Genomic DNA, 56,580 nt, shown 5'->3' on the forward strand with positions numbered 1-56,580 from the left:
GAACATTATCCGTCTTTATCTTTGCAGACTGTTTACTGAATTGAATCCGTTTTAAGGAGAAAGGAATGCTGATTCTGACTCGCCGGGTCGGAGAGACCCTGATGGTGGGTGACGATGTGACTGTCACTGTGCTGGGTGTCAAAGGAAATCAAGTGCGCATAGGAGTGAATGCACCCAAAGAGGTAGCGGTGCATCGCGAGGAGATTTATCAACGGATCCAGAAAGAAAAAGATCAAGAACCAAGCCATTAATATTTATGTGATTTTTGGCTTTGCAAGCGGGGCGAAGATGGGTATCATGCGCCCCGTGTTGCGGAGAGGTGGCCGAGTGGCCGAAGGCGCTCCCCTGCTAAGGGAGTACATCTCAAAAGGGTGTCGGGGGTTCGAATCCCCCCCTCTCCGCCATTTTGCATAGTTTGGTTGTGGGTCGGTTTTGCGGTGCGGTTTGATGGTAAATCATTGAGCTAAAAGAGCTTGACCAAAAGATTCACAAACTTATAATGCGCACCCTCAAGTGCACTCATAGCTCAGCTGGATAGAGTACTCGGCTACGAACCGAGCGGTCGGAGGTTCGAATCCTCCTGAGTGCACCACTTTTAGAGAATCCCAGAAATGTGGTTCTTTGTTGTAGCCAGCGGTGATCTGGTTTATCAATCGCTTATGCACTCATAGCTCAGCTGGATAGAGTACTCGGCTACGAACCGAGCGGTCGGAGGTTCGAATCCTCCTGAGTGCACCAAAAACGAAAAGGGCCTGCAGCGATGCAGGCCCTTTTTCGTTTGGGAGTCAGCGCTTTAGCGCTTTCCCTGAACGCAGCCGTGCTCGTCGAAACTGATGGTCTGCGTTCGGCCCGTTTTGCTGCTGTAACGATACTGTACGCGGCCATTGCGGCTGGTGACCGTGTCGGGTTTGCCGAAGGTGCTATCGATATCGTTGCGGGTCATGCCTGGACGAACCTGCTGTTTAATCAACGCATCTCGTCTTGCGCGTCCGATTATGCGGTTTCCGCATCCATCATCCTGCGCGCCGACCACGATAAGGCTTCGAGTCAGCTCTTCCGTTCGGCGCTTGCGTTGTTTTGAGGGATTGGCCAACGGTACCGCTTTGCCGGAACTAGGCGTAGGGTTTACGGCTTCCTGGCGCTGTGCCGACTGATCGATCGGACACCCCTGTCGAGTAAAGGTAACGTGGCCTGCGGCATCACTGCAGCGATAGATGCTTGCGGCGAATGTCGGGGCGGTCGAGAGGAGCAGGGCGCAGCAGCTTCCTGTAATCAGTTTGTTCATGGTCGTCCTCCTTGACGATAGGTTGGCCCAGCCTAGCCAAATACTTCTTGGCTCGCAGTGGTGCCTTTCCGCAACGTGATTGCGTCCACATTGATAGCGCGCGATCCCTCTGTGGCTACGCGCAAGCGATTGTATTGCCTGTATTTCGCGGTCGTGCATCGCGGTTGCGGTGGTATTATTGCGCGGTCCGCCCTTCGGGCTCCTGGATCCCCCTCATGGATTTGCCCAGTAGTCGTGTAAAACCTTCGCTTGCCAATCAATTTTTGAATGATTGATCCCCTGGTGCGCTCCGCTGGGGGTGGAGTGCGCCATGACTGAAGTAGAAGCAAAAAAGCCGCAGGAAAGTCTCCAGGATCGTCTGGCGCAAGTCGTCGAGCTGCTCCATCGCCACAGGATCGTAGAAGATCTGGCGCATCGTCAGAGCCAGGAAGGGCAGCATCAGGATCCTGTCGAGAATCTGGTGCATCGCCAGAACCTCGTTGAGCTGCAGCGCAAGCTCGAGGCGTTACACCCCGCGGATATCGCTCATATCCTTGAAGCCTTACCCCTTGATGACCGGCTGACCGTCTGGCAACTGGTCAAGTCCGATCGCGACGGCGACATTCTGCTCGAGGTCTCCGACGCGGTTCGCGAGACGCTGATCGCCGACATGGATGACCACGAGCTTCTTGCGGCGGCCAAGGAAATGGACGCTGACGAGCTGGCCGACCTGGCGGCCGAATTGCCCCGAGACGTTGTTCACGAGCTGATGGAAACGCTCGATGCGCAACAGCGTGAGCGTGTCCGCTCGGCGCTGTCCTATGAGGAGGATCAGGTCGGCGCGCTGATGGACTTCGAGATGGTCACCATTCGAGAGGATGTGAGCCTGGAAGTCGTGCTGCGGTATCTACGGCGGCTCAAAGAGCTGCCCGGTCATACCGACAAGTTGTTCGTTGTCGATTACGACGGCGTGCTCAAGGGTGTTCTGCCGATCAAGCGATTGCTGGTCAATGATCCGGAGCGGCATGTGGCTGAGGTGATGGCCAGTGATCCGGTGACCTTTCATCCGGATGAGGATGCTTATGAGGCGGCCCAGGCATTCGAGCGCTACGACTTGGTATCGACGCCGGTCGTGGACAAGAGCGGCAAGCTGATCGGGCGTCTGACCATCGATGAGATGGTGGACCTGATCCGCGAGGAGAGCGAAAGCGAAGTGCTCAACATGGCGGGTCTGCGCGAAGAAGAAGATATCTTCGCCTCTGTGTGGAAATCGCTGCGCAACCGTTGGGCCTGGCTGGCAGTCAATCTCGTTACCGCCTTTGTTGCTTCACGCGTCATCGGTCTATTCGATGGTTCAATCGAGAGGCTGGTTGCATTGGCGGCGCTGATGCCGATAGTCGCAGGCATAGGCGGTAATTCAGGCAATCAGACTATCACCATGATCGTGAGGGCAATGGCTCTTGATCAGATGGGTACTGGTAACAGCGCTCGCTTACTGCGTAAGGAAGCGGGTGTCGGGATGCTGAATGGCTTGATATGGGGTGGAGTTATCGGCGTCGTGGTCTACTGGCTATACGGAAGCTGGTCGCTGGGGGTAGTCATGACTGCAGCAATGACGCTCAATCTTCTACTGGCGGCCTTGATGGGGGTGCTGATCCCGGTGACTTTAGCGCGAATGGGGCGAGACCCAGCGCTGGGTGCCAGTGTCATGATCACTGCTGTAACCGACAGTGGTGGTTTCTTTATATTTCTCGGGCTCGCAACGATTTTTCTTCTCTGACCCGCCCCTCCTGCGTCGACTTGGCGTTTGCCTTGCGCCTGTTGTTCAGGCTACTGTTCTGAGGTTTCGCACTAGCGAAGGCCCCAACTTGAAGCGAATAACAGGCGGCTCGAGCCGCTGATAGAAAGGGAATCCCGATGACCCCCAGCGAACTCCTCCTTGAAGGCGTCGAACTTATGCTGTTCGGCTTAGGTTCCGTTTTTGTCTTCCTCGTTTTGTTGATTGCCTGCATTCGCCTGATGTCTGTTGTGATCGCCCGCTTCGACAGTGCGCCCACCGCTCAGTCGGCTTCCAGCGAACCCGCTGTGGCTGAAGTGGATGCCGATGTCATTACGGCAATCCAGACCGCTATCCATCAGCACCGCGCTCGTCGTGGTTGATTCAGAACAGGGAGTTCCCCTCATGACATCTGTCAAACAACCGCTCGGCATTACCGATGTGGTGCTTCGTGATGCGCATCAATCCATTCTGGCCACCCGCGTTCGTCTTGAAGACATGCTGCCGATTGCCGCCAAGCTAGATCAGGTTGGCTTCTGGTCCGTCGAATCCTGGGGTGGGGCGACCTTCGATTCCTGTATTCGCTATCTTGGTGAAGACCCTTGGGAGCGCATTCGCGAACTGAAGAAAGCGATGCCTAATACCCGGCAGCAAATGCTGCTGCGTGGCCAGAACCTGTTGGGCTATCGGCATTACGCCGATGACGTGGTCGAAAAATTTGTTGAGCGCGCGGCGATCAACGGCGTTGACGTGTTTCGTGTGTTCGATGCCATGAACGATCCGCGCAACCTGGAAACCGCTCTGCGAGCGGTCAAGCTGCAGGGCAAGCACGCACAAGGCACCATTTCCTACACGACCAGCCCGGTGCATACCCTGCAAATGTGGGTCGACCTGGCAAAGCAGATCGAGGACATGGGCGCCGACTCGGTGGCGATCAAGGACATGGCCGGCATTCTTACGCCATATATGGCCTACGAGCTGGTCTCGCGGTTGAAGGCAGGTCTGTCTATTCCGATTCATATGCAGTGTCACGCCACGGCGGGCCTGTCTACGGCGGCTATTCTGAAGGCTGTCGAAGCAGGTATTGATAACGTCGATACAGCCATTTCCTCGCTCTCGATGACCTATGGACATTCGCCAACCGAGTCGGTGGTGGCCATTTTCCAGGGCACCGAGCGTGACACAGGGCTTGATCTTTTGCTGCTGGAGGAAATCGCTGCGTACTTCCGGGAGGTGCGCAAGAAGTACGCAAAGTTCGAAGGCACGCTCAAGGGTGTCGACTCGCGCATTCTCGTGGCGCAGGTGCCAGGCGGCATGTTGACCAACATGGAAGGCCAATTGAAGGAGCAGGGAGCTCTCGACAAGTTTGATGAGGTGCTCGCTGAGATTCCTCGTGTTCGTGAAGATCTCGGGTTCATTCCGTTGGTAACGCCGACTTCTCAGATCGTCGGGACCCAGGCAGTCATCAACGTGCTCACCGGTGAGCGTTTCAAGTCCATCACCAAGGAAACCGCGGGCATCCTTAAGGGTGAATACGGCGCCGCACCGGCCCCTTTCAATGCTGAACTGCAGCGGCGCGTTCTTGATGGTGCTGACGTCATTACCTGCCGCCCTGCTGATCTTCTACAGCCGGAAATGGAAAAGCTGACGGCGGAGTTGAAAGGACTGGCCCAGGAGAAAGGCATCAAGCTTGCTTCGAACGAGATTGATGACGTCCTCACTTATGCATTGTTTCCTCAGATAGGCCTCAAGTTTCTTGAAAACCGGGGCAACGCCTCTGCTTTCGAGCCGGTGCCGACTGGCAAGGAACAGGCGCCGCGCGCAGCAGGCGTGCCTGAAACTTACACGGTCGAAGTTAACGGTAAGTCGTTCGTCGTCCAGGTCAACGAGGGTGGCGATATCGAGGGGATCAAGGCGGTCGGCGGTGGGGCAGGCGTCCCGCAAACAGCTACTAGCGCACCGGTCTCCGGTGCAGGCGAGCCTCAGCCGGCTCCGTTGGCTGGCAACATCTTCAAGGTCCTCGTGCAGCCCGGTCAGCTCGTTCAGGAGGGGGACCTGGTGATCATCCTCGAGGCCATGAAAATGGAGACTGAAATCCGTGCGTTCAAAGCCGGCACCGTCTCAGGTGTGAGCGTTAAGGTCGGCGACGCGGTGTCGGTGGGCGATAGCCTGCTGACCATCGCTTAAGGAGCACTGAATGGATAAGTTGCTCAAGCTTTGGCACAGCACAGGTCTCTATCACATTGAGCCTGGTCAGCTGCTGATGATCGTGGTGTGCCTGGGACTGATCTATCTTGCGATTCGCAAGGGGTTCGAGCCCTTGCTGCTAATCCCTATCGGATTTGGAGGGGTGCTAGCCAATATTCCCGTCGCCAACATGGCCGAGGGGGCAGGGATCCTCCATCTTTTCTACGAAGTTGGTTTGCCGACCAGTGTGTTCCCGCTATTGATCTTCATGGGCGTCGGTGCGATGACCGACTTCGGGCCAATGCTGGCGAATCCGAAGACGTTGCTTCTTGGCGCAGCGGCGCAGTTCGGTATTTTCGCCACCTTGCTTGGCGCTTTGTCGCTGGCCGCAATGGGGGTTCCGGGCATGGAGTTCACCCTGCGCGAGGCTGCTTCGATTGCAATTATCGGCGGTGCAGACGGCCCGACCTCGATTTTCGTAACGGCAAAGCTCGCGCCGCATCTGCTGGGGCCCATCGCTGTCGCAGCCTACTCTTACATGGCGCTGGTGCCGTTGATTCAGCCGCCCATCATGCGTGCACTGACGACGAAGGAGGAGCGCGCCATTGTCATGACGCAGCTGCGCCATGTCGGTCAGACAGAAAAGATCGTCTTTCCGCTCATGCTTGCTCTTATGGTTGGTTTGCTATTGCCGGATGCCGCGCCGCTGGTGGGGATGTTCGCGTTCGGTAACCTGTTGCGCGAATGTGGGGTCGTGGATCGTCTGGCCGACACTTCACGTAATGCGCTGATCAACATCGTGACCATTGCGCTGGGGCTAACTGTCGGCTCCAAGCTGTCCGCCGAAGCCTTCCTGCAGATGAAGACCCTTGGGATCCTACTGCTTGGTATGGTTGCCTTCTGTGGCGGTACGGCGGCGGGTGTGCTTATGGCGAAGGTTATGAATATCTTCAGCACAAACAAGATCAATCCGCTGATTGGATCGGCAGGTGTGTCGGCGGTGCCAATGGCGGCGCGAGTGTCGAATAAGGTGGGGCTAGAAGCGAACCCGCAGAACTTCTTGCTCATGCATGCCATGGGGCCGAACGTAGCGGGGGTCATTGGCTCAGCGGTCGCCGCGGGAATTCTGCTCAGCTTTGTTGGCTAGCGCTTCGGTTGATGTGTGGCTACGGGCAGCGAGAACTGAAGGATGCCTGCGCTGAAAGCGCAGGCATCTTGCGTTTTCATGTCCCGCATAAGCCCAAAGTATTGCCTAGCTGGGCAGTAAGATTTTGCCAAAAGCAATTGCCCTGACTGCTGTCAGGGCAATTACTTTACGCTGCTCATTAGTACTGAGCGGATCAATCTTCTTCTTTTGCAGCTTCGGCATCTTGCGCTATGAGTGCGATCAAGGCGTTTTGCTGGCGGTGGGCCAGTTGGCGAAAACGCTGAAGCAACTCGCGCTCATGCAGCGTTAGCTCTGGGCTGTCCAGCCGCATTGCTGAATCATCGTCAAGCGCACCTTCCTGCAGAAGGCTTTGCTCCAGCCGCGCAATGATCTCCGAATTCATGCTGCGATGATGGTTTCGCGCAACCTCTGCGATACGCTCTCGCATGCCGTCTGGGAGGCGAACCACGAATTTGTCAGCCGTGCGGCTGGAGTAAACTGCCTGCTTCATTGGGCGCATATTAAACCGGATAGTCAGGTGGGCGATGGTGGCTTATTGCCGTTCTAGTCACCGGTCTGACACCAAACAGCACATGCTGTTCCGCGACCTGCGAAAAAGTTGCCGGACAACTTAATGACGCCAATTATACGGCGTACAAAAAAGGAGTAAAGCCGATTGTGGTGGCTAATGGCCTTTATGTGATCCAGCGCTTGTCTCGTCCGCATAATCGACCGCTAGCGCAGCACTGGATCGAACTTGAAGCGTCGGCCTACCAGTAGCGTAATCGCAAACAGCACTGCGAAGACCACCGAACCGGTTGTGACGAGCGTATCCCAGAAGTTCGGAAGCGTAGAGCCGATACTAAGCGCACCGCACAGCACGCCGAGCACAAAGAATAGATATCCATAAATCGACACTCTTAATCTCCTATAGAACCGCGTGCAGCAATCTACGTTTAAAAGACCCAGCGTTGTGCTTGAGTAGGTTTGATCAGCGCGTTGCCGCTGATGGTGCTCGCAGGCACCGAAAGTCTTGGAGTGGTCGCCTGGGAGGTATTCGACAGCGTCTGCATTGGCTCCGCATCTGGGAAGTTCTCGAGAAGCGGGATCGCGGCAGCGGCCAAGACGGCAGTGCTGAGTAAGTAGGCTGGGCGTAGCATTGGCGTCTCCTTCACTTAACGTTCAGGTAATTAAGCACCTCCCATGCCAATGGCGTTCGGAAATAAAACCTTTGTAAATCAAATACATGCCGATGAATATCGAAGATGCGCAATGCGCTTTGCAAGATTGCTTGAGTCAAGGTCATGCAAATTGCAAGGCGAGCGATGTGCTGCTTCAGTTCGGTGTGCATGTAGTTGTCTGATGCATCATGGGCGAGCATGACAAATGCGCCAAGGCTCGCTAACATGCTGCCGCCCGCGTGTCCCAGTAGCTCAATTGGATAGAGCATCCCCCTCCTAAGGGGAAGGTTGTGAGTTCGAACCTCGCCTGGGACGCCACATATCAGAGCGTTTTGTCCGTCGAAGCTTCTGGCAATTTCTGCAGCCTTTGCTTTGTCTGTCTCGCTGCTTGTCGCTGTCTTGAATGACACTATTCCCGCCTTCCTCATTCCAAACTATGCCCGGATGCGCCTGGCTGGCGCTGAATGCCAATCCGCCGGCTGCTCGAAAGGAAACTGCGCGGCCCTAGGGGTTCGTCGCAGCGGCGAATTAATACGTTGCTGACAAGTAGCGGGAGCTGCAAGGGATAGCCCCCATCACAGGCGCCGCCGATAGCTTCGTACGCTGTTTCAGCGGCTGGTCTGGTGGCGATGATGCAGTCCGTAGCGGACAGCTCAGCCGTTGTTGCGCAGCGTGGATATTCAGCGATCATATCCAGCCAGCAGTGCAACTGTGACGCCTGCCTTTGCGGTCGCGGTGTGATCTAGCAGAGAAGTCTGCGCCCGAGGTCTGCTGAGCGGATCTCAAGCTCTATGGGGTTGTCGCCGTGGGAGGGGTCGCTTGCTTGGAAAGCGTCGACTTATTGTGTGCTCGAAGTGGCTAACCGTCATAGTTAACCGCGAGCTGACGAGTCGGCCCACTGGCTGGGGATCTGGCTGTGCTGGATCCGGTAGGGAGGCCGGCTGCAGCTTCGATAAGAGCTATAGGCCGTGGTCTCAGCAGTATCAGCTAAATCGGTCGGTGACCTGGTCGCGTCGGGCTTCGCGCTGTAGTTGATAGACGAATCGTTCGACCTGCCGTTGCGTCAGGCCACTGATGCGGTAAAAGCGCATTCCGCAAAATGTCAGATCAAGTTTCTCGTCAAACACCACGTGCCTTAGCTCGGCTGCAGTTGTCACAACGCCAAACGGCAACTCCAAACGGAGCTGATCATATACCTGCCCTGACTGGAGGTTTGTTTGCAGGTTGCCTGGAAAGCTCAGCTTGCAACCCGTAGCTGACATGTCCAGCACCTTGCCTGCGAGATGCTTCTTGACCATCTTGCCGCTCAGTTCGGCAGCGATGGTCTGCCCGCTCAACGTGGCGCGATAGGCGTTCCGCCGCTGGTGGTAGAGAATCTCGTCGGGCAGAGGAACCCAATAGCAGCGCGCATCGTCCAGTTCGCCGATATGTGCTGGGTGTGGATTGTTCCAGGCAATCCGCACGCCTTCATAAAAGCCTTCAATTTGGAAAGCTTCTCCTGATGCCATCAGCCGCTCGCCATCACTAGGTATCAGCTCGTCTAATGCTAGCCAGCCCTTTTCACGGTTTATCTCAACCAGGTAGGTTTGATACCGCAGCGTGCGCTCGGCAAAGCGAAGCTGCAGAGGGATATGGTTGTCCAGCAGGGGGCGTAGATTCGCCTGAACTTCGACTGGAGTCTTGAGTATCTGAGGAGGCTGAGGGCCTTCACCCTCAGCGAAAGGACTAGACACTTGGCGTTGCTCTCCGGCATGTAACGACGTCAGCCGCATGATAGCACTATGATGTTGTTGTGCTGCGGATGGTTCAGGCCTGGCTGAGCGGGCGATGATGAGTGCTTTTGGCGGCGCTTCCGTGGCGATCGTATAGATCTGGGGTCGTTGTGGTTCCCTGCAAGACCTGCAGCATGGTGCCTACTGCGCTCTGGTTGGCGCGGATAAGTTTGCCGTTGCGTTCATTGGCTTTGCGGCAGTCTTCGAGAATGTCCTCCAGCTGTTCCGCCTGGATAAGGATCTCATCGCCTATTGCCGAGCCTGCGGCAAGCATCGCCAGGCCATTCCGGTCGGCGCTTAGCTGCGCCTTAGCCAATGCCTGGCTCCGTAGGGTGCCGTGCTGGCCCAGAAGTGCTAACAGTGCTTGCTTTTGCGTGAGCAGCTGCTCCAATCCCGCGAGATTTCGCTCAGCGAGTGCCAGGTATTCTGCATCGGTGAGCTCGAGTAGTGTTCGGGCGGTGCCGATATCGTCAGTCAGCTGCTGGAGCAATTCGGAATCTAGCATAGTGGCCTCTGTTGCACTCACGCCTGCTCGCATTGATGCCCAGCTCAGCGCTGGCTTTCGAATGACAGCAGCTTCGAAGCTACTCGCTGGCTGTCGACTTGATAGCTGCCATCGGCGATTGCTTGTTTGATCTGGGCGACACGCTCCTGATCAACAGCGGGCTGCTGACTCAGCTTTTCGGTTGTCTGCTGAAGACGCTGGGCTTCGGGGCTCAGCTGAACGCTTTCTCCCGATACGGAGCTGTTACCGGTGGTCTTCACTTCGTCAGCAGGAGCCTGCTGCGCGGTTGGTCGCTCTGTGTTTTGGACGCTGTTGCTCCGCGCATTGCTTGAAGAATTGACGGCGCTGTTAGGCCGGTTGAAATCGATAACCATGATCGAAACCTCGAATAAGTCAGGACGCTTGCCTGCTTTTCGGCAAATCCTCATGAAACTTTAGTCTTTTTTCATGCTAAGACCTGACGCCGCAGCGCCTCGTCCTCACATCGCCACTTCAACCTGCCCGGGGCCAGTGACGCGAGCTTTGATAGTTCGTCCGGATCGTTGGTTTTTGACTCGGATCTGACTGCCAAGTGCGCCATTGGAAAGGGCCTCACCTGGCATTCTTACATTTATCGTAGAGTTTTTCGCGCTGATTACCACCTGATCACCCTTTCGGACTATTTCAGCCGCGGATAAGTAAGTTGGTGGTAATACCTGATCGGGTAGGGCGCTGCGGGTGATTTTATTGCCCAGCACTTGATCGAACGATGTCAGATAGCCCTGGGTCAACAAGCCGACGTCGCGCTCGGCAAGGGCGACATCAGCGAGCTCGACGACGCTTTCGCGGGCCAAGGGCCGTCTGGCTACGATCACTTCGCGGAACAAATGCACCTGAGCAGGGACGAAAACGGACCAGGGTGACGTGCCTTCGCAGCTAACCCGCACGGTAGTGCGACCAACGGGTTGTGCCGGGCTTTCGAGTCTGGTCGTCAATGCTTGATCGCAAGCCGCCAGGCGCAGGCGCGGGTCAAGCCTGTTCAGTTCAATTTCATGGCGTGCTTTGATTTGGCTACTCTGTAAATAGTCAGTGACTTCACGCTCAAGAAAAGCGCGGGTCGCGTCGATAAGCTGTTCGGGGCGCGTGAAGCTCGCTGAAACAGCCAGCTGGTTCAGCAGGCATAAAGTTGCCAACAGGCCCAGTTGGCAAAGCGCCTTGCATGGATGCCGGAAAAAAGTCGTCTGTCTGTTCATGGCTTGCTCGAAGCAAGGGGCATGCCGTTTGCCGGTAACTAATGGCCGAGGCAGGCAAGGCGGGTCAGCAACTCAAATCAGGGCACTGCGCGCCAGATTGTCTGAGCTACAGATGTCTGCCTACCCATCTCACATACAAGAGGAAACTGGCATGGCCGGTGTATTGGATTCGGTTAACCAGCGTACCCAGCTAGTGGGGCAGAACCGTTTGGAGCTGCTGTTGTTCAGACTGGACGACAAGCAGCTCTATGGCATCAACGTATTCAAGGTCAAAGAGGTGCTGCAGTGCCCGCGGCTTACGGTCATGCCTCGGTCGAGCCCTGTTGTCAGAGGGGTGGCGAACATTCGGGGAAGTACGCTTTCCATCCTTGATCTATCCGCTGCCACTGGCAAACCCGTATTACAGGACTTGCCAAACAGCTTTGCCATCATCGTTGAGTACAACACGAAGGTGCTCGGTTTCCTTGTCCGCTCGGTGGAGCGGATAGTCAACATGAATTGGGAAGATATCCTTCCCCCGCCTAAAGGCGTGGGGCACGACCATTATTTGACTGCAGTGACCCATGTGGATCAGCAGATGGTCGAGATTATCGACGTTGAAAAAGTGCTAGCCGAAGTGGCGCCAGTGTCAGAGGTGCTCTCGGTCAGCATTGCAGATGAGGCGACCAGTAATAAGGCGTCCACCAGTCGAGTGTTGATTGTCGACGACTCGTCTGTCGCGCGAAAGCAGATCATGCGTTGTCTACAGAATCTGGGGATCGAAGTCGTTGCGCACAACGACGGAAGGCAGGCGCTGACTTATTTGCGAAAGCTGGTGGCGGAAGGCAAGAAGCCGTCTGACGAGTTCGTGATGATGATTTCCGATATCGAAATGCCAGAAATGGATGGCTATACACTGACGACCGAAGTGCGTCAGGATCCCGCAATGCGCGACATGCACATTCTCCTGCATACTTCGCTTTCCGGGGTGTTCAACCAGAGCATGGTCAAGCGGGTCGGTGCGGACGATTTTCTTGCCAAGTTTCAGGCGGACGATCTGGCCAATCGGGTCATAGAGCGGATCCGGACAACGGATAAGAAATGAGGCCTCGTCCTCTCAATTCGACTGGTGGGCAGTATTAGTGTCTGTTGATCCCGATTTCGATCAGTTTCGTGTTTTTCTCGAGAAGACCTGCGGCATCCTGCTGGGTACCAACAAGCAGTACCTGGTTTCGAGCCGGTTAAACAAGCTGATGGAGCAGCAGGGCCTCAAGAGCCTCGGTGACTTGGTCAGGAAGATCCAGGCTCAGCCGCGAAGCGGCCTGCGCGAGCAGGTCGTGGATGCGATGACGACCAATGAAACGCTCTGGTTTCGAGATACCTATCCGTTCGAGGTGTTGCGGAGCCGGGTTCTGCCTGATCTGTTGAAAGGCTCCCCGGGTCAGCGCTTGCGTATCTGGTCTGCCGCTTGTTCGTCGGGGCAGGAGCCTTACTCGCTTTCGATGACCATCGATGAGTACGAACGCAGCAGCCCTAGCCAGCCGAAAACGGCCATACAGATAGTGGCCACTGAATTGTCCGGGGCCATGCTTGCGGCATCCAAAGCGGCCGAATACGACAGTCTCGCCATTGCTCGCGGGTTGTCTAGCGAGCGTCTGCAGCGTTATTTCGATGTGAAAAGCCCGGGCCGTTGGATAGTCAAGCCGGCAGTCCGCAGTCGCGTCGAATTTCGTGTGCAAAACCTGCTCGACAGCTATGCGGTGCTCGGCAAGTTCGACGTGGTGTTCTGCCGCAACGTCCTTATTTATTTCTCCGCCGATGTTAAGAAAGACATCCTCAAGCGGATTCACGCAACGCTGAAGCCAGGCGGATACCTGTTTCTGGGAGCATCCGAAGCGCTGAACGGCCTTCCCGAGCTGTATCAGATGGTCCAGTGCAGCCCGGGCATTATCTATAAGGCCAAGTAGCCTTAATGTTTGCCGGACTAGCGGCAGGAATCTGTCGCTTCGGGCTTACTAAGCGGCAAAAGCATGGTCACGCTTTGCCGCTTTTGACGCGCAACCCAAGCCTTTCTAAAAAAAATCCTTATAGATCAGCTATTTGACAAAATGGCATGAGCTTTGCTGGTGGTTTGCTAAGCAGACTTGTATCCGGCAGAGGGCCAGATCATGAGCATCAGTTTCGACAAGGCACTTGGCATCCACGAGAAGGCACTCGGCTTTCGCGCTCAGCGCGCCGAAGTGCTGGCCAACAACATTGCCAACGCTGACACCCCCAATTACAAGGCGCGTGATCTGGATTTCAGCTCGGTTCTTGCTGCGCAGAACAGCAAGAATCAGGGCGGATTCGGCGTGGCCGTGACCAGCAGCAAACATATCGCTGCCGAAGGGATGGAAATTGCCGATCCTGGCTTGCGCTTCCGCACCCCTGCGCATGCGTCGCTCGATCAGAACACCGTAGATGCTCAGGTTGAACAGGCGGCTTACGCCGAGAATGCCATCGACTTCCAGGCGAGTTTTACCTTGCTCAACAGTAAGTTCCGGGGGCTGATGAGCGCCCTTCGCGGCGAATAAAAGGAGCGAAAATCATGTCCCTCAGCAGCGTTTTTAACATCGCCGGCAGCGGCATGAGTGCCCAAAGCACTCGCCTGAACACCATTTCCAGCAACATCGCCAACGCCGAAACAGTTTCATCCAGCGTTGACCAAACCTACCGTGCACGTCACCCGGTGTTCGCGACCATGCTGCAACAGGCTAACGGTTCACCGAACGAGTCGTTGTTCGCCGAACAGGATCAGGCGGGCGCAGGCGTTCAGGTACTTGGTGTCGTGGAAGACCAGAGCGAGCTGCAAGCTCGCTATGAGCCCAACCATCCTGCGGCGAACACCGAGGGCTACGTGTACTACCCAAACGTCAATGTGGTGGAAGAAATGGCCGACATGATTTCTGCCAGTCGTTCGTTCCAGACCAATGCCGAATTGATGAATACAGCCAAAACCATGCTGCAGAAAGTTCTGACCCTGGGCCAGTAACCCTAACGAGAGATTGCCATGAGCACGACAGGCGGCGTCGGCGGTACCGGCTCGGTACTGGACCAATACCAGATCAAAGATCGCGAAGTTAAAAGCAACGACCTTGGCAAGAATGAGTTTCTGGAGCTGCTGGTGACCCAGCTGAACAACCAGAACCCGCTGGAGCCACAGGAAAACGGCGAGTTCATTGCCCAGCTCGCGCAGTTCAGCACCGTTGAAGGTGTCGAAAAACTGAACTCAAGCATGGAAACCATGCTGTCCGGCTATCATTCATCCCAGGCGCTGCAAGCCTCCTCGCTGGTCGGCCGCAAAGTCATCGTGCCGACCGACAAAGCAGTCGTAGATACCAGCGAAACCTTCAAGGCCAGCATTGTTCTCCCCACAACCAGCAGCAACGTGGCGGTCAACGTTTACGACAGCGCGGGCACGGTGGTCAATCGAATCAACATGGGTCAGCAGCAAGCTGGCAACGTCTCATTCATGTGGGATGGCAAGGACTCGAGCGGCAAAACCTTGCCGCCGGGTACTTATCGGTTCGAGGCGCAAGCCACTTATCAAGGCGAGACGAAGGGCTTGTATACCCTGCTTCCTGCCAACGTTGACAGCGTCACGCTTGGGCAAAACGGTGGTGAGCTTCAGCTCAATCTAGCCGGTGTCGGCAGCATTGGGCTGTCTCAAGTCCAGGTTATCGGTCAGTAACTGCCGGCGCGTCCGGTAACAGGAGCAATTCATGTCGTTCAATATCGGCCTCAGCGGCATGCGTGCCGCCAGCAAAGACCTCAATGTCACGGGTAACAACATCGCCAACGCTGGGACTGCGGGCTTCAAACAGTCTCGGGCGGAGTTTTCTGACGTGTACGCGGCGTCGGTGATGGGGACCGGTAAAAACCCGGTCGGTAGTGGTGTCTTGCTTTCGAACATTTCCCAGCAATTCAATCAGGGAAACATCAACTACACCCAGAATGCGTTAGACCTTGCGATCAATGGCAATGGTTTTTTTCAGGTCAGTAATAACGGTGCGTTGAGTTATACGCGAGCAGGTTATTTTGGTACGGATCGGGAAGGAGCTTTGGTTGATAACTTCGGCTATAAGCTGCAGGGATTTCCTGTAGATAAGAATGGAAATCTGCAGAACGGAGTCGTGGGCGACTTGCAAATCCAAACGGCCAATCAGGCGCCGAAAGCTAGTAGTAGAATTGATACGGCATTTAACTTAAATTCCACGCTTAAACCTCCGGCAACGTGGCAAGCAACTTTCGATGGAGAGGCGTTGTCTGCTCTGCGGTCTCAGACGGGTAGTATGGCGTTGACTAGTGATGAGATAACTGCTTTGCCAGATCCGGTCAGCTGGCAAGACGATTTGTTAGCTGCAACGACTGGAGCTTCTGACTTCTACTTGACGAAATTGAAGAGCGTTTATAGTGCTCCGGACCGTACCCAGTTTGAGGACGGCAGCGGAAACCTGATAAATGCGGCCGGTTACAATGCGGCAATTAGATCATCTATTAGCGCAGCAATGACTGCTGCTGATAGCGCTGTTTTAGATGACTCTACTGCGATCGCCTCTGTCGCGTCTGGCGCAGCAAGCGCTGCTAGCGGTACTTTTAATCCAGTTGACCCTACCACGTATAACAGCTCGACATCCTTGAACGTCTTTGACTCTCAAGGCAACTCCCATGTCATGACGCAGTATTTCGTCAAGACAGATGCGAACAAATGGGATATGAAAATCCTAATCGATGGGCGGAATCCCGCAGACCCGGCGGCGACCAACCCTTATGTTATGAATCTTACTTTCGATCCAGCTGGTGGCTTATCGCAGATTGCGGATGCTACTGGGGCTACGCCAGCCTTGTTTACGATCGGTGCTGACAAGAAAGTTACGCTTAATGGTGCTACAGCGGGTGCAAACAACGGCTGGGTCCCTGCCATCTCCGACGGCGGCACGCCAGCGAAGTGGACCCCAAACGGCGCGCTAGCCAATCCGGACGGTATCGTGATGGATTTTACGAAGTCCACTCAGTTCTCGAGCTCCTTTGCGGTTAACAGCGTCGCGCAAGACGGTTACACGACCGGTGAGATGGCTGGGCTTGAAATCGACGATACCGGTCTTATCTTCGCTCGCTACACCAACGGCCAATCCAAAGTGCAGGGACAGATAATTCTGGCCAACTTTGCCAACGTGCAGGGCCTTACGCCCGCAGGCAAAACGCAATGGGTTCAGTCCTACGAGTCGGGAGAGCCAGTCGTCGGCACGCCGATGTCCGGCACCATGGGTGCCCTGCAAGCCGGCGCATTGGAAGACTCCAACGTCGAGCTCTCAGACCAGCTGGTCAACCTGATCGTGGCGCAGCGTAATTACCAGGCCAACGCCAAGACGATCGAAACCGAAAGCGCGATTACCCAGACGATCATCAACCTCCGTTAATTGCTACCAGGCACTGCGCGGGGTGGCGGGAAACTGCCGCTCCGTTTTCAAAAGGTCCTTTTGGGCCTTTTTTTTATTCGGTAATTCTATGTATTTCAATAGCTTAATAAGGCCTTGGTCGCTTGGCATAGCGCTTGCTTTGTAGCTGATATCAGTTCAGTTAGCGTCAATTTGCGTGGGGAGGTTCGATGGACAAGATGCTCTATGTGGCCATGACGGGGGCGAGCCAAAACGCTCGTGCTCAGCAGGCACATGCCAACAACTTGGCAAACATCTCGACCACGGGCTTCCGGCGGGACTTCGAGCAAGCGCGCTCGATGCAAGTGTTCGGAGACAGCTTTCCGGCACGTGTTTACGCCATGACCGAGCGTCCAGGCACGGACTTCAGTTCCGGCACCTTGCAAGAGACCGGTCGAGACCTGGACGTAGCGGTTGAGGGAGATGGCTGGATAGCCGTGCAAGCGCCGGATGGCAGCGAGGCCTACGCCCGAACTGGCAGCCTGAATATCGACACGCTTGGCATGCTCAGAACAGGCGACGGTTTGCCGGTGCTCGGCAATGCCGGGCCGATCGCCGTGCCGCCAGAAGAGAAAGTGGAGATCGGAGCTGACGGCTCGATCAGTATCCGCGCGCTCGGTGAAGATCCAAATGTGGTGGTTACGGTCGATCGTTTGAAACTGGTCAATCCTGATCCCAAGCAGTTGGAGAAGGGCACCGACGGTCTTATTCGCATGAAGGATGGCCAGCCAGTCGAGGCTGACGCCGCGGTTCGCGTGACCTCAGGCTTCCTTGAAGCGAGCAACGTCAACGCCGTTGCCGAGATGACTTCGATGCTCGCGCTGTCCCGGCAATTCGAGCTGCACGTGAAGATGATGCGTACTGCCGAAGAAGACGGTGCCGCTGCGGCCCGAGTCTTGCAGATCAGCTAAACAAACTAGGCGGCGCCCGAATTCCGGCGCACGAGGAGAAGAACATGCTTCCAGCACTGTGGGTCAGCAAGACCGGTTTGTCCGCGCAGGACATGAACCTGACCACCATTTCCAACAACCTGGCAAACGTCTCGACAACGGGCTTCAAGAAGGATCGGGCCGAATTTCAGGATCTGCTTTATCAGATCCGTCGTCAGCCCGGTGGACAGTCCAGCCAGGACAGCGAACTGCCTTCGGGTTTGCAGCTGGGTACCGGTGTGCGAATCGTAGGCACGCAAAAACAGTTCACCGCCGGCAGCCTGCAGACCACCGAACAGCCGCTTGACATGGCCATCAATGGCCGTGGCTTCTTTCAGGTGCTGCTGCCGGACGGCACAGTGTCCTACTCGCGTGACGGCAGTTTCCATCTGAACGCTGAAGGCCAGATCGTGACCTCCAACGGTTACTCGCTGGAGCCAGCGATTGTCGTGCCGCCGGAAACGCAGACCTTCACCGTGGGCGAGGACGGCACTGTGTCCGTCACAACGCTGGGCAACCCGGCACCTCAGATCATTGGCAACATTCAGACCGCTGACTTCGTCAACCCGGCCGGTCTGCAGGCGATGGGCAGCAACCTGTTCCTCGAAACTGCCGCGAGCGGTGCGCCACAAGTCAGTACACCCGGTCTCAACGGCCTGGGCACCGTACTGCAGAACACCCTGGAAAACTCTAACGTCAGCGTGGTCGAGGAGTTGGTGAACATGATCACCACGCAGCGCGCCTATGAGATGAACTCGAAAGTCATCTCCACGGCCGACCAGATGCTGTCCTTTGTCACCCAGCAGCTGTAACAGCCGTCAGCCGCTGGATTGAGGTGAATATGCGCCGCTTGTTGATTGTCCTTCCACTGGTGTCCGCCGTGATTATGTCCGGTTGCATGGCGCCGGCTCCGAAGCCCAACGATCCCTATTACTCGCCAGTTCTGCCGCGCACGCCACTGCCGGCAGCGCAGAACAATGGCGCGATCTATCAGGCGGGCTTCGAGACCAATTTTTACGACGATCGTAAGGCCTATCGGGTCGGCGACATCATCACCGTCACACTCAACGAAAAAACCCAGGCGAGCAAGAATTCCAATTCGAAAATCGCCAAGGACAGCAGTGCCAACATCGGGCTGGGTTCGCTGTTCGGCGGTGCCGTATCGATGGTTAATCCGCTGACTGACAACAAGATGACGTTGGGCGCTGAATACGAAGCGTCACGGGATACCTCTGGTTCCGGTCAGGCGGGGCAGAGCAACAGCCTCTCCGGCTCGATCACCGTGACCGTGTCGGATGTGCTGCCGAACGGCATTCTCGCCATCCGCGGGGAAAAATGGATGACGCTCAATACGGGTGATGAGTTAGTGCGAATTGCCGGGCTGGTACGTTCGGACGATATCGCCACCGACAACACCGTCCCGTCGACCCGTATTGCTGATGCCCGTATCACTTACTCCGGTACCGGCGCCTTCGCCGATGCCAGCCAGCCAGGTTGGTTGGATCGTTTCTTCATCAGCCCGTTGTGGCCGTTCTAAGCAGGTACTGGCAATGAAACTGTTCAGCTCGATTTTGGTTGCCTTGCTCTGTGTAGTGGTGCTTCCGGCCCATGCCGAGCGGTTGAAGGACATCGCCACCATTCAGGGTGTACGTAGCAACCAGCTGATCGGTTACGGTCTTGTGGTTGGCTTGAACGGTAGCGGCGACCAGACGACCCAGACGCCTTTTACAGTGCAGACCTTCAATAACATGATGGCGCAGTTTGGTATCAAGGTGCCTGCGGGCGGCAACGTCCAGCTGAAGAACGTGGCTGCTGTCTCGATACACGCCGAGCTTCCGCCATTCGCCAAGCCGGGTCAGACGATCGACATCACCGTATCGTCGATCGGCAACGCCAAAAGTCTGCGCGGCGGGAGCCTGTTGATGGCGCCGCTTAAAGGGATCGACGGCAACGTCTATGCGATTGCTCAAGGCAATCTCGTCGTGGGCGGTTTCGATGCCGGCGGCGCAGATGGCTCGCGCATCACCGTCAACATTCCCTCTGCAGGCCGAATCCCCGGAGGGGCGACAGTTGAGCGACCGGTGCCCAGCGCTTTCAACCAGGGCACAACCCTGACCATGAACCTCAATCGTCCGGACTTCACCACCGCCAAGAACATCGTGGATCACATAAATGAGCTGCTAGGCCCGGGCGTAGCTCAGGCGCTCGATGGCGGCTCGATCAGCATTACCGCCCCGCTGGATCCTAGCCAGCGTGTGGATTACCTATCGATCCTGGAAAATCTGGAAGTGGACGTGGGGCAGGCGGTGGCCAAGGTCATTATCAACTCGCGAACCGGGACCATCGTCATCGGCCAGAACGTACGCGTTCAGCCAGCTGCAGTGACGCACGGCAGCCTGACCGTGACCATTTCCGAAGATCCGCAGGTGAGTCAGCCAAATCCGCTTTCTGATGGGCAGACCGTGGTTGTTCCCAATTCCAAGGTTAAGGCAGAGCAGGAAGCCAAGCCGATGTTCAAGTTTGGCCCTGGCACGACTCTGGACGAAATCGTTCGCGCGGTGAATCAGGTCGGCGCGGCGCCGAGCGATCTCATGGCGATTCTCGAGGCGTTGAAGCAGGCCGGTGCCCTGCAAGCAGACCTGATTGTCATTTGAGGACAGGGATAATGGAAAATCGTCTGGGACTGGGTCGACGCACACCTGACAGCGGTAGCTACTCTGACCTCAATCGTCTGAACCAACTCAAGGTCGGCAAGGATCGTGACGGTGCCGAGAACGTGCGCAAGGTGGCGCAGGAGTTCGAGTCTCTGTTCATGAACGAGATGCTCAAGTCGATGCGTTCGGCCACCGAAGTCATGTCGAAGGACAACCCGTTCAACAGCCAGGCCAGCAAGCAGTATCAGGACATGCACGACCAGCAGCTTTCAGTCACGTTATCCAAGGAAGGCGGCGGCATCGGCCTTGCTGACGTGCTGATTCGTCAGCTTAGCAAGCAGCAGGAGCCCAGCGAAAAGCCGAATCCTTTCGCCCAGGTGGCACAGACCGAAGGGGCCAAGTGGTCGAGCAATCCCAACTCGAAGATTGCTCCAGTTGACCCGGCGCGCAACGATTCTCAGCTGCTCAATCAGCGTCGTCTGGCATTGCCGGGACGATTGGCCGAGCGCGCTCATGCGGAGGTTACAGCTGCAAATACCCAAGCGGCTCAAGCTAGCCAGGCGGGCACGGCTCAGCCTCTGGTCGATGTTGACTGGAAGGCTGCTACCGCTTTCGCAGCGCCTCAGGACGCGCCGTTGACCATCAACGGCGTCGAGGCGACTGCTCCAAGCGCGCCGAGCAAGACGCGTTTCAGCTCGCCCGCAGAATTCATCGCCACGATGCTGCCGATGGCTGAAAAAGCAGCAAAGCGTTTAGGCGTTGAGCCGCGCTTCCTCGTCGCTCAAGCCGCGTTGGAAACCGGCTGGGGCAAGTCGATCATCAAGCAGAAGGACGGCACTAACAGCCACAACCTGTTCGGCATCAAAGCCACAGGGTGGGACGGTGCGTCCGCGAAGGTCACCACGACCGAGTACGTCAATGGCAAGGCAACCAAAGAGGTTGCCGGGTTTCGGGCGTATGACTCGTTCGAACACAGCTTTAACGATTACGTCCGGCTGTTGGAAAACAACGATCGTTACAAGCCAGCCCTTCAGGTGGCCAGTGCGTCTGGCAACTCCGAGCGTTTCGTCAACGAACTGCAGCGGGCAGGTTATGCAACTGACCCGCAGTACGCACGCAAGATCAACCAGATCGCTCGCAAAGTGCAGACCTATCAGACAATTGCCGACGCCAGCACGTCGCCCGCCGTTCGGACTAGAGGTTAAACATGGCTGATCTACTGAATATTGGCCTGTCCGGCCTGAGTGCCAGCAAGAGCCAGTTGTCCGTAACGGGTCACAACATCAGCAACGTCAACACGCCGGGCTTCAGCCGGCAGGATGCCTCGCAAGCAACGCGCACGCCGCAATTCAGCGGCGCGGGCTACGTGGGCTCGGGCACGACGCTGGTGGAAATACGCCGTAGCTACAGTGAGTTTCTGACCAGTCAGCTGCGCAGCAGCACATCGCTGAGCAGCGATGTTGAAGCCTATAAGAGCCAGATCGATCAGCTTGATTCCTTGCTGGCCGGCAGCACGACCGGTATTACGCCGTCGCTTCAGAAGTTTTTTTCGGCACTGCAAACCGCAGCGGAAGACCCCGCCAATATCCCGGCGCGCCAGTTGGTGCTGGCTGAAGCGGAAGGTTTGGCACGGCGCTTCAATACGGTATCGGACCGCCTAACCGAGCAGAACAACTTCACCAACAAGCAGATGGCGGCGGTGACCGACCAAGTCAACCGGCTCGCTGGCAGCATCGGTAGCTTGAACGACGCTATCGCGACCGCTTCAGCCAACGGCAAACAGCCCAATGATTTGCTCGATGCGCGCGACGAGGCGGTGCGGCAATTGTCGACTTACATTGGTGTCAGCGTGACGCCGCAGGACGATAACAGCCTCAATATTTCGGTCGGCAGTGGTCAGCCGTTGGTGGTGGGCAGCACCGTGAGTCGGCTGAAGGTTGTACCGGGGCAGAGCGATCCCAACCGTTACGAGGTTCGCTTTGTCAGCGGTGGTTCCGAACAGGGCATCACCTCGCAGATCACCGGCGGCGAGCTCGGCGGGCTGATTCGATATCGCAGCGAAGTGCTGGATTCGACGATGAACTCGTTGGGGCGGCTGGCGTTGGCAGTGAGCGATCAGGTCAATACACAGCTGGGGCAGGGGCTGGATCTGAAAGGCAACGTAGGGACCGCGCTGTTCGGTGATTACAACACCGTTGGCCTTATGGCGCTGCGTGCCACGACTTTCAGCGGCAACCCTTCGCTCAACGGGACAGACCCCGCCGATGCGTCGGTGGAGATTAATGATACGAGTTTACTGAACGCTAGCGATTACGTCCTTGAGTATGACGGTAGTGGTTACAAAGCTCGGAGACTAAGCGACAACCAGCCGATAAACGTCCAGCTAACAAATGGCGCTCTTTCGTTCACGGATAAGGATGGCCGCGACCAAGGCTTCACCGTGCAAGTTGGCGGAACTCCGCTAGCTGGCGATAAATTCTCGTTGCAGCCGACCCGTCGCGGCGCTGCAGACATCAGCGCAACTTTGGATCAACCTGACCAGCTGGCGTTCGCCGCACCGGTGCGTGTCCAAAGCGCGCTTCAAAATGGCGGTACCGGCGTCGTCGGGCAGCCAAACCTGCTGACAGGCCCATCGCCGATAGACCCGGCAGCGCTGTCGGCTGCGTTCGAGGGGCTGACCCTTACCTACGACGGAACCGGTTTGACGATGCCTACGAGTGCTCCGGCAGGTCTGACGCTATCTCCGGCAAGCATAACCGCCGGGCAGACCAATACGCTGAACCTGACCCTGACGACCGGGACAGCTCCCGATGAGCAGCAGTACAGTTTTGAATTCACGGTTAGCGGCAAGCCTGCGGTAAACGACAGCTTCTCGTTTAACTTCAACCGGAGCGGCGTTTCCGACAACCGTAATGCGTTGAAGCTTGTGGATTTGCAGACGAAACAGACGGTCGGCGTAGACAGTGCGGTAACGGGCTCGGGCTTCAGCTTCACCGACGGCTACGGCGAGCTTGTCGAGCGCGTCGGCACCCTGACGGCACAATCCCGCATGGACAGCGAAGCGAATAGCGCGATTCTCAAACAGGCGACTGATAATCGGGACTCGCTCTCTGGCGTCAACCTCGACGAGGAGGCCGCGAACCTGATCAAGTTCGAGCAATACTACAACGCTTCGGCTCAGATCATTCAAGTTGCCCGCTCCATGTTCGATACATTGATTAGCACCTTCAGGTAACAGGCCCGGCCATGCGCATCTCGACCTTGCAAGCATTCAATAACGGCGTAACCGGTATTCAGCGCAACTACTCCAACGCAACCCGAACGCAGGAGCAGATCAGCACGGGTAACCGAATCCTAACGCCAGCGGACGACCCGGTAGCGTCGGTGCGCCTGTTGCAGTTGGAGCAACAGCAGAACGTGCTGAGCCAGTACAACTCCAACCTCACCGCCGCTAAGAACAGTCTCACCCAGGAAGAGGTCTCGCTCAATTCAGTCAACACAATTCTACAGCGGGTACGTGAACTGGCAGTGCAGGCGGGTAACGGCGCCCTCGATCCACAAGATCGCAAATCCATAGCGGCGGAGCTGGGTGAGCGGGAGGATGAGCTGCTGTCGTTGATGAATACTCGTAACGCTCGCGGCGAATATCTGTTTTCGGGTTTTCAGGGTAAAACTCAACCATTCGTACGCAGTGCCGATGGAAGCTATAGCTACCAAGGAGATGAAGGGCAGCGGAAGCTTCAGATTGCGAGTTCGTTGAATATTCCAATCAGCGACAACGGCAAATCGGTTTTTGAAAACGTGACCAATGCCGGACGGCTGACGAGCGCTGTGGTTGTCGGGCAGGCTGGGTCGACATTGAGCACATCGGCGCCTCTGGTTCAGGACGAGGTGGCGTTCAGTGGAAACCCAGCCTTTCCAAAAGGCGGGATTGGCGTTCATTTCACTTCTAGTACCGAATATGTAGTCTACGATCTAGCCTTGCCGCCTACGGGATATCCTGTTCCTGACGCTGAGTCTGGCCGGGTTTTGGCTTCTGGCACCCTTGATGACAATCACGATAAATCGGATACGTTGACCTTTAGAGGTGTGCACGTTCAGTTTGATGGGGTGCCGGTTGGTGGCGAGAGTATTGTTGTAGCGCCTTCAGTGTCTGGCACGTCTATGAAGTCTAACCCCCCAGAGTTGGATTCAGCGATAAGTACGAACATTACGGACCCCAGTGCGTTTGCTAAGGCGTTCCCGGGTGGCACGGTCACCTTCACAATTAGCGCTGATATCCCGCCTGCTGATCGTACGCTGACGTTATCTACCGATCCGGCGACGACTTTTACACTTGCTTCTGGAGGTGCTCTAAACGCAACGGATACCGAGGCGCTGAAAGATCTTGGACTATCGATAACCCTGACGGGTCCTACGCCTGCTGGGAGCATGTCGTTGACTCGCGTTAATGAGCAGAAACAAGGCATCCTTGCCACCATCGCCAACCTCCGCTCCGCTCTGGAAAATCCGGCGAACGGAAATATGGGCGTCCGGGACGCCGTCGGCGTTGCGCTGACGAATCTCGATCACGGCATGGTCAGTGTCGATGCGGCGCGCGGCAATATCGGTGCGCGGCTGAACATTATTGAAACTACACAGACGGACAACGAGGACGTCACGCTGGTCAACAAGGGCGTCCAGGCCGATCTGCGCGAGCTGGACTATGCCGAGGCCTTGTCGCGACTCTCCATGCAGACGGTGATACTTGAAGCCGCGCAGCAAAGCTACGTCAAGATCGCCGGGCTGAGCCTGTTCAATAAGATGTGATAGGTGGCGCAGTGGACGCGGTTCACAGAACATGGCTTCCAATTTGACTTAATTGTGGTGGGACTTAGAGTGTCGCTGCGGCGCATGGAGTACCGCGTCGTTAATCCGACACTCATAAGGACATGAACAATGCTTAAGTCTTTGCTATCCGCTTCAATAATCGCTCTGCTCGCTAGTGTCTCTCTCGGTAGTGTTGCTGGCCCGACGAAGTCCGCTGACCCCGTGATGGTTGCGGCGGCCCAGCAAGTGGCGCCGATCAACATCAATTCAGCCGACGCTGAAACCCTGACCCGTGAACTCAAGGGGATAGGCGCTACGAAGGCCAAAGCGATCGTCGCCTACCGCGATGCCCATGGTCCATTCAGCTCGATCGACCAATTGCTCGAAGTCAAAGGAATAGGCGCGGCCACTTTGAAAAAAAATAGAGCCAAGTTGAGCGCAAACTGACAGCCAAAACCTGTTTCAACGAAGCCGGTCATTCGACCGGCTTTTTTGTTTCCGTGATTTTAAGTTGCTGGCCGCTTGCTCCCCATAGAGTTGGTTGTCCGGCGTCACGACTGACTGTTGGGCAGGAACGAGGACTGGCTGATGTTGTCCTTGTTAGAACGCTTATTCGGCTTTAGCACCCTGTTTTCAAGTGCAATTGGCCTTACAAAGGTGTTGACATGTTACGGTTATTCACAATCGTTTTCGTAAAGCCTGAGAGTCTTTGCGGACTCACCAAGCGTACGGTGCTGTTTTTTTAAGTTGCTGATTTAAAAGGCGTTATTCGCTCTGGGCAAAAAGCCGCCCATCTGTTCGTAGGCCGCGTCGCGCGGGGGTTTCAGCTAGTCATCCAGCACCTGCTCACAGGGTTATCCACAGGTTCTGTGGATATTTCTTCCGGCAGTGACAAAGCAGCTTTAGCGGGAGGCATTCGATGAAAGCACCTTGGAATTTCTTAAAGTACCTGCCGGTAGCGCGAGGCGTTCTCGCTCGTGGAAGGTTACCGATAGTGCTGCTTGCGGTCGCTAGAAAGCGCTCAGCACGGGGTGGCTTGGTAAAAGGGTTGCGTGAAGATCTCAGTCTGTTGCAAGGGCTGTGCGTGGCGTGGTGGCGAGGTGAGTATCGGCAGGTCAGCAGGCCCGCGCTGGTGGCTGCAGTCGCTGGTTTGCTGTATTTCCTGTCACCGATGGACGCTATCCCAGACTGGATTCCAGGTCTCGGATTTGTCGATGATCTGGCGGTACTGGGCTGGATAATCCGAAAGTGGTCTGGCGAGTTGCAGGCGTTTCGCTCCTGGCGAGACAGCCAGCCCGCAGATGTGCGGGAAAATATTGATCAGCTGCCTTCTATCGACGAAGCAGACGGCGGTAATGTCGGTAGAGGGCGTAATCCCGAGTTCTAGAAGTTCACCGGCTTAATCCTTTCGGGTGCTTGCTCAGCAGCGTCCCCTCACTCTTTAGTGGGGCGTTTTGATGATGAATGAATTGTCGCCCGGGCTGATAAGATCTTGTCTTTGAATTTGAGACTACGGTCGGGGTAGAGGATGAGCGTTCAGGTCATCATGCGGGACGGTATGCCGGAGTATGCCGTGCTGCCTTGGGACGAGTATCAGGCACTATTAGGCAGCGGGCGTAGCGTGAGTGCCGCGGTGCCGGTGGGAGCAGGTACTTCAGGCGCATTGCCGAAGTTCAATACGTTGCCGGTGTTGCGAGAGGCCAAAGGATTGACTCAGGAAGCGCTGGCACGCTCTGTCGGCATCAGCCCTGCTTACCTGGATCTAATCGAGCGGGGCGAACGCGAACCTGGTGAGGCTATACGTCGCGCACTTGCCCGTGCATTGGAGATTGAAGGATGGCAGCAGGAGGCGTAACAGGCACCGCAGCGTCAATTCGCATCAGCCGTCCTCACTGGCAGGCGTTGATGGACGAATTAGCTGAAGTCCGGCGACAACGCCATTTGGTAACTTACCGAGCGTTGATCGAACGCCTCCAGCTACCCGCGCCTGCCATGCAAACGTTGACTGCCGCGTTGGAGCATCTAGCGGCTCTGGATGCTCATGCTGATCGGCCGCTACGTAGTGCATTAGTCGTCAGTCAAGGTGCCAGTCGGTTACCAAGAACAGGATTTTTCGAGTGTGCGACGCGCCTCGGGCGCTTTTCTGGTCCGGCAGATGGTTCTGCTGCCGCATCCTGGCATGCGGGCGAGGTTGCGCGAGTGTTCGAATTTGATTATCCGGGGATTCCGTAGATGTTGAACAACATTCAAGCGCGAGTCGGCTATCTGGTTGCGCGCAGACTGATGAGCTCTCGACGGGTTGTTCGGCAACCGAAAATGTGGCGGTGGATGGAGGGCCAGTTTTCTCGGATGGCTGCGATTGGTGATATCAAAGCGCAGAGTTTTTATGGCCATATCCTGCTGTTCCGTGGTCAAGGTTACGGGGCAAGGCAGGAAGGCATACGTTTGCTGCGCCTGGCGGCTGAGAAAGGCGATGCCAAGGCTGCCTACCAGATGGGAGTGATCTGCCTGGGCGAAGACGCTACTCACGGCCCAGACGGTGCAAAGGCCGCGCACTGGTGGAAGCTCGCCGTCGAGGCGGAGCACCCGTTAGCTGCGGCACGGTTGGCCCAGCTGTACATGGCTGGTGGCCATGGGCTGGCTCGTGACACTCAGCAGGCAGAGCATTACAAGGCCAGCGCTGCCAGACTCGGTCTTTGATTGCCTGAGACGAGCGCGAGTGCTCTATATGTGCAGACTGCTTACTCTAGGACTGGTGCATGGCATCCAGCGCCATCGAGCCAGCGGTCCGCCCAGCAAACGCTTTACGACCCTCGCGTGGGCGTTGAAGTCCCGCAACGCTTGAAATCATTGATTTTCCATAGCAGTCGGGCGCTGATCACGCGGGCCGTAACAGCTGAGGTATTGTCAGTCGATAACCGGTAGGTTGCACGATACGCCTGCTCATTCAGTCTGCCGGCTGAGTGTAATACGCAGATTTCGTACCGGCGCTTACGTCCGTACAATGCAGCCTTTTTTCGGTTGGGTCGTTTCTGATGCAGATCGCCTTGGCACCTATGGAAGGGCTCGTTGATGACATCCTGCGGGACGTGCTCACCGGTGTAGGTGGCGTCGATTGGTGCGTGACCGAGTTCATTCGGGTTTCTGATCGTCTGCTACCGGCGTCCAGCTTTCACAGACTGGCTCCTGAGCTTCAGCGTGGAGCCGCTACTCGCGCGGGCACACCATTGCGAGTGCAGTTGCTGGGCTCCGATCCTCTTTGTCTGGCTGATAATGCTGCTTATGCGTGCAGCCTTGGCGCCCCGGCAATCGACCTCAACTTTGGCTGCCCGGCCAAGACTGTCAACAAGTCGCGCGGCGGTGCCATCCTGCTCAATGAGCCAGAACTCCTGTACTCCATACTTCGTGAGGTACGCAAGGCTGTGCCAGGGTCGATTCCCGTCGCTGCCAAGATGCGTCTAGGTTTTGACAGTAAGGAAGGGGCGCTCGATTGTGCTCGCGCGCTGGTTGACGGCGGCGCGGAGCAGCTGGTGGTGCATGCGCGGACCAAGGTCGAGGGGTATAAACCGCCCGCGCACTGGGAGTGGGTGGCTAGGGTCAAGGACGCCGTCAATGTGCCAGTTTTTGCTAATGGTGATATCTGGTCGGTAGATGACTGGCGCCGTTGCCGAGAGGTCAGTGGTGTCGAGGACATCATGCTAGGTCGCGGCCTGGTCTGTCGGCCGGATCTAGCCCAGCAGATCGCGGCGGCAAAAGCTGGTGAGCTGTTTGAACCGATGAGTTGGGAAGATCTCCAGCCGCTACTGGCTGATTTCTGGGGGCAGGCGCGACGCAAGATGTCTCCGCGTTATGCACCTGGACGCTTGAAGCAGTGGATATCTCTGCTGACACGCAGTTATCCGCAAGCCGTCACGATGTTCGCTCAGGTACGGCGGGAGAATGATTGCGAGCGGCTCGACGCGCTGTTGGGCTTAGACGAGAGCTCACTTGGATTTGAAGAGGCTGTCTAGTCACCTGCTAACGTCCGCCACTTACATCGAGCAGAGCGCCGCTGGTGTAGCTGGCCTTGTCGCTGACTAGCCAGAGAATTGCTTCCGCCACCTCTAGCGCTTCGCCCCCTCGGCCCATGGGCACGCTGCGCCTGACGCGCTCGATGCGGTCTGGCTCGCCACCGCTGGCGTGGATCTCTGTGTAGATCACGCCAGGCCGTACGGCATTGACCCGAATGCCTTCCTCTGCGACTTCCTTGGCCAAACCAAGGGTCATGCTGTCTATTGCGCCTTTGGCGGCTGCATAGTCGATGTACTCGTTGGGCGCACCGAGTTTGGCAGCAATCGACGATACGTTGACGATGGCGCCACCGGAACCGCCGTGGCGGGTCGACATGCGCTTGACCGCCTCGCGTGCGCAGAGAAAACTTCCAAACACGTTGACCGCGAATACGCGCTCCAGGCGTGCCTTATCCATGTTGTCGAGGCGCATTTGGCGTTCAAGCATTCCGGCGTTATTCACCAGTGTGTCGAGCCTGCCGAACTCTGCGTCGACGGCTTCGAACAGTCGGACGACCTGTGATTCGTCCGCTATATCCGCCTCGATAGCAATCGCTTGTGCGCCCTGGCTGTGTAGTTCTTTCAGTAGCTGCTCTGCTGCGTCATGACGCTGTCGAAAGTTCAGGCACAACGCGTAACCTTCAGCCGCTGCGAGCCTGGCGGTGGCTGCGCCAATGCCACGGCTGGCGCCTGTTATCAACATCACTTTCGACATAAAAAATCCCCGGCGTACGGTCTTGAAAACAAGCGAGCCGCTCCTATCTAGGACATTACAGGGTGCCGAATTCGGGTCCTGTATGAACCACTCGCTGAATTTCAGGAGAAAGCAACATGACTAATTTTTCGATGGCTCCACTGTTTCGTCAGTCCATTGGTTTTGATCGTTTCAACGATCTGTTCGAGTCCGCCCTGCGCAATGACGCAAACGGCTCGTTTCCGCCCTACAACGTGGAAAAGCACGGTGATGACGAGTACCGCATTATCGTAGCAGCCGCTGGGTTTCAAGAGTCCGACCTTGATCTGCAGGTCGAGCGAGGCGTGCTGACGGTAAGTGGCGGCAAGCGTGAAAACGGTGGCGAAAACGTTACCTATCTGCATCAGGGCATCGCCCAGCGCGCATTCAAGCTCTCGTTCCGCCTTGCTGACCACATAGAGGTGAGAGGCGCAGCGCTGAATAATGGGCTGCTCAGCATTGAGCTCGAGCGTGTTGTGCCGGAAGAGGCTAAACCCAAGCGCATTCCAATCAACGGTGAACGTTTGGCGTTAGAGAGCTGATCGGGCAGCCCGCGCATATGTGATAGGCCTGTAACCTGAGGGAACCCCGCCTGCGGAAACGCTCGGCGGGGTTTTTCTTTTGCAGGAAAAGGCTCATTCAGCTAGCTAAATGGGCTTTTAGCAATTTTCCGAAATCCGCCAGCGGAAGCGGGCGGCTGAACAGATAGCCCTGATACAGGTGGCAGCCCTGCGCTTGGAGCAGGTCGAGCTGTGCCTGCTTTTCGACACCCTCGGCAATCACTTCCAGCCCGAGGCTTCGCGCCATGGCGACAATGGCGCGAATGATCTCGGCGTCGTTTGGGTCGTCCAGCGCATCGCGGACGAACGACTGGTCAATCTTGAGGACATCTACCGGTAGTCGCTTCAGGTAAGTGAGCGACGAATAACCAGTACCAAAATCGTCCATGGCGAAGCTCACGCCCTGCCGGCAGAGCCGGCGCATTTTAGCGATGGTGTCTTCCAGGTTCTGAATCACAATGCCTTCGGTAATTTCCAGCTTGATCATCCTATGCGGGAGCTCGGCGGCTTTGAGCGCCTCGAGAATCCGTTCGACGAATTCGCTTTGGCGGAACTGGCGCGGGCTGATGTTCACACAAAGGCTGAAGCTGTCCGAACGTACGAGCCCGCTTGTCAATAGCGAGGCGGCAATACGACAGGCATCCTTGATGACCCAATTGCCGACATCCACGATCAGGCCGCTTTCTTCAAGCACGTCGATGAACTGAGCTGGAGATCGCACGCCATCCTCGGGATGATGCCAGCGCAATAGAACCTCGGCGCCAATCACCCTGGCGGAGCGCGCATCTACCTGCGGTTGAAGGTGCAATTCGAACTCGTTGCGCTGTAGCGCCAGGCGCAGCTCGCTTTCAAGTTGCAGGCGCGCGCTGGCGGCTTGCTGCATGGTCGTGCGGAAGAGCTGGATTGCATTGCGTCCGGCATCCTTGGCGCGATAAAGGGCGATGTCGGCTCGCTTCAATAGATCGGCGGGTGTCTCGCCGTGATCCGGCATCAGGGCGATGCCGATACTGGGTGTTACCTGCAACCTGTTGCCTTCGAACACCATGGGCTGCGCGAGAAGGGTGCGAAGTTTTTCGGCAACCTGGCGAACATGGCGGGTCACTTCCGAGCGCTTGCCGGTCAAGCCGGTCAGCAGCACAACGAATTCGTCACCTCCCAGGCGGGCAACGGTGTCCTCCTGGCGGATGCTGGCCTCAAGGCGAGCAGTGATCATCTTCAAGACTGCATCGCCGACGGGGTGACCGAGCGAGTCATTGATGTGCTTGAAGTGGTCGAGGTCGAGAAACAACAACGCACCGCGAAGGTTGTGTCTTTTGTGCAGCGCCGTCTGCTGGGTCAGGCGATCCATCAGCAAGGTACGGTTGGGCAGATTGGTCAGCGGGTCGTGATAGGCCAGGTGATGGATCTGCGCGTGAGCCGCCTTGAGCTGGCTGATGTCGCGCGCGGATAACAGCAGGCAATCGGTGTTGTTCAGCTCGATTGGCTCTACCGACACCTCAATCTGCTTGAGACGACCGTGACGGTCCTGGCCGACCATCTCCCAGTTCGTCACCCGGCCATCACGTTCGAGCCGTTCGAGGATTTCTTGGCGTTGCGTGCTGGGCCAGACGCCCAGTTCGGAAGAGGTCCTGCCGATAGCTTCTTCCGGACGGTAACCAGAGAGGCGGTGAAAGCCTTCGTTGACTTCGATGAATCTTCCAGTGCTGCGCTCGCTGATGATGATGGCGTCAGGGCTCGAATGGAACGCCTTGGCGAATTTGACCTCGCTGGCCTTCAGTGCTGCTTCGGCCTGTTGTCGTTTGGTAATGTCACGAAAAGTGGTGACGATGCACAGGCGGCGGTCGACACGGATGAACCTGCTGGAAACCACGCAGGTGACGATTTGCCCTGAGCGGGTGCGGAACTGTGCCTCGGCGTTCTCCAGCCGCTGATCACGCATCAGCTGCTCAAACAGTGATTTTCGCTGCCGCTCGTCTCGCCAGATGCCCACTTCAGGGGCAGAACGCCCGACGATGTCGGTACTGTTCCAACCAAACACGACGCTGAAGCTCGGGTTTATCTCCATGAAAACCCCGTCGCGGATGCGGGACAGGGAGATCGGGTCCGGACTGCCTTGAAACAAGGCCGAGAACTTCGCTTCCGAGGCTGCCAAATGTTGCTCGCGCAGGACCCTTTCGGTGGCGTCGATGATGATCCCCGCCATGCGCAACGGCGCGCCATGCTCGTCTCGGTAGAGTTTGGCGGTACTTTCAAGATGCCGAATTGTGCCGTCTGAATGGATCGCCTGATACGTGGCCTGATAGGTTTGCCGGCGTCCGGCGAGTAAATCGCTGTATGCCGTGCGCATCGTCTTGCGGTCATTGGCAGCAACGCTGCGGAAAAACTCGCGAAACGAGCCATCGAATGGGCCTTCTATCAGGCCTTGCAGTTCGGACGCTCTGGGAGAGGCATATAGGCGGTCGCTTGGTATGTGCCATTCCCAGTTGCCCAGTTCTGCGGAGGCCAATGCCAACTCAAGGCGCTCTTGGCTGTCTTCCAGCGCCTGCGCCTGAGTGTGCTGGTCGGTGATGTCGCGGATGACCCCAACCAGAATCGTGTTGCCATCGTCACTGATCTGCCGCTGGCCATCGATCTCCAGCCACCGCACGCTAGCGTCAGGCCAGCAAACCCGGTGCCGGAAACTGAAGCGCGTTTCTGAGCCGGCAAGCACCGAACATGCAGCGGCTTCGATATGCGGACGATCCTCAGCAACGATCAGACCTAGATACTGATCTGGAGATAGCTCTACCAGCGGGGAGTCCAGGCCGAACAGTTTTCCAGTGCCGAGCGACCAGTGCATGGTGCCGCGTTGGACATCCCAGGACCACAGGCCGAGTCCCGCCCCGTCGAGCACGGATAGCAGGCGAGCCACGTCTTGCCATGGTTTGGGTGCTGCGCTTGGTGAGGACTCTGGCTTCGCGTCAGGCGGCAACATGGGCGACCTCGGAGGGCTGGGTCTGCTGAAGGTGTCGATGGCAGGCGATGCTCATGGTTCTCTTTGATTTTGTAGTTGTGATCCGAACTTATCCGTAGCTGATGGCAAAGTGCAAGTGCGCTTAGTCGGCGTCCAGCAAAGACATGAAGGCCTTGGCTGCGTTAGACAGGGTGCGCTCGGTATGCGTGATATATCCGAGCTGCCTTGCCAGTTGGTCGCCCGGCATGGGCAAGCGCACCACCTGATCATCAAGCATGGTGCGTGGAAGCACGCTCCAGGCGATCCCGATGGACACCATCATCTTGATCGTTTCCATGTAGTTGGTGCTCATCGTGATATTGGGCGTCAGCCCCTCGCGCTCGAATAACCGCTGGGCAATGTGGTGGGTGAAGGTATTCCCGCCTGGAAACACGGCCGGATAGCCGGCGACATCAGCCAGGGTTATTTCGCCCATACGCGCCAGGGGGTGCTCGGGCGCAACCACAAAATCCAACGGATCTTCCCACACCTTGACCGCACGAATAGGCGCTGCGGTTTGCGGCGCCAGGGTGATCACCGCCAGCTCGGCGCGCCCATGCAGGACTTCATCGTAAGCCACCTCAGAGTCGAGGAAGCGGATATCCAGATTCACGTTCGGGTATGCGCGAGTGAAGCGCCTCAGCAAGGGGGGGAGGCGATGCAGGCCGATGTGATGGCTCGTGGCCAGGGTCAGTCGCCCGCTGACGTCGCCGTTGAGGTTGGTCAGGGCGCGGCGGGTGTCGTCCAGGACATTGAGGATCTGATACGCGCGAGGAAGCAACGCTCTGCCGGCTTCGGTCAGGCCGATCTCGCGGCCTAGCCGATCGAATAACCGCACGTTCAGCTGTGACTCCAATGAAGCCAGGCGTTTGCTTACCGCCGGCTGAGTCAGGTGGAGGCGTTCGGCGGCCTGGGAGAAGCTGCCCATCTCGGCGACCGCTATGAAAGCGTTGAGGTTGGCAAGGTCCATGTCCGGCTCCAGTGGTTTGCTTGGCTTCGCTTTAGTATTCCACAGCGGAATGGTTGTGATGAAAAATATGAATTTGAGTAATCCGTGGTAGGTCCGTAGCATGACCTCATAAGCAAAAGGGCTATTGCCCAACGCACTGATGAGGAAAGTCCGATGGCTGGCAAAACGCTCTACGACAAGCTCTGGGAAATGCACGAGGTCAAGCGCCGTGATGATGGCTCGTCACTGATATATATCGATCGTCATATCCTGCACGAAGTGACCTCGCCCCAGGCGTTCGAAGGGCTTCGCCTGGCAGCGCGCAAGCCATGGCGCATCGATGCCAATATCGCCACCCCGGATCACAACGTGCCGACTACCAAGGGCGAGCGTCAGGGTGGCTTGGAAGCCATTGCAGACGAGGTTTCCCGCATCCAGGTGCAAACGCTGGACGAGAACTGCGATGACTTCGGCATCCTCGAATTCAAGATGAACGATATTCGTCAGGGCATCGTTCATGTCATCGGCCCGGAGCAGGGCGCAACCCTGCCAGGCATGACCGTGGTCTGCGGCGACTCGCACACCTCGACGCACGGCGCATTCGCTGCGCTGGCCCATGGCATCGGCACTTCGGAAGTCGAGCATGTGCTTGCAACGCAGTGCTTGGTCGCTAAAAAGATGAAGAACATGCAGGTGCGCGTTGAAGGCAAGCTGCCCTTCGGCGTGACCGCCAAAGACATCGTGTTGGCGGTCATCGGGAAGATTGGCACCGCGGGTGGCAATGGTCATGCGCTCGAATTTGCCGGCAGTGCCATCCGCGACTTGTCGATGGAAGGACGCATGACGATCTGCAACATGTCCATCGAGGCGGGTGCCCGTGTGGGCATGGTGGCTGCAGACGAGAAGACCATCGCCTATGTCGAAGGCCGTCCTTTCGCACCCAAGGGCGCCGACTGGGAGCAGGCTGTCGAGGTCTGGAAGACACTTGTTTCGGATGAGGATGCGGTTTTCGACACGGTCGTTGAGTTGAAGGCAGAAGACATCAAGCCGCAGGTCAGTTGGGGTACGTCACCTGAGATGGTCCTGGCTGTTGATCAAAGCGTGCCTGATCCGGCGGTTGAAGCTGACCCGGTCAAGCGTGACTCCATAACCCGTGCGCTGAAATACATGGGGCTGCAGGCCAATCAACGGATCACCGACATCCAACTTGATCGCGTCTTTATCGGCTCCTGCACCAACTCGCGGATCGAAGACCTGCGCGCTGCCGCGGAAGTGGCCAAGGGGCGTAAGGTTGCCTCAACGGTGAAGCAGGCGATGGTGGTGCCGGGTTCGGGACTGGTCAAGCAACAGGCCGAGGCCGAGGGGCTGGACAAGATTTTTGTAGAGGCAGGCTTTGAGTGGCGTGAGCCCGGTTGTTCGATGTGTCTGGCAATGAACCCCGACAAACTGGGCAGTGGCGAGCATTGCGCGTCAACGTCCAACCGCAACTTCGAAGGCCGCCAGGGTGCCGGTGGCAGAACGCATCTGGTCAGTCCGGCAATGGCTGCTGCGGCTGCGGTGACTGGTCGCTTCGTTGACGTTCGTGAATTGATGCAGGCCTGAGGAGACCACCATGAGAGCATTCACCCAGCATACCGGTCTCGTCGCGCCGCTCGATCGCGCCAATGTCGACACCGATCAGATCATCCCCAAGCAATTTCTCAAGTCGATCAAGCGTACTGGCTTTGGTCAGAACCTGTTCGACGAGTGGCGCTATCTGAACGTCGGGCAGCCTAATCAGGACTGCTCGCATCGTCCGGTGAATCAGGAGTTCGTGCTGAACTTTCCGCGCTATCAGGGCGCCAGCGTTTTGCTTGCCCGGGAAAACTTCGGCTGCGGCTCCTCGCGTGAGCACGCGCCTTGGGCATTGGAAGAGTACGGTTTTCGCACGATTATCGCGCCGAGCTTTGCCGATATCTTCTACAACAACAGCTTCAAGAACGGCTTGTTGCCAATCGTGTTGAAAGAAGAAGAAGTCGACGAGTTATTCGAACAGGCCGAGGCTGCAGAGGGCTATCAACTCACCGTGGACTTGGCTGCTCAAACGGTCACCCGTCCGGACGGTGTGCAGTACAGCTTCGAAGTCGATGCGTTTCGCAAGCATTGCCTGCTGAATGGCTTGGACGACATCGGCCTGACTTTACAGGATGCTGAGGCCATCAAGGCGTTCGAAGCAGGTCATCAAAAGAGCCAGCCCTGGTTGTTCGGCGCGATCAAATAAAACAAGAAGTTGGGAGCCAGGGTGGTTTGCATGCAGCTTTCAGCTTTAGAAGGAAATCTTTAAATGTCTAAACAAATTCTGGTTCTTCCTGGCGACGGCATCGGTCCTGAAATCATGGCCGAAGCGGTCAAGGTGCTAAAACTGGCTAACGACAAGTTTCAGCTCGACCTGGAGCTGAGCTACGACGAGTTGGGTGGCGCGGCGGTTGATAAGTACGGCGTGCCATTGGCTGACGAGACGCTCGAGCGTGCTCGTGCTGCGGACGCAATCCTGCTGGGTGCCGTTGGCGGGCCGAAGTGGGACGCAATAGACCCTGCTATCCGGCCTGAGCGTGGCCTGTTGAAGATTCGCTCGCAGCTGGGGTTGTTCGGCAATCTGCGTCCGGCTTTGCTGTACCCACAACTGGCGGCCGCGTCCAGCCTGAAGCCGGAGATCGTGGCCGGCCTGGATATCCTGATCGTTCGCGAGCTGACTGGGGGCATCTATTTCGGACAACCACGCGAGAGCAAGGTGCTGGAAAATGGCGAGCGTATGGCCTTCGATACGCTGCCCTACAGCGAGAGCGAAATCCGCCGGATCGCCGAGGTCGGTTTTGACATGGCTCGGGTGCGCAACAGGAAACTCTGCTCGGTGGACAAGGCCAACGTACTGGCATCCAGTCAGCTATGGCGCGCAGTGGTGGAGGAGGTCAGTAAGGACTATCCGGACGTTGAACTCAGCCATATGTATGTCGATAACGCCGCAATGCAGCTGGTGCGCGCACCGAAGCAGTTCGATGTAATCGTCACCGACAACATGTTTGGCGACATCCTGTCGGATGAAGCTTCCATGCTGACAGGTTCAATCGGCATGCTGCCGTCCGCTTCTCTCGATTCGAATAACAAAGGTATGTTCGAGCCTTGTCACGGTTCGGCACCGGACATTGCAGGCAAGGGTATCGCCAATCCGCTGGCGACGATCCTCTCGGTGTCGATGATGCTGCGCTACAGCTTCAACCAGGTCGCTGCAGCAGATGCGATCGAGCAGGCGGTTAGCAACGTACTCGATCAGGGCCTGCGTACGGGTGATATCTGGTCTGAGGGTTGTGAAAAGGCGAATACCCGGGCGATGGGTGATGCGGTAGTCGCGGCGCTCGCGAAGTTGTAATCTCTCTGGTCCCATTTGCACCAGCCGTTGATAGAGCTTGTGGGCGACGGCTAGGCGGAAACGCCGAGGAGTGCGAGGCGTGGTGTCAGACGTAAATGGACAGCGCGCCCGCGCTTTCGAACCCGAAAGCGTATTTCTTAGTCGACGGCCCGTCATGCGGGTCACACATATATAGGTGTAGTTGCGATGAAACGTGTAGGTCTGATCGGTTGGCGCGGTATGGTTGGCTCCGTGCTTATGCAGCGGATGCTGGAGGAGCGGGATTTCGACCTGATCGAGCCGGTATTCTTTACTACTTCCAACGTCGGCGGTCAGGGCCCCTCGATTGGCAAGGATATAGCGCCGCTCAAGGACGCCTACAGCATCGATGAATTGAAATCCCTCGATGTAATTCTTACCTGCCAAGGTGGTGACTACACCAGCGAGGTTTTCCCCAAACTGCGGGAAGCGGGCTGGAAAGGCTACTGGATCGATGCAGCCTCGACGCTGCGTATGCACGACGATGCCGTTATCGTGCTCGATCCGGTCAACCGCAAGGTCATCGATCATCAACTGGACGCGGGCACCCTCAATTACATCGGCGGCAACTGCACGGTCAGCTTGATGCTGATGGGTCTGGGTGGCCTGTTCGAGCATGGGTTGGTCGACTGGATGAGCGCAATGACTTATCAGGCTGCGTCCGGTGCTGGCGCGCAGAATATGCGCGAACTCATCAAGCAGATGGGCAGTATCAACGCATCGGTTGCCAATGAACTGGCTGATCCGGCCAGCGCCATCCTAGACATCGATCGCAAGGTCGCCGAATGCCAACGCTCGGAAGCGTTCCCAGTAGACAATTTCGGCGTTCCACTGGCGGGCAGCTTGATTCCTTACATCGACAAAGAGCTGCCGAACGGCCAGAGCCGTGAAGAATGGAAGGCGCAGGCGGAGACCAACAAAATTCTAGGGCGTTTCAAGAGTCCGATTCCGGTCGACGGTATCTGTGTACGTGTCGGCGCGATGCGTTGCCACAGCCAGGCATTGACCATCAAGCTGAACAAAGATGTGCCCATTTCGGATATCGAAGGCATGATCAGCCAGCACAACCCCTGGGTGAAGCTCGTTGCGAATCATCGAGACGCGAGTATGCAGGAACTGAGTCCGACATCAGTGACTGGCACATTGAGTGTTCCGGTCGGTCGGCTGCGCAAGCTGAACATGGGGTCGCATTACCTTGGGGCATTCACTGTGGGCGATCAGCTGCTGTGGGGTGCTGCAGAGCCTTTGCGGCGCATGCTGCGTATCCTTCTCGAGCGATAAGTCACGAAGGAGCCAAATCTGAAGCGCCTCGGGAAACCGCGGCGCTTTTTTTGCGCCATGACAAAGCGAATTACCGCTCTCGATCAGCTTAAGTCTATGCGTCATGTATATGGGGTTGCTTCCACCACAGCGAAGCGCCCGAAGGCACGCAAGGGAAGCGGCATCTGAGATGTTGTGCCGGTGATTAATCCTGCCGCTCGCTTTTGCACGCCGGGCTAATTTGTGGATTGGGTCTGATAACACGCGAAAAGGCGTGACGGGCAGCGCCAGCTGGTCTGGTGAGTTGTTGATAAAACCCTATCTGTAAAAGATACTTGCTGGAAGTTCGAAGAATTAGTCTAGCTAAAAACGCTGTTTAGGCTTATCGCTGACGGGGGACCGCCACCTGGCGGGCGCAGGCAGTGACTATAAGACCCTCTCGAAGATCCGAGAAAAGTTAAAAACAAGGATTTACACAATGGTTCGGGTTCGCAATCTGGTGCTGGCAATCGCGGCTGCTACCGCGCTGACTTCCGAAATGGCTTATGCGCTGGGCTTGGGCGAGGTCACGCTGAAGTCTGCGCTGAATCAACCGCTGGTAGCCGAAATCGAACTGCTGGATGCCAAAACGCTAGCGCCCGGTGAAGTTGTGCCGGTTCTGGCATCCGCTGAAGATTTCAATCGAGCAGGTGTTGATCGCCAGTATTTCCTGACTGACCTGACCTTCACTCCGGTTTTACGCCCAGACGGCAAAAGCGTAATTCGCGTGTCTTCGACCAAACCGGTTCGCGAACCCTATCTGAATTTCCTTATCGAAGTGCTCTGGCCAAGCGGTCGTCTCCTGCGTGAGTACACGTTGCTCCTGGATCCGCCACTGTATTCGCCCGAGATTGCGGCTTCAGTCGCGCCGCAACTGCCGGTTGCCGCTCCGGTTTCCCGGCCAGCCGCTGCTCCGCAAGTCGCGTCCCGACCTGCCTCTTCGTCTTCCACGACTCCTGCGTCGCAGGGTGGCGAATATAAAGTTACCCCTAACGACACGCTTTGGGAGATAGCAGAGCGGGCCCGTCTGGGTGGTACCGTCCATCAAACCATGTTGGCCATTCAGGATATTAATCCGGACGCGTTCATTGGCAACAACATCAATCGAATGAAGAACGGCCAAGTGCTTCGCTTGCCCAGCGCCGAGCAGATTGGCCGCCGGTCGCAAGCAGAGGCGATTCAGGAGGTTGCCCAGCAAAACGCGAGTTGGCGACAGGCTGCGGGCCCTGGGGCGCCGGCTGCTCGTCAGCTCGACGCAACCCAGCGCGGCTCAGCCGATGCTGCACCTTCGCGTAGCGAGCAAGGCGATAACCTCCGCCTGGTTGCGCCAGAGGCGGGTAAGTCTACCGTTGGCAGCGATGGCGGGGACGGCGCTGACGCTGCAGCGTTGCGCGACAAGCTGGCTGTCAGTGAAGAAAGTCTTGATTCCAGTCGTCGAGAAAATCTCGACCTGAAGGATCGTCTAAATGATCTGCAGGGGCAGTTGGATAAGCTGCAACGACTGATGCAGCTAAAAGACGACCAGCTCGCCAAGTTGCAGGCGCAGCTGGCGTCCGGGGCAGAGGCAGGTCTTGACGTGGCTGCTTCGCCGTCTCCCTCGGTCGATGAAGCCGACAACAGCGCTACGCCTGTGACGCAAGCGGCCGAGGTTGTCCCTGAAGTTGCTACTGAGGCCAATCCTGCTCCGACCGCCGCGCCTCAGCCGCCCCAGAATGAGAAGTCAGAAGCTCCTGAGCCGGATGTTCAGGCGCCTGCTGCTCCCGCGGCACCGGTTTCTGCTCCGCAAGAACCGCAGGCCGACGGCTATGTTGATGAATTGATGGGTAGTCCCGTTCTACTCGGTGTTCTGGGTGGCAGCGCGTTGTTGCTCCTGCTGGTTGGATTAATGGTGCTGTCTCGTCGCAACGCGATGAGAGAGGCTGAGTTGCAAGAAAGCCTTCTGGCCGACAATTCGACTGATAGCTTTTATGTTGCGCAGCATGAGCTCAATTCGTCCGATACTGAATCTGCTGACCTAGGTGCCTCTCACGATGCTGATCAGGTTTCTGCTGACTCGCTGGCAGGTACCGGCAGCGATCCCCTGGCTGAGGCAGACATCTATATTGCCTACGGTCGTTTTAATCAGGCAGCCGAGCTGCTTCAGAATGCGCTGAATGACGAGCCACAACGTAGCGACCTGCGCCTAAAGCTCATGGAGGTCTATGCTGAGCTTGGCGATCGAGAAGGGTTTGCCCGCCAGGAAGCAGAGCTACGGGAAATAGGTGGTTCGTCTGCGGAGATCGAGCAAACTAAGGCTAGGTATCCAGCAATGGCGGCCGCAGGTTTTGGCGCGGTGGCTGCGTCTGTCTCCGCGAGCGACGACCTCGACAGTTTCAGTCTGGACAATCTTGAGTTGGAAGAGCCTGCCCCCTTGGCGGGGCAACAGGCGGATGACGATTTTGATCTGAGCCTTGACGATCTCGAACTGGAAGATGACCTGACGGACCTCTCCGTTACGCCTGTCGGCGGGTCCGCTGTGGAGCGGGATGACGTCAACTTCGACGAGATGGGCCTGGATGCCGCAGCACAGGACAAAGCTGCAGATGACTTTTCGTTTGATCTAGACGAGCCGGCAACATCCAGCAATGTCTCCCTGGATGATGAGCTGGCTGGCTTCTCCCTCGATCTAGATGAGCCATCTTCCAGTTCGACGCCTGACGATGATTTGATGCTGGGTCTTGCAGACGAGACAAAGCCGGCCTCGAGTGAGTCAGTGGATGAGTTTGACTTTGGACTTGCTGCCCCCGAGCAGCCTGCGGACATGCCGGACGAGTTCGATCTGTCGCTGGACGACGAGCCTGTTGCAGAGCCTGCGCCGGAGACACTCTCCTCTGAGCTGGAGGTGGTCGAGGCGGAGCTAGAAGATCTGTCACGCGATTTCAATGATCCGCTTGATCAGGCTCCAGCAATGACGACTGGTGCGGCTGAGCCGGCTGAGCCGGTTGCGTCGACACCTGAGGCGCTTGATGACGATTTCGATTTCTTTGCCGATACTGATGAGACCACCACCAAACTTGACCTAGCGCGTGCCTACATCGACATGGGTGATGCGGAGGGAGCCCGCGATATTCTGGACGAAGTAATGAGCGAAGGAAGTGACAACCAGCAGCAAGAGGCGCGAGAGATGCTCGCCAAACTAGCCTGACTATGATTGAAGCAGTACTCCCAGCGGCAGCCGATACGGCTGCCGCTGACGTTTTCAGAATTGCCCTCGGCGTCGAGTACAAAGGTGCGCGTTATAGGGGTTTCCAACGACAGCGTGACGGCGTACCGTCTATTCAGCTTTCGTTGGAAAACGCCTTGAGTAAGGTTGCTGGCGGTCACCCGGTGACGTTGAGCTGCGCTGGGCGTACCGATGCGCTCGTTCACGCGTGCGCCCAGGTCGTGCATTTCGATACGCCAGTGAAGCGGTCCATGCACGCTTGGGTCATGGGTACAAACCAGAACCTGCCCAGTGATATAAGCGTGACCTGGGCCAAGGAGATGCCGAACAGCTTCGATGCGCGTTTCAGCGCCATGGCTCGTCGTTACCGATACGTTATCTATAACGACCACATACGACCTGCCCATCTGGCCGAAGAGGTAACCTGGAATCACCGCCCTCTAGACATCGCTCGCATGCGTGAGGCAGCTACAGCCTTCGTTGGAACTCATGACTTCAGTGCCTTCCGTGCTCGCCAATGTCAGGCAAAATCGCCGATCAAAACAATTCATCACCTTGAGTTACTCGAACATGGCAGGCTTATCGTCATCGATGTTCGGGCCAATGCCTTTCTGCACCATATGGTGCGTAACTTTGCCGGCGTTCTAATGACAATTGGTGCCGGCGAACGGCCTGTGGCATGGGCTCGGGAGGTACTGGAGTCGCGGGTGAGGCGTACTGGTGGAGTGACGGCCCATCCGTACGGGTTGTATCTCGTTCAAGTGGATTATCCAGAGCAGTTCCAGTTACCAGAACGCTTTTTGGGGCCACACTTCCTGTCAGGGCTGCCGGATGTTCGCCCGTTCCAGTGATGAAGCAATAGGCCGCATTCAATCGGGCTTGGCGATGCAGGGTGTTAGCGGGTTGGGTGATGCAGGTTGCAGCCTCTGGTGCTTTTGTTACCATCCGGGGTCTTCTCTTGCAGGTGCCCGCCGTTGCCTATCGTTCGTAGCAAGATCTGTGGAATCACCCGCGTCGAGGATGCGCTTGTTGCGGCTGAAGCCGGGGCGGACGCAATCGGTTTGGTGTTCTACCCCAAGAGTCCGCGCGCAGTGAGTGTGCAGCAGGCTTGGAGTATTGTTGCTGCTCTGCCACCCTTCGTCACAACAGTCGGCTTGTTCGTCAATGCATCGCGTAGCGAGATCAGCGCAACGCTCGATGCCGTACCGTTGGATATGCTTCAGTTTCACGGTGATGAAAGCCCCGCCGACTGCGACGGTTTCTGTCGACCCTGGTACAAGGCACTCCGCGTCCAGACGGGCGAGGACGTTCAGCGGCAGGCTGCACGCTATGCTGGTGCCAGCGCCATTCTGCTCGACACTTTTATTGCTGGCGTTCCCGGGGGGACTGGCGAGATTTTCGACTGGTCGCTCATACCCGCTGACCTCCCTAAGCCTTTGATACTTGCCGGCGGGCTGACTTGCAAGAATGTCCAGCAGGCCGTAGCTGAGGTGCGGCCGTTCGCCGTGGATGTGAGTGGGGGAGTGGAGCTTGGCAAGGGCATCAAAGATGCCGCGAGTGTGAGGGAGTTCGTTCGGTTGGTAAGGGCGTCGATGTGACGAACGGAGGTTGCTTGCCGTCCAGTTACCATTCGCTGGATTGTCCAGGCCCATCAATGATGAGCTGCCATTGGTGGGGTTAGGGGCAATTGTCAGTGGCAGCGTTTTGTGAATAGTGCCTACGCGACGCAGTGACTCCGGTTGGACACTGGTCGCAAACGTGAATTTTGCCGGTGCGTGCAGTCGCTACGCGCGGGACTGACAAACTGTGGAGAACAAAAAGCATGAGCAACTGGCTGGTAGATAAGCTGATCCCCTCGATCATGCGCTCGGAAACGCAGAAAAGTTCAGTACCCGAGGGGCTTTGGCATAAATGCCCGTCCTGTGAGGCGGTTCTCTATCGCCCGGAGCTGGAAAAAACCCTGGATGTTTGTCCGAAGTGCCAGCACCACATGCGGATCGACGCGCGCACTCGATTGGATATATTCCTCGATAAGGAAGGCCGTGAAGAGATCGCTGCAGGCCTCGAGCCAGTCGACCGACTGAAATTCCGGGATAGTAAGAAATATAAGGACCGGCTCTCCGCTGCGCAGAAGCAAACCGGGGAAAAAGATGCCCTGATCGCGATGACTGGGACCTTGATGCATATGCCGGTTGTAGCCTGTGCGTTCGAGTTTTCGTTCATGGGCGGTTCTATGGGGGCTATCGTTGGGGAGCGTTTTGTGCAGGCTGCGAACGCCGCGCTTGAGCAACGGTGCCCTCTGGTCTGCTTTGCAGCGTCCGGCGGTGCTCGGATGCAAGAGGCGCTGATTTCGCTGATGCAGATGGCCAAGACATCTGCTGTCCTGGCACGTATGCGCGAGGAGGGGTTGCCCTTCATCTCCGTTCTTACCGACCCGGTTTATGGGGGTGTATCGGCAAGTCTCGCCATGCTGGGAGACGTCATTGTCGCAGAGCCTAAGGCGCTGATTGGTTTCGCCGGTCCGCGCGTTATCGAGCAGACCGTGCGTGAGAAACTGCCTGAAGGTTTCCAGCGCAGTGAGTTCTTGCTTGATCATGGTGCGATCGATTTGATAGTCCCTCGTTCCGAGTTGCGCGCTCGTCTATCGCGTCTGTTGGCTCAGCTTCAGCAGTTGCCTACTCCCGGCGAACCCGCGTTGGTCACGGCTGACGCATGACCGGGCGCAGCCTGGGAGGCTGGCTCGAGTATCTTGAGCAGCTGCATCCTGTTGCTATTGATATGGGCCTTGAGCGGTGCCGCGAAGTCGCCGCAAGGCTAGGACTGACACGTCCGGCTCGCCAGGTCGTCACCGTAACCGGTACCAATGGCAAGGGATCCACGTGCGCCTTCATTGCGCGAATGCTGGCAGGGCAGGGTAAGACGGTGGGTGTTTACAGCTCACCGCATCTGTTGCGCTACAACGAACGGGTTCGTGTCAACGATGCCGATGCGACAGACGAGGCCTTATGCGAAGCATTCGAGGCAGTGGAGCAAGCGAGAGGCTCTGTTTCCCTCACCTATTTCGAAATGGGTACGTTGGCTGCTTTTTGGCTCTTTGAGCGCGAAGCACTTGATGCAGTGGTCCTTGAAGTCGGGCTAGGCGGGCGTCTCGATGCAGTTAACCTAGTCGATGCGGACGTGGCGGTGGTTACCAATATCGGTTTGGATCATGCCGAATGGCTTGGGACTACCCGCGAAAGCGTGGCCTTTGAAAAAGCCGGGATATTTCGCCCTACAAAGCCCGCTGTATGTGGCGACTTTGATCCGCCAGAATCCTTGTTGGAAAGCGCGTCCCGTTCCGCTGTGCCTCTATTGGTCCGAGGGCGCGATTTCGATTTGAGCAAGGAGGCGGGCCGTTGGCATTGGCGTGGCAAAACCGCCGATGGACGTAGTCTGGAGCTGCTAGATCTACCGATGCTCTCCCTGCCACTGGATAACGCTGCGTTAGCGTTGCAGGCCTTTGCATTGCTTGAATCGTCATGGCAGCCGGAGCAGCTCGTCGAGGCATTGCAAGGCACTCGCGTTACCGGTCGCCTGGATCAGCGCACTGTCTGCTGGCGCGGTGTTGAGCTGACGATCATGCTTGATGTTGGGCATAACCCGCACGCTGCTGACTATTTGGCAGGTCAACTGCTTCAAAAATCGGCGTCCGGTCGCCGCCTTGCCGTCTTCGGCCTTTTGGCTGACAAGGATCTTTTGGGTGTCATCGATGCGCTGAAGACCGTTTTCGACTCCTGGGCGGTGGCGCCCTTGGGAACCCCTCGGTCGCGAACGGCAGACGAGTTGAGATCGGCATTGATGGAGCGAGGCGAGGCCGTCACTATCTGCTCTGGAATACCCGAGGCGCTCCAGCAGCAGTGTGAGCAGGCGCGCGAGGGTGACGAGATAGTAGTGTTTGGATCATTTTACTGTGTGGCTGAGGCGCTGGCTTGGCTAGATCAGCTCGCATCGAGCGGAGGGCATGCTCTTGGTAGATAGAAGATTGTTGCAGCGGATTGTCGGCGCGTTGGTGCTTGTTGCGCTGGCCGTAATATTCGTACCGATGCTTTTCAATCGAGATGATGGCGACCAGCAGATCGCTGTTGATGCTCCGGCAATGCCAGAGACACCTGCTGCGCCGATTATTGAGACCCAGCCTGTAGAGGTCCCTGAGCCAGCGGTCGAAGCCATCCCTCACGATTACGAGATTATCGAAGAAGACTCTGTCGCCGAATCCAATATTCCCGCTAATCCGATCGACCCAGTTCCAGCGGACGCACAGCCTGCTCCGGAAGCTCCCGAGCCGGCAGTCACCGCAGCCCCGCCGCTCATGCCGGAAAATGCGGAAGAGCAGCGGCTGGATACTGCCAACCTGCCGGTTAGTTGGTCGGTGCAGCTGGCCAGCCTTTCCAGTCGCGAGAACGCCGAGAAGTTGCAGAAAACTCTGCGGTCTCAAGGTTATAACGCCTATATACGCACTGCGGACGGGATGAATCGAGTATTCGTGGGGCCGTTGGTGGAGCGGGCGGAGGCCAATCGCTTGCGTGATCAATTGCAACGACAGCATAAACTTGACGGATTCGTAGTACGTTTCAAACCAGAGCAACGCTGATTTTGATAGTGCTCCACCCCTTTTAAACGCCAGTCGGGAGGGCGCCTCCACGGTGCTTACTCCCAGGCGGGCGCTCTGCTAAAATACGCCGCCTTTCTCCTTTGCAGGAAACCCTGTGGCATTCACCTGGGTCGATTGGGCGTTTATCGCCGTTGTGGTTATTTCCAGCTTGATCAGTTTGAAACGAGGCTTCGTTAAGGAGGCGCTTTCACTGCTCACCTGGATCATCGCCGGGGTTGTTGCCTGGATGTTTGGTGGCGCGCTTTCGCACTACCTCGCGGAGTTCATCAGCACACCTTCCTTTCAGGTCATTGCGGCGTGCGTAATTCTGTTCGTCCTGACCTTGTTAGTCGGGGCACTGGTCAACTTCCTCATCGGAGAACTGGTGCGGGTTACTGGCCTTTCCGGTACTGATCGTTTCCTTGGCATGGTATTCGGCGCCGCCCGAGGGGGGCTGTTGGTCGTGGTATTGGTTGGCCTGCTCAGCCTCGCCCCTGTCCAGCAAGATCCCTGGTGGCGAGAGTCGACACTGTTACCGCATTTTCTGTTGGTTGCTGACTGGTCGAAGAACCTGATTCTCGGGTTTGGAAGTCAGTGGGTGGCCGGTTCGCTCGATGCTTCAAGCTGAGGCGAGCACTCATTAGAAGGACGTGCCAAGGCTCAAGCCTGTGCTATGTCCGGATCAGCCTGTAACAACTGAGAGGTTCCTTGCATGTGTGGCATTGTCGGCATTGTCGGTAAGTCGAACGTCAACCAGGCGTTGTATGACGCGCTTACCGTACTGCAACATCGTGGGCAGGACGCCGCCGGAATCGTGACCAGTGATAGCGGCAAGCTGTTTCTGCGCAAGGACAACGGGCTGGTACGGGACGTCTTCCAGCAGCGTCACATGCAGCGGCTGGTAGGCAACATGGGTATCGGTCATGTGCGTTATCCCACGGCGGGCAGCTCGAGCTCGGCAGAGGCGCAGCCATTTTATGTGAACTCCCCTTATGGCATCACGCTGGCGCACAACGGCAACCTGACCAACGTCGACCAGTTGACCAAGGAAATTTACGAGTCCGACCTGCGGCATGTGAACACCAACTCAGACTCGGAAGTGCTGCTCAATGTTTTCGCCCATGAGCTGGCAGTGCGGGGCAAGTTGCAGCCCACCGAGGAGGATGTCTTTGCCGCCGTTGCGAAGGTGCATGAACGTTGTGTGGGCGGCTATGCCGTGGTGGCCATGGTCACCGGCTATGGCATCGTTGGTTTCCGCGATCCGCATGCAATTCGCCCAATCGTGTTCGGCCAGCGTCACACCGATCAAGGTGTGGAGTACATGATCGCGTCTGAGAGCGTCGCGCTTGATGTACTGGGCTTTTCGCTGATTCGCGATCTTGCCCCAGGCGAAGCCGTCTACATCACGGCTGATGGCAAGTTGCACACTCGTCAGTGTGCGCCTAACCCGCACTACGCCCCCTGCATTTTCGAACATGTCTATCTGGCGCGTTCGGATTCGCTGATGGATGGCGTGTCGGTATACAAGGCGCGCCTGCGCATGGGTGAGAAACTGGCTGACAAGATCCTCCGGGAGCGTCCCGAACACGACATCGACGTGGTCATCCCGATTCCCGACACCAGCCGCACGGCTGCATTGGAACTGGCGAACCGGCTTGGCGTGAAGTTTCGCGAAGGATTCGTTAAAAATCGTTATATCGGTCGGACCTTCATCATGCCCGGTCAGGCCGCGCGCAAGAAGTCGGTACGGCAGAAGCTCAATGCCATCGATCTCGAGTTTCGCGGCAAAAATGTGATGCTTGTGGATGACTCCATTGTCCGCGGTACGACATGCAAGCAAATCATCCAGATGGCTCGCGAAGCCGGGGCTAAAAACGTCTATTTCTGTTCTGCAGCGCCAGCCGTTCGATATCCGAACGTTTATGGCATCGACATGCCCAGTGCACACGAGCTCATCGCGCACAATCGCAGCACCGAAGAGGTCGCCGAACTTATTGGTGCCGACTGGCTCGTCTATCAGGACCTACAAGACCTGATCGAGGCTGTTGGCGGCGGTAAGGTAAAGATTGAGAACTTCGATTGCGCAGTGTTTGACGGTAAGTACGTGACCGGCGATATCGATGACGTCTATCTGTACAAGATCGAGCAGGCCCGCAATGACCTGAGCAAAAGCAAGGGCGTCGCCGGCAGCGCCATTATCGACCTGTATAACAACTGATCGACCCGGCGGCTTTGCCGCCACGGTCCAGGGTGGAAATGACTATGACAACCGACTGGGACGCAGGCCGTCTGGACAGTGATTTGTCCGGTGTGAGCATGGATACGCTGGCTGTTCGAGCGGGCCAGCGTCGCTCGCCTGAGGGGGAGCATGGCGAAGGGTTATTCCTCACGTCCAGCTACGTGTTCCGAAGTGCGGCTGACGCTGCGTCGCGTTTTGCCGGTGAGACGCCGGGGAATGTCTATTCACGCTATACCAACCCCACCGTACGAGCATTCGAAGAGCGTATTGCCGCCATGGAGGGCGCTGAGCAGGCCGTAGCGACCGCGTCGGGGATGTCCGCAATCCTGGCCATGGTGATGAGCTTGTGCTCCGCCGGCGACCACGTGCTGGTATCGCGCAGCGTTTTCGGAGCTACCGTTTCGTTGTTCGAGAAATACCTCAAGCGTTTCGGGCTGCAGGTCGATTATGTACCGCTTACCGATCTTGCAGACTGGGCGCCCGCATTCAAGCCCAACACCAGGTTGGTTTTCGTCGAGTCCCCCTCCAACCCGCTGGCCGAGTTGGTTGATATTGCCGAGCTGGCAGCGCTGTGTCGTAGCAATGGTGCCATGCTCGCGGTGGACAATTGCTTCTGCACACCTGTCCTGCAGCAGCCATTGGCGCTTGGTGCCGATATTGTCATTCATTCCGCCACCAAATACATCGATGGCCAAGGCCGCTGTCTCGGCGGTGTGGTTGCTGGTCGTGCCGAACAAATGAAGGAAGTGGTGGGATTTCTGCGCACAGCAGGACCGACGTTGAGCCCGTTCAACGCCTGGGTCTTTCTCAAAGGCCTGGAAACGCTGCGCCTGCGTATGCAAGCACACTGTGCCAGTGCGCGCGCATTGGCGGAGTGGCTAGAGCAACAGCCGGGGGTCGAGAAAGTTTATTACGCAGGGTTGCCTAGCCATCCTCAACACGAACTGGCCAAGCGTCAGCAGAAAGACTTTGGTGCGGTCCTGAGCTTCGAGGTGTCTGGCGGCAAAGAGGGCGCCTGGCGTTTCATCGATGCCACTCGCTTGATCTCAATCACGGCGAATTTGGGTGATAGCAAAACCACCATCACCCATCCCGGATCCACCACCCATGGGCGTCTATCTGCCGAAGACCGAGCCAAAGCAGGGATCCGTGATAGCTTGATTCGGGTAGCAGTGGGGCTTGAGGACGTGTCTGACCTGCAAGCTGATCTCGCACGAGGATTGGCTGCGCTTTAGATCGATACAGTAAAAAAAGCCCCGCTTAAGCGGGGCTTTTTTTACCGGCTGGACGCCGACGCAACCTGTCAGTGTCGAGTGTCAGTGGTTCAGTTCTTCATCGGCTCGAAATTCACCACAAAACCATCAAGCCGCTGTTCGATCTCCAGTTGGTCCCGAATCCGACTGGCTTCCTGCCGACTGTCTATCGGGCCCACGAAGACCCGGTGCGTGCGCCCGCTGACGCGCAGGTAGGCCTCAAATCCTTCCTCGCGAAGCTTGTTCGCCAGCCCCCGGGCACTGTCGCCATTTTGCAGGCTCGCCAGCTGCACTGCCCAGCCTGAGCGAACCGGCGCTCGAACCAGAGGCTGCGGTTGTGCGGTGAAGCTCTGTGGCGCGCGTTGCGTTGCCGGTGTAGCGGGCATACGGCTGCGTTGGCTGGGTTCGTTGGAGCGCAGGTCGATTGCCGGGGCCGGCTGTCCCTGCCCATCGAACAGGCCTTCAGGCGTGGCTGGCAGGATACTCGGGCTGCCTGGACTGGTTTCGATGACTCGGATGTCGCTGTACTTTTTGCCGGACAGCGCGGCCAGGCCAGCACGGTCGCGAATCACTGTCGGCCGCAGAAACACCATCAAGTTGCGTTTGATATGACTTTCCTGGGTGGAGCGGAACAACGCTCCCAGCAGCGGGATATCGCCGAGCAGCGGCACCTTGGAATCGGTACGAGTCACGTCGTCCTGAATCAAACCACCCAGTACGATGACTTGGCCGTCTTCGGCGAGGATGGTGCTCTTGATTGATCGCTTGTTGGTCACCAGATCCACGGCCTGCGCCGAAAGGCTTGCGGACGGTGCGATCGAAGAAATCTCCTGCTCGATCTCCAGGCGCAGCGTGGCGCCCTCGTTGATATGCGGGACCACCTTGAGTGTGACGCCGATATCCTCTCGCTCGATCGTGGTAAACGGGTTGTTCGCACCAGACGCGTCGGTTGTGTAGGTGCCGGTCTGGAACGGCACGTTCTGTCCCACCAGAATCTCGGCTTCCTGATTGTCTAGCGTCAACAGGCTCGGGGTCGAGAGCAGATTGCTCTTGCTGTTGGCAGACAGTGCGGTAATCAGTGCACCAAAGCTACGCGTGCCAACACCGATGATGGCGCCGTCGGGCAGATTGCTTGGGATCTCATTGTCATTGATGGCGTTGAGCACGCTGCCGATGGAAAGGCCCGTGTTACCGAAGCTGACACCACCGACTCCGCCAGTGCCACCTCGCGCATCCACGGCCCACTGCACGCCAAGTGCGTCAGTGATGTCACCGGATACTTCGACGATGGCTGCTTCTACCATCACCTGAGCCCGGGGCACATCGAGTTGGCGAACTATCGATTCGAGCGTCGAGATCAGTTCCGGTTCGGCCAGCATGACCAGAGCGTTGAGGCTCTCGTCGGCGCGAATGAGTATGTTCTGCTGGCGACCACCCTGGGCTTCGCCATCTCCAGGTGTGGCAAGCCCTTCAGAAATGTCTCCGAGCGTCTCGGCGAGCGATTTGGCGTCATTGTGGCGCAGGCGAATCACTCGGGTATTGGCTGAGCGCGTGCTGGGTGAATCGAGTGTCTTAGCCAGGCTGGCCAACTTCTGGCGGGCCAGTTCTGGTCCGGTAAAGATCAGACGGTTAGTGCGCGAATCGGCAATGATCTGCGCACCGGCAGTGTCTTTGGCTTCTCCGCGTGCCAAGGTATTACGCAGAACCTCAGCGATGTCCACAGCCCAGCCGTATTGCAGATTCACCACCGAGTAATCGTCGTTTTGGGCTTTGTCGAGCTGCCGTACCAGGTCTTCGATGCGCGCGATGTTGGCGCTGCGGTCGCTGATGATCAGCGCGTTGGCTGAGCTGACGGCCGCAAGATGCCCGTATTGCGGCACCAGGGGACGGATCAATGGAATCAATTCAGTGGCAGAGGTGTGCTGGACCTGGATGACGCGGGTCTCCAGCAGATCTCCACCGGTCGGTCCTCCGCCAGCCTCCGACTTGGCTTCAGCATTGGGCACGATTCGAGCGACTTCACCCTGAGTGAGCACGCTGAAGCCGTGGGTGGCCATGACTGACAGGAAGAGCTGGTAGATTTCTTCAAGGGAAAGGGTCGTTGACGACACGACGCTCACTTGTCCCTTTACGCGAGGATCGACGATAAAGGTCTGGCCGGTCAGCTGGCTTATCTGATCGATAAAGGCCCGGATATCGGCATCCTTGAGGTTGATCGTCCAGCCGTCCTGTTGGGTCTCGCTCGGCTCGATTCCTGGGTCGGCGGCGTACAGAGGCAGGGGAGCGGCAAGCAGACCGGCGGCGAGCAAGGCAATGAGCGGGCGGGAGCAAAATGGCAGCATCGGTCAGTTGTCTTCCGTGGTCTGTTCGTCGGAGGGCATGGTTTCTGGCGGGCTTGTAGTCCCTTCCATCTGTTGTCGGAGTGCTTCCATCTGCTGTTGAAGCATCTCGGCTTGCGGATCGAGTATTTCCTCCTCCGCTGGCTCACTATAGTCGGGCAGGCTATCGAGCGCGGCCGTGGGGGAGCGAACGCTTGGGAAAAACAAGCTCTCGATACGATCACCACGCTTCACTTCGACCCTGTCTGGGTGAACGCTGTACAGGCGCACCCCCGATTCAAGCTCCTGGTCAATTCGGTAAAGCTGTGGCGGTTGGCTGCTCAGCTGAATGATTGCGGTCGACCGAGCCGGGTCCGCATGAACGAAGCTGCCTAGCAAGGTTAGATTAGAACTCGATTCGCCGGGCCTATAGCTCTGGTCGGTTGAAGGAGGAGATCCAAATAGCTGCTCCATTCGCTCGAGATCAGGTGCGGCCCCGGCAGCTTGGCGATCGTCCAGCATAGCGGCAGGCGGCATTTGAGTCAGTTTGAGCCAGGTCATGATTTGGCCAGCCAGATAGAGGCCGAACAGCACGACGACAACTGCGCTAACGACCAGGGGCGCATACTGGCGAACTTTCTGCAGTGCTGCGGGGGAAGCCAAGCTAGGCGCTCCATGAAACCAAGTAATTGATGATGGTGACCGCTTGTTCGGATCGCGGAAGCTGCAAGCGGCGGGCTTGGCTGGCAGTGTAGACCCAGACCATGACAAACAAGCACCTGAGTATGCCAGTGCAACTGACTGTTTTTCAGGCAAAAGGTGCCCAACGGCCGGTCAATTACAGCAACCATTTGGGTTCGCCGTTATTTTTTTATAAATAATCGCGGCACAGTGTTGACTTGGTGAGGGGGGGGGCGTAAATTGCGCGCCTCGCAGGGCGATCAGCCACTAGTCACAACGGTTGAGAATTGAAGCTTTGCGAATCGGACGAAAGTCCGGCCGACGCGCAGCGGTAGTTCAGTCGGTTAGAATACCGGCCTGTCACGCCGGGGGTCGCGGGTTCGAGTCCCGTCCGCTGCGCCATATCTGCTTCCCATTTGCGGAAGCCACGCGAAAAGCGGCCTTAAGGCCGCTTTTTTCGTTTCTACCTTCCTCATGCTCGTTTCGATCTCATCAATCTGACCCATCCACGCCGATGCGTCTGGTCTGGATCTGCACGCCTGTGTATCAAGCTAAATTCTCAAACTTGTACATTCAACGTGCGCGGTGAAGGTTTTTTCGCTCTTCGGGAGGGTTTTTCATCCGAATCACCACTTGTTACTGCCGATAAGCGCGAAATACTTGTACAAAGATATATCAATGTGCCATCTTCTTGTACAGGATATGGCCGGCTCAGAGTGTTCTGGTGGCGCGCCGTAACGACCTTTATCGCTGGCTGCCTAGCAGCTCCCGTACAGAGACTCATCATGAACAAGCATATGTCAGTGTCCAGGCGCCTCGGTCTCGGTTTTTTCGTCGTACTCGCGTTGATGGCGGTTGTTGCGATGATCAGTGCGTTCAAGGTCGACACCATTGATCAGACCATGAAGAGCATCAGTTCTCAGGCAGGTTTGAAGCAGCGCTACGCGATCAACTTCCGAGGAAGCGTTCACGACCGGGCGATTGCAGTACGCGATGCGGTAAGCGCGGCTGACCCGAATTTTGCGCGTAATCGGGTAGCTGAAATCGACCGGCTTGCAAAAATGTATGCCGACTCGGCCGGTCCGATGAAGGCAATGTTGGCCCAGCGCACTGCTGACCCTATCGAGCTTCAACTGATGGGACAGATCGAAGCGGTAGAAGTGAAGACCAATGAGCTGACCCGGCAAGTCATCGATATGCGGTTCGCTCAAGGCTCGGAACGAGCCTACGCCTTTCTCCTGGAAAACGTCGCAGGTGGCTATGACGAATGGCTGCGCCTGATCAACGCCTTTATCGATCATCAGGAGATGTCCATAAATCAGCAGGTGACCGTAGTACGTGATACGGCTAGCGGCTTTCTCATGCTCATCGTCACTGTCACCGGCATAGCGATTTTGTTGGGCACGGCGATCGCAGTGCTGATCATCCGCAAGTTGCGATCAACCCTCGGCGCAGAGCCAGATGAAGTGGCCCGCGTAATCGGCAACCTTGCCGATGGCGACCTCGGCCAGGTGATCCTCACCCGCTATCCGGACAGCGTTATGGGTGCGACTGCAAAAATGGCCAGCCGATTGACCGGCATCATCGCCGAAGTTCGTGCGGCTGCAGACGGGCTTGGCGTGGCGTCAGGAGAACTGCTGACCTCATCGTCCAACAGCAATCAGCAGATCCAGCAGCAGTCCGCCGAGGCCGAGCAGGTGGCGACCGCCATTAATCAGATGGCAGCGACCGTCAGTGAAGTCGCCAACTTCGCTGCCCGCGCCGCGTCTGCAGCCAAAAGTGCCGACGAGCAAGTCGAGACCGGTACCCGTGTGGTGGGTGAAACGGCGATATCGATCCACAATCTGGCCAAGGTGCTTGAGGAGGCCACCGAAACTGTTACCCAGGTTTCCGAGCAAAGCGGCAGCATCGAAAAAATTCTTCAGGTCATCACCGCCATTGCAGAGCAGACCAACCTTTTGGCCCTGAATGCTGCCATCGAGGCGGCGCGCGCCGGGGAGCACGGCCGAGGATTCGCGGTCGTGGCCGACGAGGTGAGGTCGCTGGCCAACCGTACCCAGCAGTCATCGAGTGAGATCAGTGAAATGATCGAGTCCTTGCAGGCTGGAGCAGGCAAGGCGACAGAGGTGATGCAGGCCAGTAGGCGAATGGCGCAACAGACGGTCGAGCAAACTCACGAGGCGGAGGGGGCGCTGTCGAAGATTCGCCAAGAGGTCGGCTCGATCAACGAAATGAATGCTCAGATCGCAACGGCCTCGGAAGAGCAGAGTGCGGTGGCCGAGGAGGTGAACCAGAGCGTCACGCGCATCCATGATTCGGCCGTCGCCAGTTCTGCTGCCTCCAATCAAGTCGCCGCCTCGAGTCGAGACCTGACGACGCTCGCTCAGGAGTTGAATCGCAAGGTGGGTTACTTCCGAGGCTGATGCTGCGTGGTGATGCCTTGCTGATGCGCTGAACCCCGCGACGTGACCGTTGCTGCACATGCCGGACAGCAACGTGCCAGAGGTTGGCCTGACCACAACCTTCGAGCGTTTACCTTGACCTGCGTCAACCTGTAACGGGGTAATCGACGCACCCTTGCGGTTTAATGCTGTCAGTAATGCGTGCTTTGACTAACAAGCCAGGGGCTGGTGGCATACTGACGAGGGGTGGTTAATGTTCGGTTTGGAAGCGCTTGAGCTTGCGCGAATCCAGTTTGCTTTCACGATTTCGTTCCACATCATCTTTCCAGCGATCACCATTGGTTTGGCGAGTTTCCTGGCGGTGCTGGAAGGGTTGTGGCTGAAAACCAAGCGCCAGGTCTATCGAGATCTCTACCATTTCTGGCTGAAGATTTTTGCCGTCAACTTCGGTATGGGGGTGGTCTCTGGCATCGTCATGGCGTACCAGTTCGGCACGAACTGGAGCGCCTATTCCGAGTTTGCTGGGAGCGTCACGGGGCCGTTGCTGGCTTATGAGGTGCTTACCGCATTCTTCCTGGAGGCGGGTTTCCTCGGGGTCATGTTGTTTGGCTGGAACCGCGTTGGCGCTGGGCTGCATTTCTTTTCTACATTGATGGTCGCAGTCGGCACTTTGATTTCAACCTTCTGGATCCTGGCATCCAACAGCTGGATGCATACCCCGCAGGGTCACGAGATTATCGATGGCATCGTGATTCCAGTGGACTGGTTTGCCATCGTCTTCAACCCATCGTTTCCTTACCGTCTGACCCACATGGCGATTGCCGCGTTTCTCGCGACGGCGTTCATGGTAGGCGCCTCCGCCGCATGGCACCTGCTGCGCGGCAACGACAACCCCGCAGTGCGCAAGATGCTGTCCATGGCAATGTGGATGGCGCT

The 56,580-nt window shown here is 57.1% G+C and carries 54 protein-coding genes and 5 tRNA genes (1 of these 59 only partly in view); 45 read left to right on the forward strand and 14 right to left on the reverse strand.

Translation table 11 applies throughout. The features are described from left to right. The first annotated feature begins 65 nt into the window (after nt 1-65). The 4 genes from csrA to CXK96_RS09125 all read left to right on the forward strand — a co-directional run bounded on the left by csrA (nt 66) and on the right by CXK96_RS09125 (nt 738). The gene (gene csrA / locus CXK96_RS09110; RefSeq protein WP_003283978.1) at nt 66-251 is read left to right on the forward strand and encodes a carbon storage regulator CsrA; all 186 of its coding nucleotides are present in this window, start codon (nt 66-68) and stop codon (nt 249-251) included. A gap of 62 nt (nt 252-313) precedes the next feature. Next, a tRNA-Ser gene (locus CXK96_RS09115) sits at nt 314-404 on the forward strand. A 111-nt stretch (nt 405-515) separates the two neighbouring features. Further along, a tRNA-Arg gene (locus CXK96_RS09120) sits at nt 516-592 on the forward strand. Between the two features lie 69 nt (nt 593-661). After that, nucleotides 662-738, forward strand: a tRNA-Arg gene (locus tag CXK96_RS09125). A 55-nt stretch (nt 739-793) separates the two neighbouring features. Here the strand turns inward: CXK96_RS09125 and CXK96_RS09130 are convergent. Next, nucleotides 794-1,444: a DUF4124 domain-containing protein gene (locus CXK96_RS09130; RefSeq protein WP_336442439.1), complete on the reverse strand. Its 651-nt coding sequence runs from the start codon at nt 1,442-1,444 to the stop codon at nt 794-796. A 151-nt stretch (nt 1,445-1,595) separates the two neighbouring features. On the opposite strand from CXK96_RS09130, the gene mgtE reads away from it, so the two are divergent. The 4 genes from mgtE (at nt 1,596) to CXK96_RS09150 (ending at nt 6,375) form a co-directional block, all read left to right on the forward strand. Continuing rightward, nucleotides 1,596-3,044, forward strand: coding sequence for a magnesium transporter (gene mgtE / locus CXK96_RS09135; protein WP_102836155.1), 1,449 nt, complete (start codon nt 1,596-1,598; stop codon nt 3,042-3,044). 137 nt (nt 3,045-3,181) lie between these two features. Next, the gene (locus CXK96_RS09140; RefSeq protein ID WP_102836156.1) at nt 3,182-3,424 is read left to right on the forward strand and encodes an OadG family protein; all 243 of its coding nucleotides are present in this window, start codon (nt 3,182-3,184) and stop codon (nt 3,422-3,424) included. 22 nt (nt 3,425-3,446) lie between these two features. After that, entirely contained in the window at nt 3,447-5,228 is a 1,782-nt protein-coding gene (gene oadA / locus CXK96_RS09145) for a sodium-extruding oxaloacetate decarboxylase subunit alpha (protein ID WP_102836157.1), read from the forward strand. Nucleotides 5,229-5,238: 10 nt separating this feature from the next. Beyond that, nucleotides 5,239-6,375: a sodium ion-translocating decarboxylase subunit beta gene (locus CXK96_RS09150; RefSeq protein ID WP_102836158.1), complete on the forward strand. Its 1,137-nt coding sequence runs from the start codon at nt 5,239-5,241 to the stop codon at nt 6,373-6,375. Between the two features lie 193 nt (nt 6,376-6,568). Here the strand turns inward: CXK96_RS09150 and CXK96_RS09155 are convergent, their stop codons facing one another. From CXK96_RS09155 to CXK96_RS09170, 4 genes are all read right to left on the reverse strand, one after another. Beyond that, nucleotides 6,569-6,895, reverse strand: coding sequence for an Arc family DNA-binding protein (locus CXK96_RS09155; protein WP_019342837.1), 327 nt, complete (start codon nt 6,893-6,895; stop codon nt 6,569-6,571). 215 nt (nt 6,896-7,110) lie between these two features. Beyond that, on the reverse strand, nt 7,111-7,293 hold the full coding sequence (locus tag CXK96_RS09160) for a PA3371 family protein (RefSeq protein WP_102836159.1): 183 nt from the start codon (nt 7,291-7,293) through the stop codon (nt 7,111-7,113). 38 nt (nt 7,294-7,331) lie between these two features. Next, on the reverse strand, nt 7,332-7,535 hold the full coding sequence (locus tag CXK96_RS09165; RefSeq protein ID WP_102836160.1) for a hypothetical protein: 204 nt from the start codon (nt 7,533-7,535) through the stop codon (nt 7,332-7,334). An 11-nt stretch (nt 7,536-7,546) separates the two neighbouring features. Beyond that, nucleotides 7,547-7,825: a hypothetical protein gene (locus tag CXK96_RS09170; RefSeq protein WP_102836161.1), complete on the reverse strand. Its 279-nt coding sequence runs from the start codon at nt 7,823-7,825 to the stop codon at nt 7,547-7,549. On the opposite strand from CXK96_RS09170, the gene CXK96_RS09175 reads away from it, so the two are divergent. Further along, nucleotides 7,798-7,874, forward strand: a tRNA-Arg gene (locus CXK96_RS09175). The genes CXK96_RS09170 and CXK96_RS09175 overlap by 28 nt on opposite strands. Before the next feature lie 665 nt (nt 7,875-8,539). On the opposite strand, the gene CXK96_RS09180 is transcribed toward CXK96_RS09175, so the two are convergent. The 4 genes from CXK96_RS09180 to flgA all read right to left on the reverse strand — a co-directional run bounded on the left by CXK96_RS09180 (nt 8,540) and on the right by flgA (nt 11,065). Further along, the gene (locus CXK96_RS09180; RefSeq protein ID WP_102836162.1) at nt 8,540-9,289 is read right to left on the reverse strand and encodes a flagellar brake protein; all 750 of its coding nucleotides are present in this window, start codon (nt 9,287-9,289) and stop codon (nt 8,540-8,542) included. A 73-nt stretch (nt 9,290-9,362) separates the two neighbouring features. Beyond that, nucleotides 9,363-9,833, reverse strand: coding sequence for a flagella synthesis protein FlgN (locus CXK96_RS09185; protein WP_102836163.1), 471 nt, complete (start codon nt 9,831-9,833; stop codon nt 9,363-9,365). A 44-nt stretch (nt 9,834-9,877) separates the two neighbouring features. After that, a complete protein-coding gene (flgM, locus tag CXK96_RS09190; RefSeq protein ID WP_102836164.1) occupies nt 9,878-10,207 on the reverse strand; it encodes a flagellar biosynthesis anti-sigma factor FlgM in 330 nt (109 codons plus the stop codon). Between the two features lie 105 nt (nt 10,208-10,312). After that, nucleotides 10,313-11,065: a flagellar basal body P-ring formation chaperone FlgA gene (gene flgA / locus CXK96_RS09195; RefSeq protein ID WP_102836165.1), complete on the reverse strand. Its 753-nt coding sequence runs from the start codon at nt 11,063-11,065 to the stop codon at nt 10,313-10,315. Between the two features lie 151 nt (nt 11,066-11,216). Between flgA and CXK96_RS09200 the strand changes: the two genes are divergently transcribed. The 19 genes from CXK96_RS09200 (at nt 11,217) to CXK96_RS09290 (ending at nt 28,923) form a co-directional block, all read left to right on the forward strand. Next, entirely contained in the window at nt 11,217-12,149 is a 933-nt protein-coding gene (locus CXK96_RS09200; protein ID WP_102836166.1) for a chemotaxis protein CheV, read from the forward strand. Between the two features lie 37 nt (nt 12,150-12,186). Continuing rightward, a complete protein-coding gene (cheR, locus tag CXK96_RS09205) occupies nt 12,187-13,011 on the forward strand; it encodes a protein-glutamate O-methyltransferase CheR (protein ID WP_102836167.1) in 825 nt (274 codons plus the stop codon). A 201-nt stretch (nt 13,012-13,212) separates the two neighbouring features. Further along, a complete protein-coding gene (gene flgB / locus CXK96_RS09210; RefSeq protein ID WP_045426025.1) occupies nt 13,213-13,617 on the forward strand; it encodes a flagellar basal body rod protein FlgB in 405 nt (134 codons plus the stop codon). 14 nt (nt 13,618-13,631) lie between these two features. Next, complete coding sequence (gene flgC, locus CXK96_RS09215) at nt 13,632-14,075, forward strand: flagellar basal body rod protein FlgC (protein WP_102836168.1); 444 nt, start codon at nt 13,632-13,634, stop codon at nt 14,073-14,075. Nucleotides 14,076-14,093: 18 nt separating this feature from the next. Next, nucleotides 14,094-14,774: a flagellar hook assembly protein FlgD gene (gene flgD, locus CXK96_RS09220; protein ID WP_102836169.1), complete on the forward strand. Its 681-nt coding sequence runs from the start codon at nt 14,094-14,096 to the stop codon at nt 14,772-14,774. Between the two features lie 31 nt (nt 14,775-14,805). Then, nucleotides 14,806-16,503 (forward strand): flagellar hook protein FlgE, encoded by a 1,698-nt coding sequence (locus CXK96_RS09225; RefSeq protein WP_102836170.1) that lies wholly within the window; start codon nt 14,806-14,808, stop codon nt 16,501-16,503. A 188-nt stretch (nt 16,504-16,691) separates the two neighbouring features. After that, nucleotides 16,692-17,432, forward strand: a complete 741-nt coding sequence (flgF, locus tag CXK96_RS09230; RefSeq protein WP_102836171.1) for a flagellar basal-body rod protein FlgF — start codon at nt 16,692-16,694, stop codon at nt 17,430-17,432. A 44-nt stretch (nt 17,433-17,476) separates the two neighbouring features. Continuing rightward, nucleotides 17,477-18,262 carry a flagellar basal-body rod protein FlgG gene (gene flgG, locus CXK96_RS09235; RefSeq protein ID WP_046162214.1) on the forward strand — a complete coding sequence of 262 codons (786 nt, stop codon included), beginning with the start codon at nt 17,477-17,479 and terminating at the stop codon, nt 18,260-18,262. 29 nt (nt 18,263-18,291) lie between these two features. Then, entirely contained in the window at nt 18,292-18,987 is a 696-nt protein-coding gene (gene flgH / locus CXK96_RS09240) for a flagellar basal body L-ring protein FlgH (protein ID WP_102836172.1), read from the forward strand. 13 nt (nt 18,988-19,000) lie between these two features. Beyond that, entirely contained in the window at nt 19,001-20,104 is a 1,104-nt protein-coding gene (locus tag CXK96_RS09245; RefSeq protein WP_019342803.1) for a flagellar basal body P-ring protein FlgI, read from the forward strand. 11 nt (nt 20,105-20,115) lie between these two features. Further along, nucleotides 20,116-21,309, forward strand: a complete 1,194-nt coding sequence (gene flgJ, locus CXK96_RS09250) for a flagellar assembly peptidoglycan hydrolase FlgJ (RefSeq protein WP_102836173.1) — start codon at nt 20,116-20,118, stop codon at nt 21,307-21,309. Between the two features lie 2 nt (nt 21,310-21,311). After that, a complete protein-coding gene (gene flgK, locus CXK96_RS09255; protein WP_102836174.1) occupies nt 21,312-23,339 on the forward strand; it encodes a flagellar hook-associated protein FlgK in 2,028 nt (675 codons plus the stop codon). An 11-nt stretch (nt 23,340-23,350) separates the two neighbouring features. Continuing rightward, on the forward strand, nt 23,351-24,913 hold the full coding sequence (locus CXK96_RS09260) for a flagellar hook-associated protein 3 (RefSeq protein WP_102836175.1): 1,563 nt from the start codon (nt 23,351-23,353) through the stop codon (nt 24,911-24,913). Nucleotides 24,914-25,042: 129 nt separating this feature from the next. Beyond that, on the forward strand, nt 25,043-25,360 hold the full coding sequence (locus CXK96_RS09265) for a ComEA family DNA-binding protein (RefSeq protein ID WP_102836176.1): 318 nt from the start codon (nt 25,043-25,045) through the stop codon (nt 25,358-25,360). Nucleotides 25,361-25,832: 472 nt separating this feature from the next. Further along, nucleotides 25,833-26,300 (forward strand): YkvA family protein, encoded by a 468-nt coding sequence (locus tag CXK96_RS09270; protein ID WP_102836177.1) that lies wholly within the window; start codon nt 25,833-25,835, stop codon nt 26,298-26,300. Nucleotides 26,301-26,441: 141 nt separating this feature from the next. Next, nucleotides 26,442-26,768 (forward strand): helix-turn-helix domain-containing protein, encoded by a 327-nt coding sequence (locus CXK96_RS09275; RefSeq protein WP_102836178.1) that lies wholly within the window; start codon nt 26,442-26,444, stop codon nt 26,766-26,768. Continuing rightward, nucleotides 26,750-27,145 (forward strand): hypothetical protein, encoded by a 396-nt coding sequence (locus CXK96_RS20930; protein ID WP_102836179.1) that lies wholly within the window; start codon nt 26,750-26,752, stop codon nt 27,143-27,145. Before CXK96_RS09275 ends, CXK96_RS20930 begins: the two co-directional genes overlap by 19 nt. Next, entirely contained in the window at nt 27,146-27,613 is a 468-nt protein-coding gene (locus CXK96_RS09285; RefSeq protein ID WP_102836180.1) for a tetratricopeptide repeat protein, read from the forward strand. It begins immediately after the preceding gene. A 335-nt stretch (nt 27,614-27,948) separates the two neighbouring features. Next, complete coding sequence (locus CXK96_RS09290; RefSeq protein ID WP_102836181.1) at nt 27,949-28,923, forward strand: tRNA dihydrouridine synthase; 975 nt, start codon at nt 27,949-27,951, stop codon at nt 28,921-28,923. Nucleotides 28,924-28,930: 7 nt separating this feature from the next. Here CXK96_RS09290 and CXK96_RS09295 read toward each other — a convergent pair whose 3' ends face one another. Then, the gene (locus CXK96_RS09295) at nt 28,931-29,677 is read right to left on the reverse strand and encodes an SDR family oxidoreductase (RefSeq protein ID WP_102836182.1); all 747 of its coding nucleotides are present in this window, start codon (nt 29,675-29,677) and stop codon (nt 28,931-28,933) included. Nucleotides 29,678-29,793: 116 nt separating this feature from the next. Between CXK96_RS09295 and CXK96_RS09300 the strand changes: the two genes are divergently transcribed. After that, the gene (locus tag CXK96_RS09300; RefSeq protein WP_102836183.1) at nt 29,794-30,237 is read left to right on the forward strand and encodes an Hsp20 family protein; all 444 of its coding nucleotides are present in this window, start codon (nt 29,794-29,796) and stop codon (nt 30,235-30,237) included. 97 nt (nt 30,238-30,334) lie between these two features. On the opposite strand, the gene CXK96_RS09305 is transcribed toward CXK96_RS09300, so the two are convergent. Together CXK96_RS09305 and CXK96_RS09310 are read right to left on the reverse strand one after the other, a co-directional pair. Further along, nucleotides 30,335-33,229, reverse strand: a complete 2,895-nt coding sequence (locus CXK96_RS09305; protein ID WP_102836184.1) for a sensor domain-containing protein — start codon at nt 33,227-33,229, stop codon at nt 30,335-30,337. A 121-nt stretch (nt 33,230-33,350) separates the two neighbouring features. Further along, complete coding sequence (locus CXK96_RS09310) at nt 33,351-34,217, reverse strand: LysR family transcriptional regulator (RefSeq protein ID WP_102836185.1); 867 nt, start codon at nt 34,215-34,217, stop codon at nt 33,351-33,353. Between the two features lie 153 nt (nt 34,218-34,370). Between CXK96_RS09310 and leuC the strand changes: the two genes are divergently transcribed. The 13 genes from leuC (at nt 34,371) to CXK96_RS09375 (ending at nt 50,225) form a co-directional block, all read left to right on the forward strand. Then, on the forward strand, nt 34,371-35,798 hold the full coding sequence (leuC, locus tag CXK96_RS09315; protein WP_102836186.1) for a 3-isopropylmalate dehydratase large subunit: 1,428 nt from the start codon (nt 34,371-34,373) through the stop codon (nt 35,796-35,798). A gap of 10 nt (nt 35,799-35,808) precedes the next feature. Continuing rightward, nucleotides 35,809-36,456, forward strand: a complete 648-nt coding sequence (gene leuD, locus CXK96_RS09320; protein WP_102836187.1) for a 3-isopropylmalate dehydratase small subunit — start codon at nt 35,809-35,811, stop codon at nt 36,454-36,456. A gap of 63 nt (nt 36,457-36,519) precedes the next feature. Then, on the forward strand, nt 36,520-37,602 hold the full coding sequence (gene leuB, locus CXK96_RS09325; RefSeq protein WP_102836188.1) for a 3-isopropylmalate dehydrogenase: 1,083 nt from the start codon (nt 36,520-36,522) through the stop codon (nt 37,600-37,602). A gap of 186 nt (nt 37,603-37,788) precedes the next feature. After that, a complete protein-coding gene (gene asd, locus CXK96_RS09330) occupies nt 37,789-38,901 on the forward strand; it encodes an aspartate-semialdehyde dehydrogenase (protein WP_102836189.1) in 1,113 nt (370 codons plus the stop codon). 457 nt (nt 38,902-39,358) lie between these two features. Next, entirely contained in the window at nt 39,359-42,103 is a 2,745-nt protein-coding gene (locus CXK96_RS09335; protein ID WP_102836190.1) for a FimV/HubP family polar landmark protein, read from the forward strand. Nucleotides 42,104-42,105: 2 nt separating this feature from the next. Continuing rightward, a complete protein-coding gene (gene truA, locus CXK96_RS09340) occupies nt 42,106-42,972 on the forward strand; it encodes a tRNA pseudouridine(38-40) synthase TruA (protein ID WP_102836191.1) in 867 nt (288 codons plus the stop codon). A 123-nt stretch (nt 42,973-43,095) separates the two neighbouring features. Continuing rightward, a complete protein-coding gene (locus CXK96_RS09345) occupies nt 43,096-43,719 on the forward strand; it encodes a phosphoribosylanthranilate isomerase (protein WP_102836192.1) in 624 nt (207 codons plus the stop codon). 224 nt (nt 43,720-43,943) lie between these two features. Next, the gene (accD, locus tag CXK96_RS09350) at nt 43,944-44,837 is read left to right on the forward strand and encodes an acetyl-CoA carboxylase, carboxyltransferase subunit beta (protein ID WP_102836193.1); all 894 of its coding nucleotides are present in this window, start codon (nt 43,944-43,946) and stop codon (nt 44,835-44,837) included. Continuing rightward, complete coding sequence (gene folC / locus CXK96_RS09355) at nt 44,834-46,138, forward strand: bifunctional tetrahydrofolate synthase/dihydrofolate synthase (RefSeq protein ID WP_102836194.1); 1,305 nt, start codon at nt 44,834-44,836, stop codon at nt 46,136-46,138. Before accD ends, folC begins: the two co-directional genes overlap by 4 nt. Next, on the forward strand, nt 46,122-46,751 hold the full coding sequence (locus CXK96_RS09360; RefSeq protein WP_102836195.1) for an SPOR domain-containing protein: 630 nt from the start codon (nt 46,122-46,124) through the stop codon (nt 46,749-46,751). The genes folC and CXK96_RS09360 overlap by 17 nt, the downstream gene beginning before the upstream one ends. A gap of 115 nt (nt 46,752-46,866) precedes the next feature. After that, on the forward strand, nt 46,867-47,379 hold the full coding sequence (locus CXK96_RS09365) for a CvpA family protein (protein ID WP_102836196.1): 513 nt from the start codon (nt 46,867-46,869) through the stop codon (nt 47,377-47,379). An 84-nt stretch (nt 47,380-47,463) separates the two neighbouring features. Then, nucleotides 47,464-48,969: an amidophosphoribosyltransferase gene (gene purF, locus CXK96_RS09370; RefSeq protein WP_102836197.1), complete on the forward strand. Its 1,506-nt coding sequence runs from the start codon at nt 47,464-47,466 to the stop codon at nt 48,967-48,969. Between the two features lie 44 nt (nt 48,970-49,013). Continuing rightward, entirely contained in the window at nt 49,014-50,225 is a 1,212-nt protein-coding gene (locus CXK96_RS09375) for an O-succinylhomoserine sulfhydrylase (RefSeq protein WP_102836198.1), read from the forward strand. A gap of 89 nt (nt 50,226-50,314) precedes the next feature. Here CXK96_RS09375 and gspD read toward each other — a convergent pair whose 3' ends face one another. After that, complete coding sequence (gspD, locus tag CXK96_RS09380; RefSeq protein ID WP_102836199.1) at nt 50,315-52,585, reverse strand: type II secretion system secretin GspD; 2,271 nt, start codon at nt 52,583-52,585, stop codon at nt 50,315-50,317. Nucleotides 52,586-52,588: 3 nt separating this feature from the next. After that, nucleotides 52,589-53,122 carry a type II secretion system protein N gene (locus CXK96_RS09385; protein WP_180981510.1) on the reverse strand — a complete coding sequence of 178 codons (534 nt, stop codon included), beginning with the start codon at nt 53,120-53,122 and terminating at the stop codon, nt 52,589-52,591. A gap of 445 nt (nt 53,123-53,567) precedes the next feature. Between CXK96_RS09385 and CXK96_RS09390 the strand changes: the two genes are divergently transcribed. From CXK96_RS09390 to CXK96_RS09400, 3 genes are all read left to right on the forward strand, one after another. Next, a tRNA-Asp gene (locus CXK96_RS09390) sits at nt 53,568-53,644 on the forward strand. Nucleotides 53,645-54,027: 383 nt separating this feature from the next. Continuing rightward, on the forward strand, nt 54,028-55,665 hold the full coding sequence (locus CXK96_RS09395) for a methyl-accepting chemotaxis protein (RefSeq protein ID WP_102836201.1): 1,638 nt from the start codon (nt 54,028-54,030) through the stop codon (nt 55,663-55,665). Nucleotides 55,666-55,897: 232 nt separating this feature from the next. Continuing rightward, on the forward strand, nt 55,898-56,580 hold the beginning of the coding sequence (locus tag CXK96_RS09400; RefSeq protein ID WP_102836202.1) for a cytochrome ubiquinol oxidase subunit I. Its footprint extends 757 nt past the window's final position; the window shows 683 of its 1,440 coding nt (coding positions 1-683); its start codon is at nt 55,898-55,900; its stop codon lies beyond the right edge, outside the window.

Origin of the sequence: Stutzerimonas stutzeri (assembly GCF_002890895.1) — a bacterium.
GTDB classification, from domain to species: domain Bacteria; phylum Pseudomonadota; class Gammaproteobacteria; order Pseudomonadales; family Pseudomonadaceae; genus Stutzerimonas; species Stutzerimonas stutzeri_AB.

Excerpts from the sequence above, each read along its gene's own strand:
- CXK96_RS09335 (WP_102836190.1), top strand. The coding sequence starts at position 39,359 with ATGGTTCGGGTTCGCAATCTGGTGCTGGCAATCGCGGCTGCTACCGCG.
- CXK96_RS09165 (WP_102836160.1), bottom strand. The coding sequence starts at position 7,535 with ATGCTACGCCCAGCCTACTTACTCAGCACTGCCGTCTTGGCCGCTGCC.
- CXK96_RS09395 (WP_102836201.1), top strand. The coding sequence starts at position 54,028 with ATGAACAAGCATATGTCAGTGTCCAGGCGCCTCGGTCTCGGTTTTTTC.
- CXK96_RS09225 (WP_102836170.1), top strand. The coding sequence starts at position 14,806 with ATGTCGTTCAATATCGGCCTCAGCGGCATGCGTGCCGCCAGCAAAGAC.
- CXK96_RS09285 (WP_102836180.1), top strand. The coding sequence starts at position 27,146 with ATGTTGAACAACATTCAAGCGCGAGTCGGCTATCTGGTTGCGCGCAGA.
- CXK96_RS09200 (WP_102836166.1), top strand. The coding sequence starts at position 11,217 with ATGGCCGGTGTATTGGATTCGGTTAACCAGCGTACCCAGCTAGTGGGG.
- csrA (WP_003283978.1), top strand. The coding sequence starts at position 66 with ATGCTGATTCTGACTCGCCGGGTCGGAGAGACCCTGATGGTGGGTGAC.
- flgG (WP_046162214.1), top strand. The coding sequence starts at position 17,477 with ATGCTTCCAGCACTGTGGGTCAGCAAGACCGGTTTGTCCGCGCAGGAC.
- flgC (WP_102836168.1), top strand. The coding sequence starts at position 13,632 with ATGTCCCTCAGCAGCGTTTTTAACATCGCCGGCAGCGGCATGAGTGCC.
- CXK96_RS09260 (WP_102836175.1), top strand. The coding sequence starts at position 23,351 with ATGCGCATCTCGACCTTGCAAGCATTCAATAACGGCGTAACCGGTATT.
- purF (WP_102836197.1), top strand. The coding sequence starts at position 47,464 with ATGTGTGGCATTGTCGGCATTGTCGGTAAGTCGAACGTCAACCAGGCG.
- flgB (WP_045426025.1), top strand. The coding sequence starts at position 13,213 with ATGAGCATCAGTTTCGACAAGGCACTTGGCATCCACGAGAAGGCACTC.
- CXK96_RS09130 (WP_336442439.1), bottom strand. The coding sequence starts at position 1,444 with ATGCACGACCGCGAAATACAGGCAATACAATCGCTTGCGCGTAGCCAC.
- flgM (WP_102836164.1), bottom strand. The coding sequence starts at position 10,207 with ATGGTTATCGATTTCAACCGGCCTAACAGCGCCGTCAATTCTTCAAGC.
- CXK96_RS09360 (WP_102836195.1), top strand. The coding sequence starts at position 46,122 with ATGCTCTTGGTAGATAGAAGATTGTTGCAGCGGATTGTCGGCGCGTTG.
- oadA (WP_102836157.1), top strand. The coding sequence starts at position 3,447 with ATGACATCTGTCAAACAACCGCTCGGCATTACCGATGTGGTGCTTCGT.
- accD (WP_102836193.1), top strand. The coding sequence starts at position 43,944 with ATGAGCAACTGGCTGGTAGATAAGCTGATCCCCTCGATCATGCGCTCG.
- CXK96_RS09375 (WP_102836198.1), top strand. The coding sequence starts at position 49,014 with ATGACAACCGACTGGGACGCAGGCCGTCTGGACAGTGATTTGTCCGGT.
- CXK96_RS09270 (WP_102836177.1), top strand. The coding sequence starts at position 25,833 with ATGAAAGCACCTTGGAATTTCTTAAAGTACCTGCCGGTAGCGCGAGGC.
- CXK96_RS09275 (WP_102836178.1), top strand. The coding sequence starts at position 26,442 with ATGAGCGTTCAGGTCATCATGCGGGACGGTATGCCGGAGTATGCCGTG.
- CXK96_RS09300 (WP_102836183.1), top strand. The coding sequence starts at position 29,794 with ATGACTAATTTTTCGATGGCTCCACTGTTTCGTCAGTCCATTGGTTTT.
- CXK96_RS09140 (WP_102836156.1), top strand. The coding sequence starts at position 3,182 with ATGACCCCCAGCGAACTCCTCCTTGAAGGCGTCGAACTTATGCTGTTC.
- leuB (WP_102836188.1), top strand. The coding sequence starts at position 36,520 with ATGTCTAAACAAATTCTGGTTCTTCCTGGCGACGGCATCGGTCCTGAA.
- flgD (WP_102836169.1), top strand. The coding sequence starts at position 14,094 with ATGAGCACGACAGGCGGCGTCGGCGGTACCGGCTCGGTACTGGACCAA.
- mgtE (WP_102836155.1), top strand. The coding sequence starts at position 1,596 with ATGACTGAAGTAGAAGCAAAAAAGCCGCAGGAAAGTCTCCAGGATCGT.
- CXK96_RS09150 (WP_102836158.1), top strand. The coding sequence starts at position 5,239 with ATGGATAAGTTGCTCAAGCTTTGGCACAGCACAGGTCTCTATCACATT.
- CXK96_RS09185 (WP_102836163.1), bottom strand. The coding sequence starts at position 9,833 with ATGCTAGATTCCGAATTGCTCCAGCAGCTGACTGACGATATCGGCACC.
- CXK96_RS09265 (WP_102836176.1), top strand. The coding sequence starts at position 25,043 with ATGCTTAAGTCTTTGCTATCCGCTTCAATAATCGCTCTGCTCGCTAGT.
- flgJ (WP_102836173.1), top strand. The coding sequence starts at position 20,116 with ATGGAAAATCGTCTGGGACTGGGTCGACGCACACCTGACAGCGGTAGC.
- leuD (WP_102836187.1), top strand. The coding sequence starts at position 35,809 with ATGAGAGCATTCACCCAGCATACCGGTCTCGTCGCGCCGCTCGATCGC.
- CXK96_RS09245 (WP_019342803.1), top strand. The coding sequence starts at position 19,001 with ATGAAACTGTTCAGCTCGATTTTGGTTGCCTTGCTCTGTGTAGTGGTG.
- CXK96_RS09295 (WP_102836182.1), bottom strand. The coding sequence starts at position 29,677 with ATGTCGAAAGTGATGTTGATAACAGGCGCCAGCCGTGGCATTGGCGCA.
- asd (WP_102836189.1), top strand. The coding sequence starts at position 37,789 with ATGAAACGTGTAGGTCTGATCGGTTGGCGCGGTATGGTTGGCTCCGTG.
- flgA (WP_102836165.1), bottom strand. The coding sequence starts at position 11,065 with ATGAACAGACAGACGACTTTTTTCCGGCATCCATGCAAGGCGCTTTGC.
- CXK96_RS09385 (WP_180981510.1), bottom strand. The coding sequence starts at position 53,122 with ATGACCTGGCTCAAACTGACTCAAATGCCGCCTGCCGCTATGCTGGAC.
- CXK96_RS09290 (WP_102836181.1), top strand. The coding sequence starts at position 27,949 with ATGCAGATCGCCTTGGCACCTATGGAAGGGCTCGTTGATGACATCCTG.
- truA (WP_102836191.1), top strand. The coding sequence starts at position 42,106 with ATGATTGAAGCAGTACTCCCAGCGGCAGCCGATACGGCTGCCGCTGAC.
- leuC (WP_102836186.1), top strand. The coding sequence starts at position 34,371 with ATGGCTGGCAAAACGCTCTACGACAAGCTCTGGGAAATGCACGAGGTC.
- flgK (WP_102836174.1), top strand. The coding sequence starts at position 21,312 with ATGGCTGATCTACTGAATATTGGCCTGTCCGGCCTGAGTGCCAGCAAG.
- CXK96_RS09310 (WP_102836185.1), bottom strand. The coding sequence starts at position 34,217 with ATGGACCTTGCCAACCTCAACGCTTTCATAGCGGTCGCCGAGATGGGC.
- CXK96_RS09155 (WP_019342837.1), bottom strand. The coding sequence starts at position 6,895 with ATGCGCCCAATGAAGCAGGCAGTTTACTCCAGCCGCACGGCTGACAAA.
- gspD (WP_102836199.1), bottom strand. The coding sequence starts at position 52,585 with ATGCTGCCATTTTGCTCCCGCCCGCTCATTGCCTTGCTCGCCGCCGGT.
- folC (WP_102836194.1), top strand. The coding sequence starts at position 44,834 with ATGACCGGGCGCAGCCTGGGAGGCTGGCTCGAGTATCTTGAGCAGCTG.
- flgH (WP_102836172.1), top strand. The coding sequence starts at position 18,292 with ATGCGCCGCTTGTTGATTGTCCTTCCACTGGTGTCCGCCGTGATTATG.
- CXK96_RS09170 (WP_102836161.1), bottom strand. The coding sequence starts at position 7,825 with ATGCTCTATCCAATTGAGCTACTGGGACACGCGGGCGGCAGCATGTTA.
- flgF (WP_102836171.1), top strand. The coding sequence starts at position 16,692 with ATGGACAAGATGCTCTATGTGGCCATGACGGGGGCGAGCCAAAACGCT.
- CXK96_RS09305 (WP_102836184.1), bottom strand. The coding sequence starts at position 33,229 with ATGTTGCCGCCTGACGCGAAGCCAGAGTCCTCACCAAGCGCAGCACCC.
- CXK96_RS20930 (WP_102836179.1), top strand. The coding sequence starts at position 26,750 with ATGGCAGCAGGAGGCGTAACAGGCACCGCAGCGTCAATTCGCATCAGC.